The sequence below is a fragment of the Frankia sp. CgMI4 genome, assembly GCF_001756285.1.
Lineage (GTDB): Bacteria > Actinomycetota > Actinomycetes > Frankiales > Frankiaceae > Frankia > Frankia casuarinae.
In genome coordinates this window covers 229,634-287,304 of record NZ_MAQZ01000081.1, presented here as the reverse complement: position 1 = coordinate 287,304, position 57,671 = coordinate 229,634, and the positions used below count along the sequence as shown (strand labels likewise).

The following is a 57,671-nucleotide window of genomic DNA, read 5'->3' as shown; positions in this document are numbered from 1 at the left end:
ATGCTGTTGCGAAGGCTGCGTCTTGCCGCGCTCACCGATGCTCCTTCGGCGTTCTGGCAGACCCTGGCCGAGGCGAGCGCGCTGCCCGCCGAGGAGTGGGACGCCCGCGCCCGCGCCGGAGCCTACTCGTCCGCCGATCTGGTGGCCATCGTCGCCGTGGCTGGCGAGGCCGCCGGGATGGTGCAGGGCTTCACCCCGGTGGGCCGTCCCTGGTTACGGGAACTCGGCGCCATGTGGGTCGCTCCCGAGGCGCGGGGCACCGGAGCCGCCGACACCCTCCTGGCCACCGCGATCGACTGGGCCCGCCAGGCGGGCGCGGAGGCGGTGAAGCTCTGGGTGGTCCCCGGGAACCGTCCGGCGCGGCGCCTCTACGCCCGCCACGGATTCCTCGTCCTGGGCGGGCCGAAACCCGTCACCGACGATCCGACCGTCAAGGTCTTCGTTCCGATGCTGCTGCCGCTGTATCCCGCCCGGCCCCCGCCGCCCGCTGACAGTCCCCGCTTCGGGTGACGTCACCGCGACCGGTATCACGGGTGCCCCGGTGGGTTGGGGAACAGCTCCGGCGGTTATCCTTGACAAGCCCCCGAAAAATCCTCTACGGAGGACCAACACGAGGAGGTGGCCGCTGTGAGTCCTGGCGGGTGCTCCAGTAAAGGCCGCTTCCTGCTCGTGGACGTCAGCCAGCACTGAATCCCGGGCCGATGAGCGCGCACCGTCGCGCCCGGCCCGCGTCCACGGAACCCGGGTAGACGACGCCCGGGGCACTGTTCGGAAGTCCGGCCTGTTCGGACGCACGGCCCTCCTGTCCGGTGCGGCCGTGCCGTCGGCGACGTCGTCTCCGCCTCGGAGACGACGGTCACCGCTCTCCCGGCCCGACCGGTTCATGCCGGTAGCACGGAGCCATCCTGTCCCGGCCGCGCTTCCCTGATCCGTCCGGGTCGGCAGTCGCGTGGGCCGCGAGCAGTGCACAAGCAGGTGCGGTCGATCGAAGTCGTATCGACCAGAGGTCGCCGTGGYGATGCCGCCCGCGGCCTGCTCGAGGAATGCGCGCTCGCAGCTGTCCGGCAGTGGCTGGGGCGCGCGGARGGGGACCTTCCATGAGCATCTCAACATCGCGGACCGCGGGACGTCGTCGTGCCTGCACCGAGCGTCTCGACCTGCCCGCCTCCGGCCGGGTCACACTGATCCCCCGGGGYATGGACCGGGAATCGGTCAGTCGCTTCGCGGAGGCCATCGCCCGTTTCCTGGGAACCGGGCGCTACCTCGCCATTCAGACCTGTATCGTGATCGTCTGGATAGCCTTGAACATCGCGCTACCGCTGCTGCGGTGGGATCCCTACCCTTTCATCCTGCTGAACCTGGCCTTCTCGACCCAGGCCGCCTACGCGGCACCGTTGATCCTGCTCGCCCAGAACCGACAGGACGACCGTGACCGTGCCTCGCTGGCCGAGGATCGGGCGGTCGCTGTACGTATGCGGGAAGACACCGAGTTTCTCGCGCGTGAGATCGCCGCGCTCCGGCTTGCCCAGAGCGATGCGGCGACCCGGCAGTACATGCGCGGCGAGCTGGCCGGCCAACTCGAATCTCTTCGCGGCGACATCGAGAGTCTGGTGCGGGACGCGGTTCGCGTTCCGCCCCAGACGGCGTCGGATGAACGGGAGCCGACCGCCGCACGATCGCCGTCACGGCACGGCGGGSCGACGCCCACCCCCGGTGGTGCCCCCCGGGAAACGAGCGACCCCGAGACCGAGGGCCCACCCGCCACGGGCAAGCCGAACATCGGGAACCCGGAACGCCCCCGGCGGCCCAAGCACCACAAGCGCAGGAACACCACGGGTGTGAGCACGACCGGCATCCCCCCTCACTCCACGGACGCCGGGTATGCCACCCGCACCGGGAACCGCGAAAACGGCGGTCCCGACAGGAAAACGACGCCGACCATCGCCACCGGTCCCACCCCGAAGACCACGCTCGACGACCCCACCCGGGAGGCCGGCGCGACGACGCACCTCAAGAACAGAGGAGTTACAACGCACGGGCACCATAGTCTCTCTGCCCATACGGGCTCCTCCTGGCATTCATTGGGAAAGCCGCAACCAGTGGATTCCTACCCAGGAAACGTCCACTCGCGACACGGGTCGTAACCACCCTTCTGCGGAACGGGTCAACCCAGTAGCGTTCGGCAGGTGCGTGTCCCCTGTCCGCCCCGGCATGACCCGCGTCGCCTCCGCGGAAGCCTCGGGCGGGCGCTGGTGGCCGTGGCGGTCCTCGGAGCAATCCTCACCCCGTTCCTGAAGATCGTTCCAGCGACCGCGGCCGTCCCCGCACCCACTCCCGGTCCCACGAGCGGCCTGGGTACCGCCGCGTCCCCCGCGGCCGGCCTCGGGCCGCCGGCTGCGGCCAGCGCCCCACCCGCGGTCCCGCCCACCGTCCCGCTCGCCGCACCGGCACCCACCGCCGCTTCCGACTCCGCTCCCCCGGCCGGTCTCACGGCCGCCGAGTGGCTTGTCGCGGACGCGGGAAGCGGCGCCATCCTCGCCGCCTACCGCCCACACGCCCAGGATCTCCCGGCCAGCACGATGAAAATCCTGACCGCGCTGACCGTGCTGCCCGGCCTGCCGCCGGACCAGGTCGTGACGGTCGACGAGAACGCCCCTCGGGTGGACGGCACGAAGGTCGGTCTCGTGCCGGGGGTCGGATACACCGTCCGTGACCTGGCGACCGCCATGCTGATCTCCAGCGGAAACGACRCGACCATGGCCCTGGTCCAGGCGAGCGGGGGAACTCCCGCCGTGCTGCAGCGGATGAACGCTCTAGCCAGGTCACTCGGCGCAACGGACACCGTCGCCGGTGACCCGACCGGACTGGACAGTCCCGGCCAGGTCACCAGTGTGCACGACCTAGCCGTGCTCGGTCGGGCGGCGTTGGACAACCCGACGGTGCGCGGCTACCTGACGATCCCGCGCGCCTCGCTCGCCGGCCGGGGGAGCACCCGCTTCGAGATCCAGAACCACAACGCCCTGCTGCGTTCCTACGAGGGGACTATCGGGGTGAAGAACGGCTACACCATCGCGGCCGGCGCGACGTTCGTCGGCGCGGCCACCMGCGGCGGCCACACCCTCATCGTCGCCCTGCTGCGGACGGCTCCCGCCTACGGCAAGGACGCGCGCGCGCTGCTCGACTGGGGCTTCGCGCACGCCGACACGGTCACCCCGGTCGGGTATCTCGCGAACCCCGGGGCGACGGCGGCGGCGTCGAGCGGGCCCGCGGGAGACCGGCCCTCCATCAGCCCGGCGGGTCCAGGGGTCGCGCCGACCGCCGGCACGGCAACATCCTCCTCTTCCTCCTCGCGGCACGGAGTCGCCCGCGCGGGCGATCCTGGCAGCGACATCGGCCCGATAACCTGGATCGCGATCGGCTGCACCGTCGTAGCATGCCTGCTCACCGCACTCACCCATCGGGCCGCCCGGGTACGCCGACGCCAGCGCCGGCGGCGGCACGCGGCGGCGGGCCTCCGGGACGTCGAGCGCCCGTCGGGTCGGCCGCCCGCACCGCGTTACGGACACGTGTCCGTAACGCTGAGGCCGGCTGCCGGACCTGATCAGTCCGATCTGCTGGATGTCCCCGAGGGTATGCGGCGGCGCAGAAATGCCCGTACCCGGGCGGGGAGGGGCACCGTGCCACGCGGGTTGCTCTCCGACGCCACCCGCACCGGTCCGGCCGAGGATGGCTTCGCCGACGACGGGTCGGATGAAGCAGGCGCGAGCGGCGTCGAGCCGTTCTGGGAGCCGGGCACCAGGCGGCGGGAGGCCTCCGGGTTCGGCGAGCCGCTCGACCGGTAGGACTCCGGCCCCGTGGATCCCGCGCCTGCCGCGCCCGCGCTCCCCGCCGCCGCGCGGTCGGYCGCCTCGGAGACGGTATGCCGGGCTGCCGAACCGGAGGGGAAGACGTCGGAGTTGTAGGGCGCCGTCACGGTCCAGGCCGCGACGAACAGCGTCCATCGCATGACAATGTTGATCCAGATGAGCAACCCGACGATCACCGCGAACGTACCGTACACCGGATTGCTCATGGTTTGCCCGACTAGCCAGGTGCCGACGATCTTGAGGATCTCGACTCCGACGGCGCCGAGCACCGCACCCCGGACCGTCCGCACCCGGTCGGTCTGCTGCGGCAGCCGCCAGAACAGATAGAGGAAAACCGCGGTGTCGATCGCGAGGGCGACAAGCAGGGCCAGTAGGCCGGTCACCCAGGCCGCGGCGGTGCTGCCGGACAATCCGATCCAGCTCAGGAATGACCCGGTGGCCGAGGTCGAGAGGCTGGTCACGACGAGTGAGGCCAACAGAGTCAGCCCCAGTCCCGCGAGCACCGTGACATCCCGCAGCCGCCGGGTGATGATGTTGCCGACATCGATGTCCTGGTGCCATACGAGACGGATGGCGTCCCGCAGCGCGTCRATCCACGCGAGTCCGGCGAGCAGGAGGCCGGCAAGACCGATAATGCCCACACCGACCTTGGCGTTGCCAATCGAGGCGACGTCGAGCTTGTCCGCCAGGCCCGGAAGATAGTCGTTGATCTGCCGGGTCAGGCTCTCCTGCACATCGGGGTACGCGTCTACGACGAAGCCGGTGACCGCGAAGGCCAGCGCGATCAGCGGGAAGAATGACAGGAACGCGAAGTAGGTCGCCGACGCCGCGAGACGATCACCGCCATCGGCTGTGTAGCGGGAATATGCCCGGACGAGGTGATCGAGAAACGGACGTTTCCGGCGTACCGCCACAGCGGTACCGGAAACCGTCCCGACACCGGCCCGTACCGCCTGACGAGGTCCCGTCACATTCGTTACTGTCCCCCGACGACGTGCGCTCACTCCCGAGATCCGAGTGTGGCGCGTCGCCCCCCGCCGCCCACCGGTTCCGGCCCACGCTCAGGGCGACCGAACGGGAAGAAGCGTAGTTGCCGCCAGCGCAGGTCGGCGCCTCTTTCGTACAGCCCGAATCCGTTGACCTCGAACTGCGCCTGATATTCGGCGAGCGCATCAAAGGCGCGATCTAACGCGTCCTCGGCAAGATCGTGCGCGACGGTGACGTGCGGATGGTAGGCGAAGCTGAGCGGCCGGTCGAGAGGACCGGACCGTACCACCGCCGCCAGTTTCTCGCACCGGAGAATACCCATGGCGAGGGCGACGAACACGACCGGGGACAACGGCCGGAACGTGCCGGATCCCCGCAGGCGGATGGTGAACGGGGAGTTCGTCCGCGCCGTCTGCGCGAGGTGGCGCTCGATCATGGGCAGCTCCACGAACCCGACGGAGGTCGGACCCAGCAGGGTGACGTGCGGGACGATGAGGGCTGCGTTCGGGTCGCCGAGTCGCTCCCGCCAGTCCTGAAGCTCTGTGCGGTACGGCTCGGGGATGCCGATCGCCACCCCGATGTCCACCCGAGTCGCGGAACCGAGCGGATCGACCGATTCACCGGGATCAACGGCCGGGACAACCTGGACGGTATGACCGTTCACCCCCTCAGTCATGCGGGACCGGCTCCCCGACGAAAGCAGTGACGATCGCTACTCTGCGTATCCACATGCCTGCCTGCGCCGGGTGAAGAACCGGCCGTCGGGATCGGTCTCGCCGAGGAAGCATGCCGACATCATGGCCCATGAGCCACGGCCGTCCCGCGCGGACCATGGGAAGGGGATGCGGATTCCAGATCATGACCAAAAGCTGACAATACCCTCGGGAAAAACCGGCATCCGACCGGAAATGCTCACCGACGGCTGCGCCGCACCCGCCCTTTCTCGCACGTCACGCCAAGCGGTTTGCGGACCACGAGGGGGCCTGCGCCAGGATCGCGTCCGCCAGCGGTGGCCAGACTCGCTGGGCCCACTCGCCAAAATCACGATCACAAAGAGTCACACATGCGAGGCGGGCGACGGGATCCACCCACAGGAAGGTCCCGCTCTGCCCGAAGTGGCCGAAGGTCGACGGCGCGTTGGAGCTGCCCGTCCAGTGCGGGTGCTTGTCGCCGCGGATCTCGAAGCCGAGTCCCCAGTCGTTGGGGGTCTGCTGGCCGAAACCCGGCAGCACGCCGGCAAGTCCGGGAAAGGCGACCGAGATGGCCGTGGCGAACGTCGCGGAGGTGATCAGCGTCGGGGCGAGGAGCTCGGCAGCGAAGCGTCGCATGTCGGCAAGCGTCGCCGTCACGCCGGAGGCCGGGGATCCCGTCAGCCGGGCATCGTGCATCCCGAGGGGCTCGAAGACCGCCTGGGCGAGGTAGTCGGCGAAGGCGATGCTGGTCGCCTTCTCCAGCGCCTCCCCCAGTCGCTCGAACCCGGTGTTGGAGTAGATGCGACGGGTACCCGGGGGGGCCAATACGCGGGTCCCCGAGAACGCGAGCCCGGAGGTGTGGGCGAGCAGATGAGCCACGGTGGACCTGGGGGGTCCGGCGGGATCGTCGAGCCCGATCGCGCCCTCCTCCACGGCGATCAGGACCGCATAGGCGCTGAGCAGCTTCGACACCGAGGCCAGCCGGAAGAGATGATCGAGTGGTCCGGTCCGCGCCACCTCCCGGACCCGCGGGGTCACCGCTGCGCCCGGCCACCCGGACCCCGCACCCGGTCCGACCGCCTCGTCCTCMCGACCCATCACCACGACCGCGACGGTCTCGACCGGCCACGCCGCCACCTGTCCAAGAGCGTCCACGTTCCGCACTGTACGAGGTTTTCCCGCCGGTCCCGACGACCCAGGCACCCGGTTCCACCCCGCGGGCCCGGCAAGGCGGGGCATGCGTCCCCCCGGGGGGCAGCCGGCTGCGAGACTGGCGGGCGTGCAGACCCCCACATCCCCGTCCGGCCCGCCCGCCCCGCGTGACGAGCACCTCGGAGAGAACCCCCCCACGGATACCCGAGGATCCGGCGTGGCCCCGGGGGACGGCGTGGCCCCGGGAGACGGCCCAGGTCCGCGGGAACGGGCGGAGAGACGTGACAACGCGGGAACCGCGGGACCACGATACGTGACGGCAGGGCCGGTCAAGGATGCTGACACGATCACCGTCGCCACCCCGATCGTGCGCGTGGACGAGGCTGCCGACCTGCTCTCCCGTACGATTGACGTCCTTGTCGTCGGGGGCGGCCCGGCCGGCAGCGCGGCGGCTCTGGGCGCCCTGYGGGAACGCCCGGACGCACACGTCGTCATCGCCGACGCCGCCGAGTTCCCCCGGGACAAGACCTGCGGTGACGGCATCGCCCCACACGGCCTGGACGTCCTGCGTGATCTCGGCGTGACCGATGCGGTCGCCGGGTACCGGCCGGTGGACCGCATGCGCCTGCGCACCCCAGGGGGCGCCGAGGTGGCCACTCCCTCAGCCCGAGCCAACTACGTGGTACCCAGGGAGGTCTTCGACGCCCGTCTCGTGGCCGCCGCCCAGGCACGTGGAGCTCAGCTGATCCGGCGGCGCGTGCGGTCCCTGGAGTTTAYCGACCGGCCGCGCTTGGACGGTCGGGGACGGGAGCCGGTCGTCGTGGTCAACGGCTCGCTCACGGCGCGGGTCGTCATCGGCGCGGACGGCGCAAACTCCGCGGTACGCCGCGGGCTCGGGCTGCCGGGTAACCCCCCCGGGGCAATGGCGATCGCCGTGCGGGCCTATACCGAGGTCGCCTTCGGCGACGGCCCCCCCGAACAGTTCATCCACATGACCGACGAGGGTTGGCCGGCCTACGCCTGGTCGTTCCCGATCGGCGACGGCCGTGCGAACATCGGCTACGGGATGCTGCGGTCCCGGCTGGCCGGCGGGACGGACGGAACGAGTGCCAAGACCGTCCTGCGTCGCACGCTCGCCCGCATGCTGCCCGAGACACCGGCGCACCCGGCCACGCTGCGGGCCCATCATCTGCCGCTGTCGACCCATCGCCCCCGGCAGCCGAACGGTCCCGTGCTGCTCGCCGGGGATGCGGCCTCCCTGATCAACCCCCTGACCGGGGAGGGCATCTACTACGCGGTGCTGTCGGGGTCGCTGGCCGGGCATGCCGCCGTCCGCGCGGCGCACCCGGCCGCCGCGGGCCGGGTCTACCGACGCGCTCTCGACGCGGAGCTGGGACGGCATCTGCGGCACACGGCTCTGCTCGCCGGTCTCGCCGGGCGGCGCCGCACCCTGATGGACGCGGCGGTCCGGGCCGCCCGCACCCGTACCGAGCTGTACGACATGCTCGTCGAGATCGGGCTGGGCCGCGGCACCATCCCGACGAGTTCCCTGACCCGYCTGGCGATGCGGCGCACCATGACCGGCCTGCGCTAACCCGTCACGGGCCGCGCCCGACCCACCCCGGCAAGACCCGCGACGGCCACGGGCCGAGTGCGGTGGACAAGCCGTCACGGGCCGACGTAGGGAACGGCGAATGTGAGAATTATCACAGATACTCCAAACAGGAGGAGAATACTCACATCGAAGGCCCGTCCTCGCACCGCCAGCAGGCCGATCCGCCGTGCCGGCAGCACCAGACGGGCCAAAGCGGCCATCACCAGGACCACGCCGACGACCACCATTCCTCGGCGCCATCTGTCCTGGAAGACCAGCATCAGCCCGACGGTGACCCCGGCGAGCACCAACGCGAAGGTGGCCTCCTGCCGTAGCCAGCCGCCGATCCCGCCCCCGTCGCCACGCCTGCCGGGCTCGGCAGGCCCGGGCCCGGCGGGTGCGCCGGGCGTGACGAGTGGCGGCGGGGAGGCAGCTGGGACCGGTGTTCTCCGGGATCCGGAGATGGTCCCTGCCACGGGTGGCCCAGGCTCCGCACCGACCGCCGGCTTCCGGTGCTCCCCGAGGCCGACCAGCGGGGAGGACACCGAACGCCACGGGTCGTGCGATGGGATGCCGTCGCCCGCGACCCGCTCCGGTGGGGACGATCCGGGCTGACCCGGGGCGGCCGGCGGGGCCGGCGTCGGCGGAACGGGACGGTCGAACCGGCGCAACCCGCGATACTCGGCAGGAAGGCGCTCGTCACGATCCTCGCTCGGACGGAAGACGTCAACGCGGGCGGTGCCCGGCCACGACGGACGCCGCCGGTCCGCTTCCGCCCCAGCGCGGCGCGGCGGCAGCTCTGCCCGTTCCGCCCGGGGATCGGGCGCCTCATATCCGCCGGAATATCCGCCGGATCGGTGCCGCCCCCCCGGCCCGGGGCGGCCTGGATCATCCCCGGGTCGAGCCGGGCCGGAGCGGCGCACCGCGTCGGTCACCCTCGCCTCCGGCAGCGGTCGAGATCTCCTGCTGGACAGTGGTCCCGTACGGGACATGGTGGCGTCCCCGCCGTCATCGGCGACGACTTCCACCCAAGTGCAGGATGCATCGAACACCAATCCAACCAGGGCATCGGTCCTTACGGACACACGGTAGGCCGCCTGCGGCATCGGCGCCCACGGGCGCAGGGAGCACGGCGGGGCCACGCCGAGGCCACGCAGGGGTGGCCCGGGTGAACGGCCGGCCCGTCGGGCGGCGGATCCTCCACKACGGTGATCTGCCCGATGCCACGACCTGCCGAAGCGGGGATGACAGCCCTATATCACATGCCAGCGACAAAGGATACGATTACCCCATCCGAGCACATCACGCGCACAATATGCAGCACCCCCACCTATAGGCATCATGCAGGCTTAGGGCAGACYTCCGGCCGCAGTGCCCAAGTGGGATGGAGCGTGACGTGACAGACGAATCACCACACAGCAAGAAGCTGCAGGAACTGATGTTCCGGGCCTGGGAGACCTTCGGGGACGCCCGACACCTGGACAGCGACGACCGGGTGTTCGTCCAGGCGCTGGCGAGGCAGACGGCGGATCGGATCTCGGTGCTCTACGGCGCGAGCTGGCGCGACGCCCTGGACTGGGTAGCCCAGCGCTATGTGCCGAACGGCGACCAGCCCGGCGGTGTGCTCGCGGCGGCGGCCAGCCCAACGGCAACGACGTCCAACGGCAGCGCCAGCGGGCGCCGGGGCTCGGCGGCCGCGGAGGCGAACGCCGCCTCGTGAAGTGAGGGCACCGAACGGCGCACGGCGCCGTTGGGCGGCGCCACGGACGAACCACCAGAGCCACCAGAGCCGGTCGGAACATCGACCGAGGCCAGCCTGCCGGCGGGTCGGGACAGAACGTCCGGGGACAGACGACCGGGCACCGATCAGCAGTCGTCCGATCCGCCATGGCCATCCGGAGCGGACGGGTGGACGGGAGGCCGGCCCGGCGCGGCCAGATTATCGCTGTCCCAGGCCGATCATCGATCTGACAGCGATCATCTACCGGAGGTCGACCGGCATCCCGGACGCCTGCCCAGTGCCCCACCGGACACGCGCGCCGACGGGCCGGGGGCACCCGGCGTCGTGGCGAGCACCGGGACCGGGACCGGGATCATCGGCGACGCCGTGGAGCCGACTCCTTCGATCGAACTGGAGTATCGGCGTACGGACGGGCATCTGCGATGGGGCCGCCGATTCCGGTGAAGACATGCGCCGGTGAAGACATGCGTGCCGGGGCCGCCGACGASCTCCTCGACAAAGGCTTCGGCCGATGGCTGGCGGAACACACGCCGGTGCCACCGGCCTGGGTGGCCCGCTGTCAGTGCGCGAAGTGGCGGACACCGCTGAAGTAGAGCGTGACGCCGGCCTCCCGGGCAGCCGTGATGACGAGCTCGTCGCGCACCGACCCGCCCGGTTCGACCACGGCCCGCACCCCCGCCTCGGCGAGCACCTCGAAACCGTCGGGGAACGGGAAATAGGCGTCGCTCGCGGCGACAGCCCCCTTCGCCCGGTCCCCTGCCCGGGTCACCGCGAGCCGGGCAGCGTCCACCCGGTTCACCTGGCCCATCCCGACTCCGACGGTGGCACCGCCGGACGCGAGGAGGATGGCGTTCGACTTCACGGAGCGCACCGCCCGCCAGGCGAACCGCAACTCGGCCAGCAGGGCCTCGTCCGCAGGCGATCCCGCCTCCAGCGTCCATCCGGACGGCTCGTCGCCCGGCGCATCGACGGCGTCCCGCGACTGCAGGAGCAGGCCTCCGCTGATCTGGCGCAGTTCGATCCCGCGCTGGTGCGGCGGCGGTGGGCACTCCAGCAGCCGGATCGACGGCTTACGAGAGAGGATCTCCACCGCGGCGGGTTCGTAGGCCGGTGCGACGACGACCTCGGTGAAGATCTCCGCGATCTGTTCGGCGAGCTCGCCCGAGACCGGACGGTTGGTCGCGATCACCCCGCCGAAGGCGGAGACCGGGTCGCAGGCATGCGCCTTGCGGTGGGCCTCGGCGATGGTGGCGCCGATCGCGATGCCGCAGGGGTTGGCGTGCTTGATCACGGCCACGGCGGGCTCGGTGAAGTCGAACACCGCTCGGCGGGCGGCGTCGGTGTCGGTGTAGTTGTTGTAGGACATCTGCTTGCCGTGCAGCTGACGGGCCGAGGCGAGGCCGGGCCGACCCTCGGCGTCGCTCTCCACGTAGAGCGCGGCGCGCTGATGGGGGTTCTCGCCGTAACGCAGGACCTCCGTACGGTGCCACTGCGCGGACAGCACGTCGGGCCATCCGCTCTCCCGCGCCACCTCGTCCGGCGCGACGACGCCGGCGAACCACGAGGACACGGCGATGTCGTACGCCGCGGTGTGGGCGAACGCCTTCGCGGCGAGCCGGCGGCGAGCGGGAAGATCATATCCGGATCCGCGGACTGCGGCGGCCAGCTCGGCGTAGTCGCCGGGTGCGACGACAACGGCGACCGACGCATGGTTCTTCGCCGCCGCGCGGATCATGGCCGGACCGCCGATGTCGATCTGCTCGATCGCCTCGTCCTCGCTCGCACCGGCGGCGACTGTCGCGGCGAACGGGTACAGATTGACGACGACCAGGTCGAACGGAGCGATGTCGAGTTCGGCCAACACCGCGGCGTGCTCGGCGTTACGCAGATCGGCCAACAGACCGGCGTGCACGTGGGGGTGCAGCGTCTTGACGCGACCGCCCAGCACCTCCGGAAATCCGGTCACGGTGCTCACCGGTGTGACCGCCAGCCCGTGACGGGCCAGGACGTCGGCGGTCGAACCGGTCGAGACCACCTCGACGTCGGCCGCAAGGAACGCCTCCGCGAGGACGTCGAGCCCGCTCTTGTCGTAGACGCTGACAAGCGCCCGTCGCAGCGGCCGCCGCCCGGTGGGGACCACTTCGCCGGGTTCGGATCCGCGGACAGCCCCGCCCTCGCCGGCCACACCTTCGCCCGATGACGTCATGATTCCTCCTGTACCCAAACTTCTGCCGATGCGGGAGACCCATGCTCGCCCCGCCGATGTCCGGCCGGGGTCGAGTCGCCGCTCCCGGCCCRCACGATCCCGCCGATCGTCGCGACGAACAGTCCTCGCTCGACGCTCTGGATCCGTGCATGAAGTGTCTGCTCGGTATCGCCTGGCTCAACCGGCACCGCCCGCTGAGCGATGATCGGACCGGTATCGACGCCTTCGTCGACCCAGTGCACCGTCACCCCGCTGACCTTCACCCCGGCGRCCAACGCGTCACGCACCGCGGTGGCTCCCGGAAAGGCAGGCAGCAGCGACGGGTGGGTGTTGATCGTCCGGAACCGGCCGATCACCCGGGCACTGAGAATCTTCATGTAACCCGCCAGGACCAACAGATCGGGCGCGAATTCGGCGATCCGCCCGGCCGTCGCGGCGTTGAAGGCATCCCGGTCCGGGTGGTCCTCGAGACGAACGGTGAACACCGGGACCCCCGAGGCCCGGGCCCGCCGTTCCGCTCCGGTGCCGTAGCGGTCGGTGCCGACCGCCACGACCGCCGCGCCGAACCCGGGGTCCGCGGTTGCGTCGAGGATCGCCTGCAGGGTGGTTCCCGCTCCCGAGGCGAGTACGACGAGACGAGCAGACACAAACACACTCCGTAAGCAGAATCAGGCGACGCGACGAGCCGCCCGCTGCGCAACCGCCACCTGCGGACGACGGCGGAACAATGGCCGGTCCGACTGTACTGACTCGACCAGCTCCGCCGCTTCCCACCGGAAACGCGCGCACCGGCGCCCGCCGGGCGCGGCCCGCCAGGCGGCCACCCGAGCCCGGGACTGCCGATCATGCCGCCGGAACCCATCCGGCGAGGAGATTTGCCAGCCACGCGTCGAGGGCCTGGGCGGACGGGACCTCGCAGGCCGCCGGAGACGACAGCCCGTCAGCCAACGAGCGCAGCCCCGCACACCCGTCCTCCTCCGTGCCGCCTGCTGCGCAGGTGCACCCGACGGAGGCCVCGGGGCCCGCCCCTCCCTCGAAGCCCTCGTCGAGTTCGCCGTAGTCCCGCCCGTCCAGCAGATCACCCGGCCGGCACAGGTAGAGCTCAGCCAGCCGTGACAGGACCTGCGTGGAAGGCGCCCGGCTGCCCTTGGCCGGCCAGCTCTCCCAGTACGAGAAGGTCTTACCGGTCTTGGCCGGCCCAGAACCGGGCCACCGCTCGTTCCAGCGGCGTGCGGCCTCCTCCTGCGTCCAGCCGTGCGCGAGGCGGAACRCGACGAGCGCGCTCAGGTGATGGCGGGCCTGCAGTCTTCGGGCGATGCGGCGATAGGACCAGCCCAGCTCCCGCAGGCGGAGTGCTTCAGCCCGGATACGGGCGACCGTGACCGCCACGACGACCTCCGTGAAGATGATCCAGTGCGGTCACGGTAACCGACTGCGCGGACAGTTTTCGGATGCCGACGGGGTGCCGGGCGGGCGGGGAGGGAGCGGGCGGGGAAAGATCCACGCCGGGCGGGAAGCTGCGGACCCACAGACCTCGACGAGGCCGCGACAGCGGGGCCGCGAGGCCAGTCAGGGGTGTCGTCGTGACAGCCGGGCTGACGACCATGAGCCGGATGGCTGCAGCCGGCGCCACCAGGAGGACGCCGCCGCGTCGTCGGCGACGAACGGCCGCTCGGCCCGACGGGCCGCCAGGTCGATGCCGCCGATCAACAGGAGTCCGACAAGCGCGGTCTCCCCCCCGGCAATCAGGCCGCACAGCCATCCGGACGAGGGACCATAGTGGTTGCCCTGACCCGTCACGGTCCCGACCTGTCCCATCGACACCTGGACCGCCAGACCCACGAGGGCACCGCAGACCACCGCCCCGAGCAGGACGGTCAGGAGGCGAGCCCGGGAGCGGCGTCCCAGGCTCGCCCGATGGACCATGACAGCAAGCACGACTCCGGCCACGACGGGCACCAGCGCCAGCACGAGCCACCCGGGCCTGGGCAACGCGCTCGGCGGAAGGGCCGCCAGCACCGGGAGGTCCGGTAGATCGGCCGGGCGGACGACATCCGCCCGGACCAGACCCGAACCCGTTCGAAATCCTGGTCCAAGGGCGTAGGACAGACCCCAGAGGACCAGGTTGGGCAGCAGCGCAAGCTGGGTCGCCGTGAGCCCGAGACCCCCGAGCGCGCCCACGTCGAGCGAGCGCTCGGCGGCGGCGACCTCGGGCTCGGTCGCCGCGAGCACCAGCGCGACCCCGAACGCGGCGGCCGCCAGCAACGCCATGAACGCCGCCGCGCCGGACAGCAGGGGGACGCGCAGCATCACGGGCAGCATCCGCCATGCCGTGCGCAGCCGATGGCGACCGGCCAGCGCGCCGAGCAGGGCGGCCGGTATCCCGAACGCGACCGTCCCCAGCGCCGCGGAACCGGGGGTCGGCCGTACCGAATGCGTGCGCACGATGACCGCGACGACCACGACGAAGAGAGTCTGGGCGCCCACGACGCCGATGACGTCGCCCGCCACGGCCCGCCAGGGGACCCCGGGGGCGCCATCCGACCGGCATCGGCCCCCGCGGGAGTCCCCGGGGTTCGCCCCCGAAGCGGCGGGGCGCCCTCCGCCGAACCGTGCGGGCCGCAACCGCGACACCCGGCCCAGCGGCATCCGACCGAGCGAGACCCGGTTCAGCGACACCCGGCCCAGGGGCGTCCGGCCCAGGGGCATCCGGTTGAGCACGGCATGCGACTGCAGTGGTGCCGCGCTCGCCCGCCGATGCGCCGCGCTCAGCGCCGCGGCCAGCGGAAAGAGGGCGAGGCCCAACGGCCGGAACGCGATGATCCCGTCAGGGAGCCRCAGCGTCGTTCCGTGAGCGGCAAGCCACAGATCGGCTCCGACGCGCAGAGCCGCGGCGGGTCCGGTGGAGGAGCCGGTGTCGGCTCCCCACACAACCAGAACGACGAATTCGATGAAGATCAGGCCCGCGGCCGACGCGGCGACCGCCTCCGCCAGAGGCCGTCCGCCCCGCTGCCAGATCCGATCGGTGAGGCGTCGCGGCAGTCGGGGCGGCTGCATGGAGGCGGGCACGTTAGGACGCTCGCACGCAGATGCGCGGCTCAGCGGACAACACGCCGTCGTCGGCGCGGGAAATGCCCGAAGTAGGACGAATAGTTATGGTTGGCCGGAGAGGTCGACCCACCGCATCCCCCACGCCACATCCCCCGAGCGACCGTCATGAACCACTCGCCGGGGCATCGGATCAACGACCGGGAGGAGACTCCTGCTGGCCGTAACCACCCGGCCCCGGCGGAGGCGGCTGCTGGCCATAACCCGTGGGCGACTGACCATGACCCTGCGACGGCTGGCCGTATCCGCCCGGCTGGGCCGGCTGCCCATACCCGCCAGCAGGCGGCGCGCCGTATCCGCCCGGCTGGGCCGGCTGCCCATACCCCGTGGGCGACTGACCATGACCCTGCGACGGCTGGCCGTAACCACCCGGCTGGGCCGGCTGCCCATACCCGCCAGCGGGCGGCGCGCCGTATCCGCCCGGCTGGGCCGGCTGCCCATACCCGCCAGCGGGCGGCCCATAGCCCGGCGGCGGCCCGTACCCCGTGGGCGGCTGACCGTAACCGGGCGTGGGCTGCTGGCCGTAGGGCTGGCCGTAAGGCGGCTGACCACCATACGGAGGCCAGGCGCCCGGCTGACCGGGCCCGGTGGGACGGGCACCTGGCCGGCCGGGAATGGGCGCTCCGCTCGCCAGCGCCGTGAGCACCCCGAAGACGGTCTGCACGATCGTCAGCAGCAAGGCGAGGTAGAACCCGAAACTCGGCCCGGCATCCACTCCGCTCGGCACGTCGGGGAACCGAATCCATCTGATCAACAGCAGGAGGACGGCGAACGCCGAGACGGCCGGCAGTATCCACAGGATCGAGACCGGACCAACGTCCGGGATGCGGACGTTGGCGGCGACGCGCGCCGTCACCAGACCGGCGACCACGACCACCAGGAATACCGGGAACCAGGAGTTGAACCCGAGCCCCCAGGCGTTCTTGTGAGCCTCCGCCGAGCGGCCGAAAAATCCCAGGCTCACCGAATACCACGGCAGGAAGCTCACGATGAACGTGACCGCCCCGGAGGCGATCACCCCGATGTCGTTGGTGGCGACGCTACGACCGCCGATTTGTGCCACGACGGCAACCCCACTTCGTCTGGTCGGTCGGTGCGGGGACGAGAGTCGTCGATGCACCGATGCAGGAGTCTTGCAGCCGTCGGAAGCGAAGGGAAGACGTCCGTCCCGAAGCCCCGCGGCCGAGACCCCTACCTGTCCCGGTGCCGAGCCCCCGCGTCCCGCGGGGGCTCGGCATCAGGATAGGCCTACAACGACCGCATGATGTCAGCCATCAGCCGGGCGGTCTCCGACGGGGTCTTGCCAACCCGGACGCCGGCCTTCTCCAAGGCTTCCTTCTTGGCCTGCGCGGTACCGGACGAACCGGACACGATGGCGCCCGCGTGGCCCATCGTCTTGMCCTCCGGCGCGGTGAAGCCGGCCACGTAGCCGACGACCGGCTTGGTCACGTTCTCCTCGATGTGCGCCGCGGCCCGCTCCTCGGCGTCACCGCCGATCTCACCGATCATCACGATCGCGTCGGTGTTCGGATCGGCCTGGAAGGCGTCGAGCGCATCGATGTGCGTGGTGCCGATGACCGGGTCGCCACCGATGCCGACACAGGTGGAGAAGCCGAACTCCCGCAGCTCGTACATCATCTGGTAGGTCAGCGTGCCGCTCTTGCTGACCAGGCCGATGCGCCCGCCGGGGGTGATGTCGGCCGGGATGATGCCGGCATTGGACAGRCCGGGGCTCGCGATACCCGGGCAGTTCGGCCCGATGATCCGCGTCGTCGCCTTGGACCGGGAGTAGGCGAAGAACTCGGTCGTGTCGTGGATCGGCACGCCCTCGGTGATGACCACCGCGAGTGGGATCGCCGCGTCGATCGCCTCGATCGCCGCGTCCTTGGTGAACGCAGGCGGAACGAAGATCACCGAGACGTTGGCGCCGGTCTGCGCCATCGCGTCGGCGACGGAGCCGAACACCGGCACGCCCTCGACCTGCTGGCCCACCTTGCGCGCGTTCACGCCGGCGACGACGTTCGTGCCCGCGGCGAGCATGCGGCGGGTGTGCTTGCTGCCCTCCGAGCCGGTGATGCCCTGCACCACCACCCGGCTGTTCTCGTCAAGCCAGATAGCCATCGGTTCGCAATCCCCTTCGCCCAGGTCAGGCCGCGGCCGCGGCGAGCTCGGCGGCGAGCTTCGCCGCGCCGTCCATCGTGTCGACCGGCTTGACCACCGGCAGGTTCGCCTCGGCCAGGATGCGGCGGCCCTCCTCGGCGTTGTTGCCGTCGAGGCGCACCACCAGCGGGGTGCTGACGTCGCCGACGATCTTCAGGGCCTGCACGATGCCGTTGGCCACCGCGTCGCAGGAGGTGATGCCACCGAAGATGTTGACGAAGACGCTCTTGACCGCCGGGTCACCAAGGATGATCGACAGACCGTTCGCCATGACCTCGGCGGACGCACCGCCGCCGATGTCGAGGAAGTTCGCCGGGCGCTTGCCGCCGAATTCCTCCCCGGCGTAGGTCACCACGTCGAGGGTGGACATGACCAGGCCGGCACCGTTTCCGATGATCCCGACCTCGCCCTCGAGCTTGACGTAGTTGAGGCCCTTCTCCTTGGCCTTCTGCTCCAGCGGGTCCACCGCGGCCACGTCGACGAACGCCTCGTGCTCCGGGTGGCGGAAGTCGGCGTTGTCGTCCAGGCTGACCTTGCCGTCGAGGGCGACGACCCGGCCGTCACCGGTGAGGATCAGCGGGTTGACCTCGACGAGGGTGGCGTCCGACTTGACGAACACGGTCCAGAGCTTGGCCAGCAGCTCGCTCGCGCCGTCCAGAGCCGCCTCGGGCAGCTTCGCCGCGACCGCGATCTCGCGAGCCTTGGCCGCGTCGACTCCCTTGAGCGGGTCGATCGCAATCCGGGCCAGCGCCTCCGGCTTGGTCGCCGCCACCTCCTCGATCTCCATGCCGCCCTCTCGGGAGGCCATGGCGAGGAAGGTGCGGTTCGCCCGGTCCAGCAGGAAGGATGCGTAGTACTCCTCGGCGATGTTGCTGGCTTCCTCGACGAGCACCGAGTGGACCGTGTGGCCCTTGATGTCCATGCCGAGGATCGCTGTCGCCTTCGCGAAGGCGTCATCCGGCCCGTCGGCTACCTTGACGCCACCGGCCTTGCCCCGGCCTCCGGTCTTGACCTGCGCCTTGACGACGACCCTGCCACCGAGCTCGGTGGCGATCRCGCGGGCCTCCTCGGGGGTGGTCGCGGTCTTCCCGGTGGGCACCGGTACGCCATGTTCGGCGAACAGCTTCTTCGCCTGGTATTCGAAAAGATCCACGGTCCGTCCAGTCGGATGCGGTCGTTACGGGTTGGGATACGTAGAGCTGCACAGAACGCCTGCGAGCCTACTGACGAGGGCGTTACGGCGCGCGCCACGCGCCGTGCACCACCGCCGTCGCTGGCGGCCCGCGGGTGGGATCGAACGGGCCGGTCCGGCGCATCCTTCGACCCGCTCCGGGGACCCGGCAGGGTCGTCGATACAGGACAGATACAGGACAAATGAGGTGGACACCTGTCGCACCGAGGGTGGCTTCCGCCTCGCCGCTCTCAGAGCGCGGGTCCGCCGGGAGCCGCTGAGCGTGACCGCCGGGATCTGCCCTAGGCCGTCCCGTGTCTGACGTCACGAAAGTTGAGACCCTCATTATGCCGGAAATCACATGGAAGAAACACCGATCGTGGCCGGCCCCTCCGGACCAGTTAGACGAATTTCAGGATAACGACGATCAAGATCATCGTTAGTCCGATCCCGAGCCAACCCAGGCCGATGCCGAAGGCCGCCACTGTGGCGCCACGCTCATCCCTGTGGCGGATCCGAACCCGCGCGACCAGGCCGACCACGACAGCCGCGGCACTCCCAATCCCGAAGATCCAGAGTACCGCCAGGAGAACCGACAGCATCGCGGCGCTGTTCCAGTGCCGGCGCCGCGACGCCTCGGCCCGCCTGGCGTCGGTCCACCGCCCGACCCGCGGCGCAGCCGGTCGACCCGCTGGCGGGAAGGCCGATGGATCCGGAGGACGCGCCGGCGGAGTCGGGTCGCTGGAGCGATAGGTCACCTCCGACCGTCCCGGATCGGACGCCACGTCCGCGGCGGTCGTGCCCCGACGCCCCGCGGGCGCCTGATCCGCCCACCCCCCCGGGGAAACCGCTCCCGACGATGGTGGCGGGGCGACCGCTGGCGGGGCGACCGCTGGCGGGGCGACCGGTCGCAGCGGAGCCGCGGGGGGTAATGGCACGGCGGGCCGAAAGGCCGATGCGGGTGGCGGCGGTCCGACCGGCCACAGGCCGGGTGCCGGGCCTGGTCCCTGCACATCCGGCGCCCAGCCGCCGGCCGAGCCGGCCGCCCCCGGCGCGGGCCGGGCCGGAACTCGCCCCGCGCCGGGGACACGCGGACCGGAACGATTCGGCGACGGGGAGGAGACCGGCGCGGGGAACGGGGCGGGCACGCCGAACGCCGGAGACGATCCGGTCCAGGTCCGCTCCAGGACGTCACCGGCGGCGGCATCGGCCTCGGTGACCCCACGCACCTCCCGGCCTACCAGCGCGGCCAGCAGCGAGGCGGCGTCCGGCCGCTCCCGCGGGGCCTTGGACAGCGCCCTCGCGACCTGGTTGAGCAGGTACCCGGGGAGCGCGTAGAGATCGGGAGAGTCCCGCTGCACCCGGACGGCAAGCAGGTCCGGCGTCTCGRCATGGAAGGGATGTCGCCCCGTCGCCGCGTACGTCACGCAGCTCGCCCAGGCAAAGACGTCCGCTGAGGCGTCCGACGGCTCGCCGCGCATCTGTTCCGGTGACATCCAGGCCAACGTGCCGATCACATGACCGGTGCGGGTCAGCGTGGCGCTGTCGGTCAGGTGCGCGATCCCAAAGTCGATCACCTTGGGTCCGTCCCAGGCCAGCAGGATGTTGGACGGTTTGAGATCACGATGGACGACGCCGGCGGCGTGGATGGCGACCAGCGCGTCGGCGAGGCCGACGGCAAGACCCCGGACGAGGTGGTCCTCCAGCCGACCGCGGGCCCGGACGGCCTCGGCCAGGCTGGTCCCCTCGACGTACTCGGTGACCATCCACGGCGCCGCGGCCTCGGTGTCGGCGTCGAGCACGGCGGCCACCGCCGTGCCTCGCACGCGCAGCGCCGCCCGCACCTCACGTTCGAAGCGGCTGCGGAACTCCTCGTCCTCGGCGAGATCCTCGGCTGCGACCTTCACGGCGACGGGACGCCGATCCGGGGCGAAACCGAGATACACGGTCCCCATCCCGCCGGCACCGATCCGGTTCTGCAGGCGGTACGGGCCGATCTGGCGAGGATCCTCCTCCATCAGCGGTGTGAGCATCGCTTCCCTCGCTGCTCCCCTCGCCGCACCGGTGTAGCGGGTTCGATCCGGGTTGCCACCCGCCGGGGGGCTGTGGATGAAAGACTATGTCCCGGCCGCCATCGGGCCGAGGGCACGAAGCGTCCCAGGCGTGCGGGCCTGCGAGCACCCGCTGGCGGGGAGCGCCCGTCCGTGTTCCACGACACCGCGGCCGCGACGACGGACATCCGGTCGGCCCCGGGCGCGAAGATGCGGACGTGGACAACGACACCCGGCCGGGCCAGAAGACGACCGCCGACTGGCGTGCCGCCCTGCTCGCAGGCATCACCCTGCGGCCCGCCACTGCCGCGGCCGTCAACCGACTGGGCTGGCCCGACTACGACGCTCGACCGGCCCTGCGCTGGGGCGAAGGCGCGGTGGCCGGCATCCCTGCCGTGGTCGCGGTCTGGGATTTCACGGTTTACGGGGGAAGCTTTGGCGAGCGGGACGCACGTGGGTTCGCCGAAGCCGCCACCGCGGCCGCGGCCAGCCGCCGTCCCCTGGTGTCGTTCCTGCGCAGCGGCGGCACCCGCCTGCAGGAAGGGGTCGCCGGACTCGTCGGGCTGCCCCGGGCCGCACTGGCGCTCGCCGCACTGGACGCGGCGGGGGTCGGTCACATCGCCGTCGCGGACCAGCCCACCACCGGTGGTGTCTGGGTGACGATCGGCTCCCGCGCGGACCTTCGGTGCGCGGTGCGCGGGGCGACGGTTGGCTTCGCCGGGCCTCGGGTGGTCGCGGCGGCCACCGGTGCCGCCCCGCCCCCGGGCAGCTACACCGCGGACTCGGCGTACGCCGCAGGGCTGGTTGACGCGGCGCCGGCGCCCGGTGCCATCCAGGTGTGGCTGCGGCGGGCCCTGACCGGCCTGGCGGATCCACCCGATCGGGAGAGCCGGGCCGGTCCAGGTACCCGGACCGGCCCGGGTGGCCAAACCACTCCGGGCAGATCGGGCGACCAGGCAGACAGAGGCGACCAGGCAGACGGATCGGACGGCGGCCCGTCACGAGCCGGCGACGGGACCACCCTCCCCGTCCCGCCCGACGATCCGGACACCCGAACCGGGTCCGACGGACCTGCGCCGGGAGCTGAACATGCCGCCGCGCGCTCCGGGTGGGCGCAGGTGCGGGCGGCCAGGGATGGCATCCGCCCGGACGGCATCGAGGTGCTGCGGACGCTGCTTCCCGACGGCGTCGACCTGGTCGGGCCGGATCCCCGGGTCGTGGCCGGTGTGGGGGTGCTCCTGGGCGACATCGCAGGGCCTGCGGGGGCTACGGGGCCTGCGGGGGCTACGGGGCCTGCGGGGCGGGGAGGGCCGATGCGTGCGGTGGTCGTGGCTGTCGGGGCCCGTCGCGGCGACGCCCCGGGGCCGGCCGKGTACCGGTTGTTGGTCCGCGCCGCCCGGCTCGCGGGGAAGCTGGGGATCGGTCTCGTGACCCTGGTCGACACGCCCGGCGCGGCGAACGACGCGGACGCCGAGGCCGCGGGCATCGCGGCGGCGATCGGGGATGCGATGGCCGCGGTATTGGCCTGCCCCTCGCCGACGCTGTCGATCGTGTTGGGTGAGGGCGGCTCTGGCGGGGCTCTCGCCGCGGCGGTCACCGACGTCGTCGCCATGACCCCGGACAGTTACTTCACCGCGCTCTCCCCGGAGGGCACCGCCGTCACGCTTCGGATACCGGTCGAGCGGGCCGCAAACGTCTGCGGGCTACGGCCGACCGACCTGAACGCGCTGGGATTCGCCGATCGGCTCCTGTCCGCCACCACCGCAGCCGAGACGGCGCGCGACGCCGCATCGCTGCTCGCATCCCTGAGCCGGGGGGACCAGGACGATCGGCTGCGCCGACGGCAGGCTCGATGGTCGACAGGGCTACCTAACAGTCTGTAGCATCTTTCTCCGGTCTTTACTTGGCCACCGGGATATCTGCCGACCTGGGGGGCGAGCACCACGGCTGGCGGCACGGATGGTACGGCGAGGGAAGGCGAGCGGGCCATCGGCGAGTGGATACTGCCATCGTTGTCCGCGGCCACGGCCCGCCTGAGGCGGGCCGTGGCCGCGGACAACATCGCCGCTCCAGGGCGGTCGGTCCTCACCGGCCTGCGCACGACCCCGGTGAACGCCCGCGGGCTCGCCGTGGAAGCGGCCTGGATCGCCACCCACCTCGCCCTCTACCCGGCGAGTGCGCTGCGCCGGCAGCGCCCGCGCGAGCACGAGCCCTACTCGCTGAGCGCGCTCTCCCCGCTGCACCGCAGCCTGCTGGTCAACGCTCCCGACGCGGCAGGCACCCCGATCCTGCTGATCCACGGCCTGATCGACAACCGGTCCGTGTTCACCCGGTTGGGCCGGTCGCTACGCCGCCGCGGTTTCCGCCGGGTGCGCACGGTGGAGCTGCCGCTGCTCGTGCCGACGGTGCAGGAAGCGGCGCTCCGACTCGCCGCGTCCGTGCACGCCGCGATGACGGACAGCGGCAGGCAGCGCGTGCACATCGTCGCCCATTCACTCGGCGGGCTGGTGGCCCGCTACTACGTGCAGCAACTCGGGGGCGATCAGTACGTGGACACGCTGATCACTCTCGCGACGCCTCATTCCGGCACCCGTCTCGCCGGGCTCGTCCCCCGGTCGGTGCCGTACCGGCTCGTCACCCAGCTACGGCCGGGATCGGCGCTCCTACTCGAGCTCGCCGCACCCGCCCCCGGCTGCCGGACCCGGTTCGTCGCGATCGGCGCCGGGCTGGACAGCGTGGTGCGGCCCGCCGAGGCGGCGCTCGACCATCCCGATCTCGACATCGAAAATTACACCGTGCCGGGCCTCGGGCATCATTCCCTGGCGTTCAGCGGCAAGGTTGCCCACCTGGTCGCGAGCTGCCTCGCCGGGGCGGCGGACCGGCCGGGACTCTCGGGACYGTCAGAGCTTCTCGACGGGGGCGTACCGCAGGAGCAGGCGCTTCGTGCCGGTGTTCTCGCCGAAATCGATGGTCGCCTCCGCGGAGTCACCGACCCCGCCGGTGGCGACGACAACTCCGAGACCGAAACTGTCATGCGTCACCCGGTCGCCCTGACGCAACTCCAGGACGGCCCGAGCGGCCGGCCGCGCGCGACCCGAGAACGGCGAGTTCGGTAGCGGTTTACGCGCCGCCGGGGCGCCGGCGGCGCCCCGGCCGGTCGCGCCCGACCCAAACCCGCCAGACGAGCCCCAGGACGTCCCCGCGGGCGCTGGCGGGGGATCGGCCAGCCGGCGCCAGTCAACCAGCGTGTCCGGCACCTCGCCGAGGAAGCGCGACGGCGGGTTGTAGGCCGGTTGGCCCCAGGCGCTGCGCATCACCGCGCGGGTCAGGTAGAGCCGGATCCGGGCCCGGGTGACACCCACATAGGCGAGCCGACGCTCCTCCTCGAGCTGGGTGGGATCTCCMAGGGTCCGCAGGTGCGGGAAGACGCCGTCCTCGAGACCGGTAAGGAARACGACGGGGAACTCGAGGCCCTTGGCGCTGTGCAGCGTCATGAGAGTGACCACACCATCGGAACCGTCGTCGGTCGGAACCTGGTCCGCGTCGGCGACGAGCGAGACCTGCTCGAGGAACTCCGCAAGCGTACCCTCGGGCAGCCGCCGGGCGAACTCCTGGACCACTCCGACCAGTTCCTGCAGGTTCTCCACCCGGCCCTGGGACTCGACGGTGTCCTCGGCGAGGAGTTCCGACAGGTAGCCGGTGCGTTCAAGCACCCCCTCGACCACGGCCACCGGGTTGTCGGCCGCTACGGCGCGTAGCTCGGCGAGCAGCGCGGTGAACTCGCGCACCGCCTTCGCCGAGCGCGCGGCGATCCCCGGCACCTCGTCGACACGCTCCAGTGCCTGCGCGAACCCGATCCGCTCGACATCAGCGAAGCCCGCCAGGGCCGCCTCGGCCCGCTCGCCGATCCCGCGCCGGGGCACGTTCAGGATGCGACGCAGGTTCACCGTGTCGCTAGGATTGGCGAGGACCCGCAGGTAGGCAAGGAGATCACGGATCTCCTTGCGCTCGTAGAACCGCACCCCGCCGACCACCCGGTAGGGCAGCCCGACCCGGACGAAGATCTCCTCGAACACCCGGCTCTGGGCGTTGGTCCGGTAGAACACCGCGACGTCGGCGGGCCGCGCGAGCTTCGCGTCCGAGAGCCGGTCGACCTCCTCGGCGACAAAGGCCGCCTCGTCGTGCTCGTTGTCGGCGGCGAATCCGACGATCTTCTCACCGTCACCGGCGTCCGACCACAGTCGCTTGGCCTTGCGCTGGTTGTTACGCGCGATCATCGCGTTCGCGGCGGAGAGGATGGTCTGGGTGGAGCGGTAGTTCTGTTCCAGCAGGATCACTGCGGCGTTCGGGAAATCCTCCTCGAACTCCACGATGTTGCGGATGTTCGCCCCACGGAAGGCGTAGATCGACTGGTCCGCGTCGCCAACCACGCACAGCTCCGCCGGTGGGACGGCGCCCGAGGCCCAGGTACCCGGCCCGGCTGCCGGCTCGGCCGGCTCCACCGGCGCGGACCCGCCACCGAAGTACGCCGGTTGRCCGACGAGTTCACGCACCAGGACGTACTGCGCGTGGTTCGTGTCCTGGTACTCGTCCACGAGCACATGTCGGAATCGGCGCCGGTAGTGCTCGGCGACGTCGGGGAACGACTGGAGGAGGTTCACCGTCATCATGATCAGATCGTCGAAATCAAGGGCGTTGGCCTGAGCCAGCCGCTGCTGATAAGCGGCGTAGACCTCGGCGACGGTCCGCTCGAGGTGGTTCGTGGCCCGGTCCCGTGCGGCCTCCCAGTCGATCAGTTCGTTCTTCAGGTTGCTGATCTGCGCCGCCAGACCTCGGGCGGGATGCCGTTTGGGATCAAGATCAAGGTCACGGGTGACCAGAGTGATCAAACGCTGCGCGTCGGCGGCGTCGTAGATGGAGAAGGTCGAGCCGAACCCGAGACGCTTCGCCTCGGACCTCAGGATGCGCACGCAGGCCGAGWGGAAGGTGCTCACCCACATCGCCCGCGCCCGGGGACCGACCAGCGCCGAGACCCGTTCGCGCATCTCGTTGGCAGCCTTGTTGGTGAACGTGATCGCCAGCATCTCCCCCGGCCGGACCCCCCGGGCCGCCAGCAGGTACGCGATACGGTGGGTCAGCACCCGCGTCTTGCCGGACCCCGCGCCCGCGACGACGAGCAGGGGTGCCCCGATGTGCACCACCGCCGCCCGCTGCTGCAGGTTGAGCCCGTCGAGCAGGCCCTCGGCATCCAGGCGTGGCGAGGAGAAGCCACCGGGCTCGTCCCCGCCCACCGGCGGCGCCAGCACCGCCGGGCCGAACAGGTCGTAGGGCACGTGCGCACCGCCGTGGACATCCGTCCCGACCGACCCGGCGATGCCGGATCCGCCGCCGTGGGAATCGCCGAAAAAGCCGCTCATGGGACTCCGATCGTACGTTCGACGTCGGGCAGGTCGGACCGCGGCATGCCCGGATCGCACCCAACGGCCCGGTCCGCGGTGTGGTCCGCGAGATGCACCGACGGCCCCACCCGGCCGCGGTCCTCGCGCGTCCATGCCACCGCATGACCATCACACGTCCACGCCCAGTGGTCGTCGACCCGCGTGCTGACCAGCCTATTGTCCGTCGTTCCCGCCCCGCCCCGCGCGCGAGGGCGGGTCGTCGATGGCCGTGGTCCGCGTCAACGCCCGGCCCACCGGCGGTCAGGCGGCCCCGCGGCCAAGCGGCCACGCCACGTGGCCACGCGGCCACGTAGTCGCGTAGTCGCGTAGTCACGCGGTACTCGACGCGCTCGGCGGGATGGCCGCGAGCGCCTTCACCCTGCTGGCCACCCCCGGGTCGATGTTGCCACCCGACAGGATTGCCACCGTCGGGCCCTGCGCGAGATCACTTCGACGCAACAAGGCCGCGACCCCCGCGGCGCCGGCCGGTTCCACCTGGTGGCCGGCCCGGTGCAGCAACACCATCGCCTCCCAGAACGCCGCCTCATCGACCGTGACGATCTCGTCCACCAGGCGTGCGGCAAGGGCGAAGGTCAGGACCCCCGGAGCGTTCACCGCCATACCGTCGGCGATCGTGGTCGACGCCGGGACCACCCGTGACGAACGTGGCGCCGTCGGCTGTTCGGACGTCCGGCTGCCCGGAATCGTCCCGACTCCYCGCAGTGTTCCGGCACCGGGCGTCGTTCCGGCACCGGGCGTCGCAGCCCCACCGGGGGGCACCGTGAGCCGCCGGCCAGCCCGCAGCGACGCGGCAAACGCCGACGACAGCACGGACTGCACTCCGACCACTCGCGCATCGGGGCGCCGGGACCGCACCGCCGCGGCCAGCCCGCCGATCAGCCCTCCGCCGCCCACCCCGACCAGAACGGTGCCGAGATCGGGCACCTGATCGAGCAACTCCAAGCCGATCGTGCCCTGCCCGGCCACTACCGTCGGGTCATCGAACGGGTGGACCAGCAGCCGGTCTCCCCGGGCGGCGAAGGTGGCGGCCGCAGCGAGCGCCGCTTCCACCCCCCCGGGTATCTTCTCGACCCGGGCGCCCCACCGGCGCGTCCGCGCCACTTTGACCGGATTGGCCCCTACCGGCACGAAGATGGTCGCCTCGACGCCGAAGGCCGCGGCCGCGAAGGCCACTCCCTGGGCGTGGTTACCGGCACTGGCCGCCACCACCCCCCGGGCCCGCGTCGCCGGATCCGCGGTGGCCACCCGGTGGTAGGCGCCCCGAAGCTTGAACGAACCGGTGTGCTGCTCGTGCTCACACTTGAGCCAGACGGGCGCACCGACCGCCGCCGACAGGCCGAGATCCCGCACGACCCTGGTCCGTCGTGCCACCCCGGCAAGGACGCGGGCCGCGGCGCGGATGTCCGACGCCCAGAGTTCGGCGTCCGGGGCTACCGATCGGTCGTCTGCGGCTGCTGCGGTCATGGAGCATCTCCCGGCGGCTGAGCGGCCACCTCACCATGACCGCGGCAATAAAAAAGCCCCCCGCCAGGACAAGGCGGAAGGGCGAGGCGCGGACCCGATGATCGGTCGCGCGCCTAGGTAATGGCCATCTCGTGCGGGGTCACATCATCCAGGGTGCTCCGGTCCCGCCCAGACGTCAAACGTGCCCGTCGGCGGGGGTCGTCCGACGGGCACGCGCTCCGATCCGGGATCGTCACTCCCACTCGATCGTGCCGGGAGGCTTGGAGGTGATGTCGTACACCACCCGGTTAACCTGCGGCACCTCGTTGACCACCCGGTTCGAGATGCGTTCCAGCAGGCCGTAGGGCAGCCGGGCCCAGTCGGCGGTCATCGCGTCCTCGCTGGTGACCGCGCGCAGGACGATCGGGAAGCCGTACGTACGCTCGTCACCCTGGACGCCCACCGACCGCACGTCGGCGAGCAGCACCGCGAAGACCTGCCAGATCTCGCGGTCCAGGCCGGCCTTGCGAATCTCCTCCCGGATCACCGCGTCGGCCGCCCGCACCACGTCGAGCCGCTCGGGCGTGACCTCGCCGATGATGCGGACGGCGAGGCCCGGGCCCGGGAACGGCTGGCGCCAGACGATCTCCTCGGGCAGCCCCAGCTCCTCGCCGAGCCGACGGACCTCGTCCTTGAACAGGGTCCGAAGCGGCTCGACCAGATCGAACCGCAGGTCCTCGGGCAGTCCACCGACGTTGTGATGCGACTTGATCTTCGCGGCCGTCGGCGAGCCGGATTCGATCACGTCGGGATACAATGTCCCCTGCACGAGAAAGTCGATCGTCGCGCCCTCCGCCTCCGCCCGGACCTCCAGTTCGCGGGCGGACTCCTCGAAAACCCGGATGAACTCACGACCGATGATCTTCCTCTTCCGCTCCGGGTCGGTCACTCCGGACAGCGCGGCGGAGAACCGGTCGGCCGCCTTGACATGGACCAGATCCACGCCGGTAGTCGCGACGAAATCKCGTTCGACCTGTTCCGCCTCGCCGGCCCGCAGCAAACCATGATCGACGAAGACGCAGGTGAGCGCGTCTCCCACCGCCCGGTGCACGAGCGCGGCAGCGACCGCGGAGTCCACCCCGCCGGACAGACCGCAGATCAACCGTCCGGTCCCGACCTGGGCCCGGACGGCCGCGACAGCCTCGTCGACAATGTTGATCATCGTCYAGGTGGGCCGGCAGCCCGCACCCACGAGCAGGAAGTGCCGCAGCACGTCCATGCCTCGCTCGCTGTGGACCACCTCCGGGTGGAACTGCACGCCATAGAGACGACGCGCGGGGTCCTCGAAGGCGGCGACCGGGGCCGACGGCGTGGAAGCCGTTACCCGGAAGCCGGGCGGCGCGGCGGTCACCGAGTCGCCGTGCGACATCCAGACCTGCTGGACAACGGGCAGACCGTCGAAGAGAACCCCGGGATCCGACACCGACAGACGAGTTGCTCCGTACTCGGCGGTTCCCGTGCGCGCGACGGCGCCGTCAAGCGCCTGAGCCATGACCTGATGGCCATAGCAGATACCGAGAATAGGCACTCCGGTAGCGAACAACGCAGGATCGACCCGGGGCGCGCCAGGCGAGTAGACGGACTTCGGGCCGCCAGAAAGGATCAGTGCGGACGGACGCCGGGCGAGGATCTCGTCCACCGACATATCCCACGGGACGATCTCCGAATACACATGACATTCGCGTATGCGCCGGGCGATCAGTTGGGCATACTGAGCACCGAAATCGATCACCAGCACGGTGTCATAGCCCGCAGGCCCCACCGCGGACGGGCCGCTGGGGCCGTCCGCCGGGGACCGCGGAACATCCCGAACCGCGCCGGTATCCGTCGGCTCCGCACCACGGCCAGCACTGCTACGCTGCAACTCGCTCACCCCGCAAGCCTACGGACACGGCGACCCCACCGGTCCGTCCAGGCGCCCAACCATCTCCCACGGCCTTCACCGGAACAGACGAAGCGCACCGGGCACCGCCGCGAAGGCGGTAAGGGCTCATGTAGGAGATGTCTAGGATGCCGAGTTTGCGCCTTCAGCCCGGTTCACTCACCCCGACAAGCGCTTCGATCATCAGTGACGCCCGATGTCGGGCTTCCCCGGCGGTTACGGTAGTGGTGACTCCGCGCGCAGTAGCGACAACTGACGTGCGGCCACCAAGGCGCTTACGGTAGGCGCCTTTCGGATGCCGACTTCGTACCGCTATGGTGCCTGACAAGGGACATCCGGGCCCGATACCGAGCCATCCTGGTACGACCTGTTCCGGGAGGCTGGCGGAGAGGTTGCGAAGGTACGTGCGCAGACAACCGATGGCCAGCAGCACGGGCATCGCCGCAGACTCGGAGCCGACAGTGGCGCCGGGTTCGCCCGTGGACGCCGAAGACGGCGGGCAGCGCGATGGTCGATCCGCCGCGCCACCGAACCCAGCCGGGTCGGGACTGGCGCRCCTTCGTCGCGCCGCCGCCAACCCCACCAACTGGCGGGTACGCACCAAGCTGATCGCGATTCTGGCCGTGCCTGTCATCGCGATCCTCGCCTACTCGTCCATCGAGGCGGGTACGGTGCTGACGAGCACGCGGGACGTCAACCGGGTGTCCGATCTGACCGAGATCAGCCGCTCCGCGGCCGGGCTGGTCCACGCCCTGCAGGCCGAGCGCACCTACAGCACCGGATTCGTCGCCAGCGGTCCCGTCGGCGCCCGGGACGGGAGCACGATTCCAACCCGCCGGGCGGCGGTCGATGAAGCCTACAGGGCGTACAAGTCAGCTGCGAACGAGCGGCGAGGGTCCTTCGGCAGCGAGGTACGCCGCGCTCTCGACGACGTCAGCAGCCGGATGGACACGCTGCCCGCCAAGCGGCAGACGATCGAAAGGCTGATCGACAGGAAGGCGGTCGAGACCGCCTTTCAGCCGATCATTGACTCACTGGTCAACCTGATCCGGCTGATCCCACAGGGAAATGACGACCAGGAGCTCAACGCCGGGGTCAACACGGCCTACTTCCTGATGTCCGGGACGGAACTTCTCGCCGAGGAGCAGACACTCATCCACGGCCTGTTTACCCGCAACGGGAACCAGGTCTTCACGGCAGACGACTATCGCGAGTTCCTGTCGGCCGAGACCCAGCGGGGCCGCCAGCGCAACGATCTCGAGAACGCCGCTCTACCGAACCAGCTCGCGGTCTACGAACCGACGATCGACACCGAGACCAACGGGGACATCCGCAACACCCAGAATTACGTCGAAGAAATTCTGAACGCGCCCATCGGTCAGCCGCTGACCGCGCTGGAAGCCGAGAAATGGGACCAGGCGACCCAGCGAACCATCGACACCGGCACGGAAGCCGTTGACAAGCTCCTGGGCCTCGTCGACGCCCGCGCGGGCACCCTGCGGGGCAACATCCAGCGCCACGCGCTGCTGTCCGGTCTGCTGATCCTGCTCATCCTGGCCCTCGCCCTGCTCGCCGCACTGATCGTCGCGCGATCGCTGGTCCGCCCCCTGCTGGCGCTGCGGACTGCCGCGCTGGACGTCGCCGACCATCGGCTTCCYGAGGCCGTCCGTCGGTTGCGCGATTCCACCGAGCTGGACATCGACGACTCGATCGAACCGGTCGGTATCGACACCGACGAGGAGGTCGGCGAAGTCGCGCGGGCTTTCGACGAGGTTCACCGGGAGGCGATCCGGCTGGCCTCCGAACAGGCGTCGCTGCGGAACAACGTCAACGCGATGTTCGTGAACCTCTCCCGGCGCAGTCAGGGACTGGTCGAACGGCAGCTGCGTCTCATCGACGAGCTGGAGAACCGCGAGCWGGATCCGGACCAGTTGTCCAACCTGTTCAAGCTGGATCACCTCGCCACTCGTATGCGGCGGAACAACGAAAGCCTGCTCGTCCTCGCCGGCACGGACACCGCTCGGCGCTGGACACACCCCGTCCCACTGAACGAGGTCGTACTGGCGGCCATCTCCGAGGTGGAGCAGTACACCCGCGTCAAGCAGACCTCGGCCGCCGCGGTGTCCATCGCCGGCAACGGTGTCAGCGACGTCGTCCATCTGGTCGCCGAGCTCCTCGAGAACGCCACCTCGTACTCGCCGCCGGCCACCAGCGTCCTCGTCACCAGCCGCTCGCTCGGTCCGGGGGCCGGGGCGATGATCGAGATCGAGGACCAGGGCATCGGCATGCCGGCCAAGGAACTCGAACGGGTCAACGACCGACTGRCGAACCCGCCGGTGGTCGACGTGTCGGTGTCACGGACCATGGGCCTGTTCGCGGTCGGTCGGCTGGCCAGCCGCCACGGCATTCACGTCCAGCTGCGTGAGTCCGCCTCCGGAGGTATCACCGCTGTCGTCCGGCTGCCTGCCAAGCTGGTGACCGGAGACGGCGGGGCCGGCACGGGACCGGCCCGGCCCGCCGCGCCGGCGTTGGGAACCCGCGTCGGCGACTCGCCGGCCATCCCCGGTTCCCCGACYGGACCGCGTGCCCCGCAGCGGCCGGAACGCACCGGCTCGGGAACTCCCGAACCGGTGGACGGCAGGGTCGCGTCGACGAACGGCACCGGGGCCAACGGGCACCGGACCGCGAGTGAATCCGACGGACCAGAAAGCCTCTTCGACGACTCCAGCGGGCCCCGGCGGTTCCCCAGCACCGGGCCGTTCCCTCTCACCGGGCCGCTGGCCGCCGCTCAGCTCGGATCCGACCGGACGGGTTCGCCGCCCACCGCGGATGATCGCGACTTCGGGCCGGACGACTTCGCTCCCGGCCTCGACGGCGGCACCGAGCGCGACAGCGAGACGGATGGCATCAGCGCCGCTCCGCCGACCCTGCCGCACGATCTACTCGGGCGGGGAGGAAACGACGAGGACCACCCGGTCCCGGGAGCCCGGGAGCGGCCCGGCTCCAGTGGGCAGGACGATCCCCGTGACCCACGGCAGCTCGACGACCGGGGGCTCGACCTCGATGCCCTTCGCGGCCGCGGCCGCACCGCTCCCGGTGGCCGGCTCGAACCGCCCCCCGACGTCGTACCGGACACCCAGACCATCGACCGGCGCGGATTCGGACGACGGGACGATCCGGTCACGGACGAGACGAGACCGGTGTCGTTCGGGGACAACCGCTGGGGGACCAAACCACGTTCCGGCGGCGCCACCGGGCCCGGTCGGACCGGGCAGCCCGACACCACCCCGACACCGCCCGGCCCGACACCGCCCGGCCCGACACCGCCCGGCCCGACACCGCCCGGCCCGACACCGCCCGGCCCGACACCGCCCGGCCAGAGCCGGCCCGATGCCGGTGAGCGGCCCCGGTCGGCCGAGGAGCCGCCCCCCGGGGCCGGCAGCGTGTTCGCCCGCTCCGAGAACCGGCCCGTTCCGCAGGAACGATCGGAGTCCACGGAGTCCACGGAGTCCACCGGTCCCCGCGACCGGCTGGCGTCGGCGCTCGCGTCCCGGCGGTTGCGCGACACCGGGACGACAGAGGCGGTCTCCGGCGAGGACACCGGCGAACAGACCACGGCAGACCGGGACACCGACGACATCGAGACGTCGCCGATCTTCGACTCCGTGTCGGCGTGGTTCCAGCGACGTTCTCCGTCCGATCGGGCGCCCGCCCAGCATTCGACGGCGGCCGCGGCGGCCCGCCCCACCGGGCCGGGTGCCGGTGGGGCGGCGCCACCGCCCCGTTCCCCGGTCCGTCCGGGGCTCGGTGGGGCCTTCGGGCAACGCGGCCCCGCCCGCTCCGGAGTCGATCCGCTCACGGCTACCCGGACACCGGCACGGGAGGAGCCCGCGACGGACGCGCCGTCAGCGGCTCCGCCCGTCCCGGCCTTCGCGGCCCAGCATCAGACGGCCCCACACCATCAACCAGCAGGGCAATACCAGCCAGCACAGCACCAGGCAACGCCCCAGYAGCCCCCGTCCCGGGAGAACTGGACATCTCCCGGGGACGCCGGCTGGCAGGCGGCCGAGTTGTTGCGTCAGYCGAGCACAGGCGGCGTGACGCGGTCGGGCCTACCGGTGCGAGTTCCCATGACCCATCTCGTGCCCGGCAGCGCCGAACCCGCGCCCCGCCGGCGTCCCACCGACACCTCGGCCAGATCTCCTGAGGCTGTAGGAGGCCGGCTTGCCAGCTTCTACCAGGGCGTACGGCAGGGACGTGATGTCGGAGTCGACACCGCGAGGAATCCTCGAYGTGACGCGCAGGAGGAACGGTGACACCCGTGAGTTCTGAAGCCCAGAACCTCAATTGGTTGATCAACAATTTTGTCGATCGCGTCCCGGGTGTCGCCCACACCGTTGTGGTGTCCGCAGACGGCCTGCTACTCGCCGTCTCCGACGGTTTCCCCCGGGATCGCGCCGACCAGCTCGCCGCGGTGGCCTCGGGACTGGTGAGCCTGACCCAGGGCGCCGCCCGCGTCTTCGAGGCGGGCGGCGTCACCCAGACGGTCGTGGAGATGGAGCACGGCTTTCTCTTCATCATGGCAATCAGTGACGGCGCGAGCATGGCAGTGCTCGCGGCACCGTCCTGCGACATCGGTCTGGTCGGCTATGAGATGGCACTGCTGGTCAGCCGGGCGAAGGACGTCCTGACCCCGGCGTTGCGCGCCGAACTGCAGGGAACCCTTCCGCGGTGACCGGACGGCAACACAGGGAGTCAGGGTGAGTATCGATCCCGAGGGCACGCCCGGGCCGGTCGTCCGTCCGTATGCGATGACCGGTGGGCGCACTCGGTCGCGCTATGAACTCGCCATCGAGGCACTCGTCTTCACGACGCCTCTCGGCGAGGAACGAGCGATCGGCCTCAACCTGGAGCAACAGACCATCGCCGCCATGTGCCGGCAGGTGCGATCCATCGCGGAGATCGCAGCCGGCCTCCGGGTGCCCCTCGGGGTGGCCCGCGTGCTGGTAGGCGATATGGCGGACGAAGGCTTCGTCCGCGTCCACCAGCAGCCTGACCGCGACGAGGCACCGGATCTCGCGTTGCTCGAAAGGGTTCTCAGTGGCCTTCGAAAGCTCTGACAACAGGCGGGTCAACTCCGCCGTCGCCACGACCTCGGTGAAGATCGTGGTAGCGGGCGGATTCGGCGCCGGGAAAACCACATTCGTGGGTTCGGTGTCCGAGATCGTCCCGCTGCGCACCGAGGCCGTCATGACCGAGGCGGGAGCCCACATCGACGACCTCACCCACCTGATGGACAAGACCACCACCACGGTCGCCATGGACTTCGGCCGAGTCTCGCTGGACGAAGATCTGATCCTGTATCTGTTCGGCACCCCCGGGCAGTACCGCTTCTGGTTCATGTGGGACGATATCGTGCGGGGAGCCATCGGTGCGATCGTGCTCGCCGACACCCGCCGACTGGCCGATTGCTTCGCCGCGGTCGACTACTTCGAGCAGCGGCAGTTGCCCTTCGTGATTGGCGTCAACTGCTTCGACGGGATCCTGCGGCACTCGATCGAGGACGTCCGGGAAGCACTGCAGGTCAGCCCGGCCGTTCCCGTCATCACCTGCGACGCCCGCAACCGCGACTCCACCAAGAGCGCGCTGATCGCGGTGGTCGAGCACACGATGTCGCGGGCGACCGCAGGGACCTGAGGTGATCCGCCCCGGGGCGGCCGGTGCCAGTCGCCCCGGGCAAGCGAGCCGACCCGAGCTCAGACGGGCGGGGGAAGCTTGCGGAGTTCGGCATCCAGCGGGACCTTGGTATTACCCGTATTGTTGACAATCTTGAGGTCGAAATCGTTCGCCTGCTGGTTCTGGTTCCACTGACCACCGACGAGGGCGATACGAGCCACGTTCTTCGGGACGTTGGGCTGAGCTCCGAACGCCACGGGTCCGACGATGGTCTGGGCGTCGACGTCGCGGATGGCCGTGGCGACGGCTTCTCGGTTGTCGAGGGAGTCGACGTTGCTCAGCGCCTTGACGGCGACCTCGAACAGGGCGTACGAGAATCCAAGGATCTGGGTCCACCCTTGGCCGCGGGCGCTGGTGAAGTCGTTGGCCAGCTCCAGGGACGTCTTGTTCGTCAGCGAGCTGCGGAAGGGATGCGCCGGTGACCACGCCACCTCGGTGGTAAGACCGTCACCACCGGTACCGAGGCCACGCACATCCTCCTGGAAGTAGATCGCCTTGGAGATCGTCAGGGCGTTCGGCGAGTAACCGAAGGTCCTGGTCTCCTTCCGGAAGGTGGCGAAGTCCGCGGCCCGGGACACGCCGACGACGGCCTGCACCCCGTTCTTCTCGAATTCATCGATATAGGTCTTGAATGAGGGCGCCCCGCTTGCGTAGCCGGCTGACATCGGCGACGTCAGCCGGAGATTGTTGTAATTGCGGATGGTGGGAATTCCGAAGTCCGGGTTGGCGAACGCKCGGCCGTCGTCGTCGTCCGGATACATGAGCCCCAYCTTGGTGATCCCGAGCTGGCTCCACATCGCGACGTAGGTCGCCACCAGGTCCTCCATGCCCCAGAAAAAGTGGTAGGTCCAGCGGAAGGGCATGTCGACGTTGCCGCCCCGGCCATTCCACCAGGCCTGCCACGGGGCGATTGTGGAGATACAGGGAACCTGGTTGATCTCGCACTGGTCCGCGACGGGAACGGCAGTGTCGGAGGTGCCACCGACCAGCACGATGTCGACCTTGTCCTTGAAGATCAGGTCGGTTGTCGCAATCCCGGCGCCATGGCGGTCCGACTCGGAGTCCCGGACGAAGATCTCGACGGGATAGGWGCGGTTCCCCACCTTCACGCCATCGGCCAAGATCGTGCGCATCGTCTRCACCACATACGAGTCGACCACGCTGTGGCTGCGGAACGCCCCCGTCCGGGACGTCACATAGCCGAGACGTACCTTGCGCGCCGCGCTGGCCGAGGAGGATGAGCCCCCACACGCGGCCAACAGCCCGGCGGCCGGTGYCGCGACCGCCGCGGTCCCGGCCCAGCGAAGCAGACCACGCCGGTTAACGGTCCGTCGGCCGCTCTCCCGGGGAACGGGGACGCCCCCGTCCRCACCGCCAGCCACATCCGTCCTGCCAGCGGCGGCACACCGTCCGCCACCCTCACCACGGTCAGACCTGAGCATGGCACCTGATCCTGCCCCATGCCATCCTGAATCCGACAACGGGGGTCGGAACTCGGCAGATCCCGGGCTACCAGAGGCGCCTTAGATCCGACATATCGGTGTTTCACTTACCGTCAGCGTGGGGATGGATCTCCTCAGTTCACCCCGCAGTATCGGTGCGGTGCGCTGYCACTCGCGGTGAGTTCCAGCGTGCCCTGCGCCTTGTCGCGGATTCCGGCCCCGGGCTTGGCGATGTGCACCCCCGAAAGATCCTTCAGTGGCCCGCTGGTGAACTTCACGYTGCCGATCACATTCCCGCCGTCGTTACCGRCCACCGGCGTGATCGTGTACTGACCGGCGGTGCCGTCCCAGCTGTAGGCACCGGCGGTCCGTTCGACCACGAGCACACCGACGACATTGTCGGACAGCTTCAGGGGATTCGTCCCGGTAACCAGCCGGCATTCCCAACTGCCATCAATCATCGCCTTGCCATTGATCGCGTCCGGGCTGGTCGTGGTGGGCGTCGGCGAGCCACTGGGGGGAGCCGGCGAAACCGACGGCGCGCTCTTGCCGCCGCCATCGCCGCGCAGGAGTGCATAGCCGCCGACCGCGAGCAACGCGAGGACCAACGCAACGGCCAAAGGACCGATCCAATCCTGACGAAGCCAGGCGAGGCGATCCTCGCCGGAGAAGTCCTCGCCCTCCGGCTCATCCCGGGCATCCCCCTGTTCCCGCAGCCCCACCGCGCGGGCATCACGTCCGTAGGCCCGCCGCCCGGGCCCGGAATGGCCGCCGACCCCGGCGCCCTCCTCATGCCGGCCAGCATGTCCACGGCTCCTGGCGCCGGTTCCGCCCGCGCGACCGGCCCGGTCCGCGGTGCCACGCCGGCGCTCGCCGGCGCTCGCCGCACCCCCCTCACCCGATCGCGTCGATCCTGATGACCGGATGGGCTGGGGAGCCGAGACCGGTTGGAGACTGTTGGTGTCGGTCACCGGATTCGGGGTGCGGCGGCGGTCGGCAGGCACACTGCGACCACTCGGTTTGCGCACCGACCGGGAGGGCTGCCAGCCGCTGTCGTCATCCGGCGCGGCGCCGGCACCTCTGGCCTTTCCCGATCCCCGCCGGGGCACCAGGGACGTCCTCTCCGAGGGAGACTCGGGTCGGCGCCCCACCGGCGACAACGGAGTTCCGACCAGRCCACGCGCACCGGTCCCGGCCGGCAACGCGGAGGCGTCTGGCCGGTACAGCGGACGAGCGGTCGTCATCGTCTCCTCGACCCGAGGTACAGCCAGGTCGCCGGGCCTGCCGCTGGCCCGCGACGCATCGGCGTCGACCTCGGCAGCCGCCCGCCGCTCCGGGGCCGCGAGCGCCCGGCCGCGGGCCGGAGCGGACGGCCCGTTCTGGCCGGACAGCCGGTCGGTCGGACCGGCCAACGAGTCCCTCGGTCCAGACACCCGATTCGCCGGCACCCGCCAGTCGCTCCCCGTCGCAGCCTCCACCGGCGATCGTCGCCGGGCCACCGGGAGCGGTCCGGAGAGCGGGTCCTGGCGGCCGGGGACCAGTCCGGCGATCCCGTTGGGCCCGTTGGGCGGGAGAGAACGGACGGCATCTCCGGTGCCGGGCAGGGGAGTCCGCCAGCCTGCAAGATCCGCTCCGCCGTCGCGGGGGTCCCGCGGACGATCCTGGCGGGAGCGCAGACGGTCCTGGCGGAAGTGTGGGGGCAGGCCCCCGGTGGCCGGGCCCTGCCGGCCGACGGTGAGGTCGGCGGAGGCGGGGAACGCGCCGTTCCCGCCGGCGGCCTTACCCACGGGAAGGCCGTTGAGGCCCCCGGCGCCGTTGACCCCGGAACCGCCATTGACCCCGGAACCGCCATTGACCCCGGAACCGCCATTGACCCCGGAACCGCCATTGACCCCGGAACCGCCATTGACCCCGGAACCGCCGTTCGGGCCCCTTTTTCCCGGACCCGGGTCCCTGCCGGGACGACTCGACGCCGATCCCGGCAGATAGGCTTCCGCGCCCCCGAATCCGCGGGGCGGAGTTGATGAGGTCGCGCCCGGACCAGCGGATCCGCCGCCACCGGGACGGACCTCGCCGGCCTCCCGGTTCGGGGCGCCCGGGCCCACTGCGGGCGTGCCCACACCGGGCAGTTGAACACGGGGCAGTTGAACACGGGGCGAGCTGTGCCCGTTCCAGGGATCCGTCGAGGAGTATGCGGTTTGGGGCCCGGCATCAGACGGCGGCGCGGCGGCGGTCACGCCAAAGCTCTCGGGCACCACCGGGAAGGCCGGGCCGGTGACCCGGCTCGGGGTGCCCGACTGGCCCGGAACTCCCCTGAGGTCCGCCGGCGACGTGGGAACGGCCCGGGACGGCAGCGCGGGAACCGGTCGGGCGGAGATCGGAAACCCACCGGTGAACGGGTCCGCGGAAGCCCCACCCCCCGGTCTCGCCCCGGAGGTGGTTCCCGCCGCCCCGCCGGCCCGTGGGGAACGGCCCATGTGCACCGGTCCCGACGGCGGACCGGTTGGGACCGGGTAGGTCTCCTGACCGGGTCCGCCCACCTGCGGGTCGGACGGCGTCGTAGCCGTCCTGGACGCCGCGGACGGTGGCGGGGAGGCCGAGGGGAGGTAGGACGTCGGCCGGGACGCAGCCGGCGGCGGACCGGCGGAAACCCGAGGACCCCTGGGAACAGGAGGAGCAGGAGAAGCCACCGGAGCGGCGGATGACACCGCCGGGGTGGACGGGCCCGCGGGAGCGGGGGGGGTCACCGAGATGCCCGGCGGGCGTCCACCGGCGGGTCCCGGCGCCGGACCGTCCCAGGTGGTGGTCACGTCGAAGGGATCGGCGGGACGCGCACCGCCGCCTGCCGGCGGCATGGCTGGTCGCGGTCCCGGCGCCGGCTCACGCCGGGACCGGGGGTTCGGATCCCAGGATGTGGGCGCGGGCTCACGGGAGACAGGACGGGCTGCCTGCTCGCCCACCCGCTCCACCGCGAAGAAATCGTCGTCACGACGGGGGGCAGCCGGGCGCCCCGTGGCACCGTTGCGGTCGGTGTCATAGGTCGTCACAGAACTATCACCCGCCTCCGGGTGCGGGCGCCGGGCGTCGGCGACGTTATCCCAGCTTCAGGCATCATGGCCGCTGAACCGCTGTATTTGATCATAGGGCGGCATCTCCTGCCCCCCCTGGTCAGCACGATGCGGGCAGTCATCGTGTGGACGTGCGTCGGGTAAATGTGTGATCTGGTCACGCCGCCGGGTCCCCCGCCCAGCCGGACGAATGCACGTGGAGYAGCCTCGCTCCGGCAGGGGCGGTCTCGGGATGTGTCCCGGAGAATCGCWCCGCCATGACCGCCCACCGATGCGCGAAGGACGTCCTATCACATCACCGACGAAAAAGCAATAGCACTCTCGTCCGTCGTCCCGTAGCTCATCCAGGCATCTGACAATAGTTCTATCAGCCCACTGTACACTGGTAATCGTCATCGCTTGTCACGGCAGGCGGCATAGATCTCCCGCACGATGCGCTGCGACGACTCGGACTGGACGTTGTCACTGAACCGCTGGTACTCCTCCTGGGTGTAGCCGGCTTCCAACTTCTCCAGCGTGCAGGTGCAATAGCCTTCGTTACCGTTGCTGACGTCGAGGCACGAGCTGAGATATGCCTGACGGACCTCCGGGGAGTAACGGCCCTTCTCCGCCGCGGCCGGGCCGGCCGCGGTCCCGGAGTCCGATCCACCGCCGCCGAGGGCGAGGAATCCGATGACGCCGAGCCCGAGGCAGACGAGAACGACGGCGGCGCCGATCAGCAACGGCGGACGGTCGCGCACGTGCTGGACGAACGCGGTGACCCGTGCCGGCAGCCCGCCGGCCTCGTCGCGCCGGGCCGTCGCCCCGCGCCGGGCCGTCGCCCCGCGCCGAGCCGTCGATTCACGCCGGGAGATGGGCCCGGACGGTGCCCATCCACTGTCGTGCTCGTCGAACGACCCGGCGTACGGCCCCGGCTCGTCGTCCGGATCGTCGTCCCACCGCGATGTGCCGTCCGCCGCACCGCCGGCGGACGGGGCGTACGTCGCCGCCAAGCCCCCGACACGCCGGATCTCGCCGGTCGAGTCGCCGTCGCCCCAGGTCGTCTGCGCCGCGGCCGGCCCGGCGGACGCAGCCACCGGATCGACGGGATCCGCCGCACCCGCGCGGCGGGCCGGACCGGTCAGATCGCCCCGCTCCGACGGCCCGTGCGGTGCAATGACGTCCGCGGCCGGTTCCCCCCACCGGCCGCGCTGGCCGGTGGGGCCGTAGGGTGCCAGCCCCCGCGCGTCCGGCTCTGACGGCGTGGCCACCACCCCGCCCATGGTGCGGGGTGGATCGGTGAGCGCCCCGCCCCAACTCGGCGGTGCCGGAGCCGCTTCCACGGCACCGGGTCCGGCACCGGGTCCGGCACCGGGCGACGAGCCGGCAGCACCGGGCCGCCCACCAAACGAACCGCCCTGCGCTCCTACCTCGGACCCGACCCGACCGGACCCGGGCTCCCCGGCCGGACCGGCACCGAAGGCGGGCCCACCGGGATGGTTGYCGAATCGCGCCGAGGCCGACGAACCAGCCGGCGGCGCTGCCGATGRCGGCTGCCAGGTCTGGGCAGCCTCGTCCCAGACGTAGGCACCGTCGTCGCTGACCCAACGGCCGTGCTCGTCGAGGCGCATCTGTCGTCCTTCATGCCGGAGACGGACCGCTTCCAGGGTGCCATGTCGGGTAAGAGGCCGGATCGACCGGGTACCGCCGGTGGTGACACACCATGGGCACATCCGTCGAGCTCGCGCATCAGCGAGCGACACCTCACGCGACGGCTACCGCCTCGCGGGACGCCCGACGACCACGCATGACGTGCGTCGTCGGTCACGGACCGGCGGTCACCATGATCTCCGCCTTCTGGAACTCCTTCAAAGTTGCGTATCCCGTCGTCGCCATTGCCGTGCGCAGACCGCCGGCCAGGTTGAGGACACCGGTTCTGGTCGCCGTGCCCGGACCGGTCACGATCTGCGCGAGCGTCCCGGTCGGGGTCACCGGCGACCAGCGTCCCCGCGGCAGGTCGGAGTGCAGCACGTCCATCGGCCAGGCCCCGCCCTGGCCCGGGGCCTCCCGTGCGGCCGCGAGCGCCGCGTCCACCATGACCGCGTCCGCGCCGCAGGCCACCGCCTTCGCGACGTCGCCGCCAGTCCGAAGATCACCATGCACGACGACGTGGACGTAGCGGCCGCCCGACTCGTCGAGATAACGCATGCGCGCACCGGCCGCATCCGCGATCGCGGTGGCAAGCGGCACGCCKACCCCGAGCTCGTCCCGGGTGCGGTCACCGAAGCCGGACCCGACGCCCACGATGACACCGGCCGCCCCGGTGCGCATGAGGTGCAGTGCGGTGGAGAACGACGCGCACCCGCCAACCAGCACCGGGATGTCCAGCTGGCCGATGAACCGTTTGAGGTTGAGCGGCTCGCTGCGGCGGGACTGATGCTCCGCCGAGACCRCCGTACCGTGGATGACGAGCAGATCGATCCCGGCGGCCAGYACGTGCGGGCACAGGGCCTTGACCTTCTGCGGACGCAGCGCCGCGGCCACGACCACCCCCGCGTCCCGAAGCTCGGTGAGACGCTGCGCGATCAGCCCCGGCTGGACCGGCGCGGAGTACAACGCGCGCAGCCGCTCGGTCGCCGCGTCCGGGCCCTGGGCGGCCCCGATCTTGCTGAGCTCGGCGATGTGGTTCTCCGGCTCCTCGTACCGGGTCCACAGCCCCTCGATGTGCAGAACACCGAGACCACCGAGCCGGCCGAGCGCGATCACCGACGCGGGTGAGGTCACCGCGTCGGCCGGAGCGGCCACGAGCGGCAGGTCGAACCGGTAGGCGTCGATCTCCCAGGCGAGCGAGACGTCCGCCGGGTCACGGGTCCGACGGGACGGAATGATGCCGACGGCGTCGAGACCATACGCGATCCGCGCGCTCTTGCCGATGCCGATCTCGACCTCTGCCACTGCTGGCGCCTCCTGATTGGGCCGGCGGGCTCGTGCCGACCGGAAAACTGACGTATCTGCTCCACGACTGACCGAACATCCCGGTGACCATCCGATCGGGTGGCCACCGGCTCGTCCCACCCTGCCGAGGTGACCGCGCCCGAGACACGACGGCCGTCACCGGCCTGGGGACGGCCCGGCGACGGCCTGGTCGGTCGCGCGACGCGATGGCGTCAGCGCGCGGAGTTGTAGTTTGGCGCCTCGACGGTCATCTGGATGTCATGGGGGTGGCTCTCGATCAGCCCCGCCGAGGTAATACGGATCAGCTGCGCCTCGTCCTGCATCCGCCGGATGGTGGGCGAGCCGGTGTAGCCCATCGCCGCCCGCAGACCGCCGACCAGCTGATGGGCCACGGCCGCCAGCGGACCCCGGTAGGGCACCTGGCCCTCGACGCCCTCGGGAACCAGCTTGTCATCGGAGAGCACATCGTCCTGGAAGTACCGATCCTTCGAGTACGACCGCGCGCCGCCGCGGCTACGCATGGCGCCGAGTGAGCCCATACCCCGGTAAGCCTTGTACTGCTTGCCGTTGATGAAGATCAACTCTCCCGGRCTCTCGTCGACACCGGCCAGCAGGCTGCCCAGCATGACCGTGTCGGCGCCGACGGCGATGGCCTTCGCGATGTCACCCGAGTACTGCAGGCCGCCGTCGCCGATCACCGGCACACCGTGCTCCCGGGCGATGCGCGATGCCTCGTAGATGGCCGTGACCTGGGGGACGCCGACKCCGCTCACCACCCGGGTGGTACAGATCGAGCCGGGCCCGACCCCGACCTTGATGGCGTCCGCCCCGGCCGCGATCAGCGCCGCCGCGCCGGCTCCGGTCGCCACGTTGCCACCGATCACGTCGAGCGGCCGACCGTCCACCCCGGTCGGCATGTCGGTCTTGATCCGGCGCACCACGTCGGGCACGGCTCGATGATGCCCGTGCGCGGTGTCCACGACGAGGAAGTCGACCCCGGCGGCGACGAGGACCTGGGCGCGCTTGTAGGCATCCTCCCCCACGCCRACGGCGGCGCCGACCATCAGCCGGCCGTCGGTGTCCTTGGTGGCATGCGGGTACTGCTCCCGCTTGGTGAAGTCCTTGACGGTGATCAGACCGCGCAACCGGTCACGCTCGTCCACGATCGGCAGCTTCTCGACCTTGTGGCGGCGGAGCAGGGCGAGCGCGTCCTCCGGCGAGACGCCCACCGGTGCGGTGATCAGCGGCATCGGAGTCATGACGTCCTGCACTCGACGCGAGTAGTCCCGCTCGAAGCGGATGTCCCGGTTCGTCACGATGCCGACCAGCCTGCCGTCGGATTCCGTCACCGGGACACCCGAGATCCGGTACCGCGCCATGAGGACGTTCGCGTCCTCCAGGGTGGCGCCGGGTCCGCAGGTCACCGGCGCGGTGATCATCCCGGACTCGGAACGCTTCACCATGTCGACCTGCTGCGCCTGTTCGTCGATCGAGAGGTTGCGGTGCAGCACCCCGACCCCGCCCTGGCGCGCCATCGCGATGGCCATGCGGGCCTCGGTCACCGTGTCCATGGCCGACGACACCAACGGCACGGCGAGATCGATGCTCCGCGACAGGCGGGTCGTCGTGTCCGCCTCCGCCGGTACCAGATCGGAGGCGGCCGGAAGCAGCAGCACGTCGTCGAAGGTCAGCCCGAGCATCGCCAGCTTCGGCGGTACCGCGGCGGCCTCGGCCCCCAGCAGGTCGGGACGCGCGCCGACGTGGGTGCCCACCCCGGCCGGCAACGTGAAATCGGTGGCGAGGGGACCGTTCATGGCACCTTCCATTCCGCGTTGACCGAGGCCGCGGACCCAGACCGACGCCGCGGCACGAGCCCGCCCGCCGTCCTGGAGTGACGGGYCGCGCGCAACGGCGAAAAAGTCTACCTACTACCAGAACCGGGTTACCAGAACTGGGCTACCAGAATCGGGCACCGAGCGGCGGCACGGACTCCATCGTAGAGGTCACCGGCACCTATCGGCGGTTCCAGCGTGACCGACATCGCCATGGATGACATCTTCCTATACCACAGCGCCGTCCAACGTGCCTGATCCGGACCCACGCGCCCGGCAGAACAGCGGACCGACCACGACGGACCATGTCCGGAGGGMCGCACATCGGTGCCGAGACTCCGGATCGGGACCACTAAGCAGTCCGGGCAAGCGTAGCGTGGTCGTCGTGAGCGACGAGCCTGTCGACCCCTTCGCGGGCGACCCCGAGGATCCGGCTGCCGAGCTCGCGCGCCTCGACTCCGTTGACGACCTCGACCTGCTCGAACCGCTGTCCTTGCACGAGCGGGAGGAAGTCCTCGCCGAGCTGGGGGACCTCGACGTCTTCCGCACGCTGCTCGAGCCGCGCGGCTACCGCGGCCTTGTCGTCGACTGCGAGGGCTGCGCCGAGCCCCACTTCTTCGACTGGGACCTGCTGGTCGGCAACCTGCGCAACCTTCTCAACGAGGGGCGGACGAGAGTCCACGAGCCGGCGTTCGCGCCGAACCCGTCGTGCTACGTCAGCTGGGAGTACGCTCGCGGCTTCGCCGACGGGATCTACGAGGCGTCCGCCGCCTCGGAGGCGGACTCGCGCTGAGGCGGCCCCGCGTCGCCGCCTGGCCGGACACCCGGCCGGGTAGATCCCGCGTGCCGGGGATGACCCCGGCCGGGGTGGATGCCGCGCGCCGGCAGAGCGCGGCCGGCGGTGGCCACGCTAATTCCCGCTCAGGCCGTGTGACCGGCCGACCACCGGGGTAGGCGTTCGACCGTCAACAGAAGTTCCGCCGGACCTGCGGATCCGGCGCGGTCGGTCGGCCATGACGGAACACGGCGCCGGCCGGGAGTCCCGCGGCCGACTCGGACCCTGATCCGCCTGAGATCCCTGGACATCCAGGGACTTCCCGACCGTGTAACGGCCGGGCGGAACGACCCGTGACGCAGGCTCACCCGGGTGAAATTTCAAGATCATCCAAAGGGTGGCCCAGTACTACGGTGAAGCGGCGGCGCTTGCCGCTCAGGTCGAAAGGGGGCTCAGACCGATGACCGACGTCCGACGACTTCCAGGCCCCGGCGCGGAAAAGTGGGAATGGCAGCTGCACGGGGCGTGCCGTGGTGAGAGCACGGAGCTCTTCTTCCACCCGGAGGGCGAACGGGGGCCGGCCAGAGCCGCCCGTGAGGCCGCGGCCAAGGCGGTCTGCGCCCGCTGCCCGGTCATCCGCGACTGCGGTGAGTACGCGCTGACCGCCCGGGAGCCCTATGGCGTATGGGGCGGGCTGAGCGAGTCCGAACGGGATGCGATCCTCACCGGCCGCTCCCGGCGGGGGGCCGCGAGACGCACCCCGGCCCGCCCCGGACTCGCACCGGCCTGCTGAAGGAGGGCCGCCGGGTGCCGATAGGCGGACGGGTCGGGATATCCGGTCCTGGTCTCCTGGATCACCCACGACGGGTGAGTGACCCGGCAGCGACCCAACGCGCCGACGGCCCAACGCGCCGGAGCCCGGTCGATCCTCTGGGACCGACCGGGCTCCGGACGTACCGGGGCCCGGGGGCCGGGCCGCACCCGGCGGGGCCCCACGACGCCAATCCGGTCAGAAACCCGGGCCCTGCGGGTGGCTGTGCCCGTGGCCGTGGCCGTGGCCGTCCTGGGGAGCGGGCTCCGCCGGCTTCTCGACGACCAGGCCCTCGGTGGTGATGAGCAGAGCCGCGATCGAGGCGGCGTTCGCCACCGCCGACCGGGTGACCTTGACCGGGTCGATGACGCCGGCCGCGATCAGATCGGTGTACTCGCCGGTGGCCGCGTTGTACCCACGACCCGGCTCGAGCTCCTTGACCTTGGAGACGATGACCGCGCCCTCCAGACCAGCGTTGCGCGCGATCCACGACAGCGGGGCGTCGAGCGCGCGGCGCACGATCCGCACCCCGGCGAGCTCGTCCCCRGTGCGACCGAGCCCGTCATCGAGCACGGACGCCACGTGGGTGAGCGCGGAACCGCCGCCGGCGATGATGCCCTCCTCGATGGCCGCGCGGGTAGCCGACACGGCGTCCTCGAGGCGGTGCTTCCTCTCCTTGAGCTCCACCTCGGTGGCGGYGCCGACGCGGATGACCGCGACCCCACCGGCGAGCTTGGCCAACCGCTCCTGCAGCTTCTCGCGGTCCCAGTCGGAGTCGCTGACCTCGATCTCCTGCTTGAGCTGACGCACCCGATCGGCGATCGAGGAGGCCTCGCCAACCCCGTCAACGATGGTGGTGTTGTCCTTGTCCACCACGACCCGCCGGGCCCGGCCCAGGTCGGCCAACGTCACCGCGTCGAGGGAAAGACCGACCTCCGAGGCCACCACCTGGCCGCCGGTGAGCACGGCGATATCCTGCAGCAGTGCCTTGCGGCGGTCCCCAAACCCGGGAGCCTTGACCGCGACGACCTGGAAGGTCTTGCGGATCGAGTTCACCACCAGGGTGGACAGGGCCTCGCCCTCGACCTCCTCGGCGATGATCAGTAGCGGCTTGCGCTCCTGGACGACCTGCTCCAGCACGGGCAGGATCTCGTTCAGCGCCGAGATCTTGCCCGGGTAGAGCAGGACGTAGGCGTCCTCGAGCACGGCCTCCTGGGCCTCGGCGTCCGTGACGAAGTACGGCGAGATGTAGCCCTTGTCGAACTRCATGCCCTCGGTCAGTTCAAGGTCCAGCCCGAGGGTCTGGCTCTCCTCGACCGTGATGACGCCGTCCTTGCCGATCTTGTCGATCGCCTCGGCGATCAGTTCCCCGACCTGCGGGTCCTGAGCGGAGATGGCGGCGACCTGGGCGATGGTCTCCTTCGAGTTGACCTCGATGGCCTGCTTCAGCAGTGCCGCGGAGACGGCCTCGACGGCGGCCTCGATGCCCAGCTTCAGCGTCAGTGGGGCGGCCCCCGCGGTCACCTGCTTGAGACCGAAGCGCACCATCTCCTGGGCTAGCACGGTCGCCGTCGTGGTGCCGTCGCCAGCCACGTCGTTGGTCTTGGTGGCGACTTCCTTCGCGAGCTGGGCGCCCAGGTTCTCGTAGGGGTCCTCCAGCTCGATCTCGCGCGCGATCGTCACCCCGTCATTGGTGATCGTCGCGGCGCCGTAGTGCTTGTCGATGACGACATTGCGACCACGCGGGCCGATCGTCACCTTGACCGCGTTGGCCAGGGCGTTCACCCCGTGCTCGAGCGCGCGGCGGGCGTCCTCGTTGAACGTCAGAATCTTCGGCATACCTGGTTGTCCTCCCGACACCGAATACCGGTGAAAAACAGCAGGAGCGCGCCCCGCCGGCGAGCCCGGCGGAAACCGGGCGGCCGCCAGCGGGACGCGCCCCTTGGTGCTACCGGCGAGCGACCTACTTCTCGATGATCGCGAGGACGTCGCGAGCGGAGAGCACGAGGTACTCCTCGCCCGAGTACTTGACCTCGGTGCCGCCGTACTTGCTGTAAAGCACCACGTCGCCGACCTTGACGTCGAGCGGGACGCGCTTGCCGTCCTCGAACCGACCCGGGCCGACCGCGAGAACGATGCCCTCCTGGGGCTTCTCCTTCGCCGTGTCCGGAATCACGATCCCGGACGCGGTGGTCTGCTCCGCGTCGGAGGGCTGCACGACGATGCGGTCCTCGAGCGGCTTGATAGCAACCTTGGTGGCGGTCGTCACGATCGACCTCCCCCTTCCTGCGCTGGATGAGAGAGCGACCCTGGCGGCCTGCCGTCGCGGGTGAACAGGCGCCTGTTGTCGCTGGCACTCTCACGTGCCGAGTGCCAACTTAGCACCCGCGCCGCAGACGTCAACCAAGACGGTCGGATCTGTCAAGACGGCGGGAATTCGGGTCGTCCCGAGCCGGCCTGGCCAAGGCCCGGCTCTCCTTCGCGACGGCCCGTTCCCGCCGGTCGGCGCCCGGCGCCACGAGGCCCCATGAGCACATGAGCACATGAGCACCCGGGGACATGGGGGGCACCATGAGGACATGATCTGGATGTGGGAGGCCAAGGCGGCGCCMGGCCGGGCGAGCGGCCTGCGGGACTGGGCGATCGATGCGCTCGCGGGGCGGGACGGCGAGGTCTACGTCAGCAGCCAACGGGGCGAGGATCTCGTCGTCATCATGCTACGGACGCCGCCCGATGCGGGCATGTCCGTACAGACCACCGGGGACACCCGCTGTCCGCTGCCGAAGCCACCGGCCGAGCTGGCGAACGGCGATCCGCATACCTGGCAGTTCGAGCAGGTACACCCGCCGCACTGATCGGCCGCGTCCGGCACTGCCGCGTCCGGGCCGTGTCCGGCACCCGGCCAGGGCCGGATCACCCGGAGGCCGAACCACCCATCGGAAAGGGACCGCCAAGYGGAACAGGACTACCCGTCGGACGGGGCCGACTGACCGGGGCACGTCCCGTCCGGTGCGCACGCCATCCCAATGTCCCGCGCGTCGATCTCCCGCCTGGCGGCGTCGCAGGCGGCCGCTCCGTGCGTGGGGTCCACGGCAAGCATGTGGGCAGCGACACGCCGCAACAGATCGATGAAGGTCGCCCGTTCCGCCGCAGTCAGCGGGGAGAGCACGTGCTGATCGACGAGAAGCCGATCCTCCTGGCTGGCCCGGTACAACTGGACCCCGTGCTCCGTCGCGGTGATGATCCGGGCCCGCCGGTCCGCGGGATCGGGGTGCCGCTCAACCAGGCCGGCCCGCTCCAGATCATCGACCAGGCGGACCATCACCGTCCGGTCGATGCCGAACCGACGGGCCACCTCGATCTGGTTGCGCGCCTCACCCTCGACCGCGGCACCGAGAACGTGCAGCCCACGCAGCCCGCCGGGCACCCGGCCGACGGCGGCGGCCGAAGCGGCCGCATAGCCGTACCGCACCTGCCCCAATAGCCAGCCGAGGTCCTTCCCCGGGCCGTCGGGGAGGCTCTCCAGCCCCGGGGGAAGCCCGGCGGCCACCGCCGCGTCGCTCACCCTCACAAGGTACAGGCCCACAGAGGAATAATCTACCGCGATATAAGTGCTTAAGTAGACAATCTACTGTTAAGATGTTMCATGAATCCGATCTTCCCGTCAAAGAAGATCGATYATATTGATGATCGAATAATGATGGAGGGTTCCCCCGATGCCGCACCTGCTGCACGTCGACTCGAGYCTCGCCACCGAGAGCTCGACGTCCCGATCGATCGCCACCATCTTCGCCGAGGCCTGGCGCGAGGCGCACCCAGACGGGATCATCACCTATCGTGATCTGTCTGTCACCCCTCCTCCGCACCTGGACTGGGCGACCGTGTCGGCGAGGTTCACCCCGCCCGAGCAGCTCTCGGCGGAGCAAGCCGAGGCGGTCAAGAAAGGAGAGGAGCTGATCGCCGAGGTGGAGGCGGCAGACGAGTACCTGCTGTCGGTACCGATGTACAACTACGCGGTGCCGTCGACGTTCAAGGCGTGGATCGACCAGATCATCGTCATGGGACGCACGGTGCGGCAGGCTCCGGACGACAGCGCCCTCACCGGCAAGAAGGTGACGGTGGTCACCGCCCAGGGCGGGTCCTACGGGCCAGGCACACCCAAGGAGGGCTGGGATCACCAGCAGCCCTACGTGGYACACATCCTGGCGGCACTCGGCGCCACGGACATCGAGTTCATCCGCGTCGAGATGACGCTCGCCCCGGTGAATCCGGCGCTGGCCGAGTTCATCGACCTGTTCCAGCGCTCCAAGGCGGAGGCGGCGGCCGCGGCTCGGCTACGCGCCTCCGTCTGAGCCGTCCGCCCCACCCGTCGCGCGCCCGGCCGTAGACAGGCCGGGACGCCGGCGGGATACGAGGAGAGGACGGCTGGCCGGGCTGTACCGCCTGGTGACGGTGGGGTCAGGCGGGTGTCAGGGCTCGACCCGAGAGGTGATGAGCAACGTCGCCTCGACGCGGTCGAGCAGCTCCGCGTAACCAACGGTGTCGATCTTCCGGACCCGCATCACGTAGGCATCTCCACCGGAAGGCTGGTAGTAACCGCGGCGCAGCCCAATGTCGACAAAGCCAAGCCGGCTGTAGAGAGCACGGGCCGCCTGGTTGTCGGTGCGGACCTCCAGCCCACAGTTGCGGGCACCGGCCCGCCGGGCGTCGCGCAGCAAGGCGATCATCAGACGGGCGCCCACCCCCCGCCCGCGCATCCGGGGCACGACGCCGATCGTCTGGATGTAGGCGCCGTCCTCGGCGAGCGCCAGCCCCGCATAACCGACGATCGCGGACGTGTCGTGCGTCGGGACGCCCTGTGGACGCCACAGCGCCGTCAGGTACCGCCGCTGCTCGCCCTGCGCGAGTTCGGACCAGAACAGCTCGGCCGTCCACGGATCGATGTCGAATACCGTCTGCTCCAGCTCGGCGACCATCGCCACGTGCCACCAGCGCATCGGAGCCAGGAGCAGATCCGGCCCATCCGGACCGGCGGGGTGTGGTCGCGGCTGCGTCAAACCGTGACCGGCTTCGGTGTGTGCGGTTCGGCCGCGTCCGGCCGCCGCAGGTAGAGCGGGACGAGGGGCTGGGGAGCACGCCCGGCCAGCACGTCGGCCCCGGCGAGACCGACGAGCAGCTCTGGCCGGGGATAGCCGTCGTCCGGCTGACCTGCGCCGGGCGCGGGCACCTCCCCGGCGGTGGCACCGGCCGTGGTACCGGCGAGTTCGGCGAAGATCTCCGGGTAGAGCACCGTTCCCGGGCCGACGACGCGGTCGACACCGAGGCCGCGCAGGAACCGGACGACGTCGGCCGGACGGCCAACGGCCGGATCGCCGACCCGCACCCCGTCGCGGTAACAGGCCCAGAAGACCTCGCGCCGACGGGCATCCGTCACGACGGCGACGGAGCCGCCGGTGGCGGCACCGATGGCATCCAGCGAGCACACCCCGTGCACCGGCACGCCTAGTGCGTCGGCGAAGGCGGCGGCGGTCACCATCCCGACCCGCAAACTGGTGAACGGCCCGGGACCGGCGCCCACGACCACGGCGTCGAGATCRGTAGGGCGGGCACCCCCCTCGGCGAGCACCGCGCGCATCGACGGCGCCAGCAGCTCCCCGTGGCGGCGGGCGTCGACGGTGACCATGACCGCTCGCGGCCACACGTGCACCCCGGGCGCGGCGCGCTCACCACCCGTCCCACTCACCGGCCGCGCGGGGTCGGACGACGTCAGCTCGGCGAGCGCAACCGAGCACGCTGCCGTGGATGTGTCAAGAGCCATCACCAGCACTCGTCCAGACTACGGATCGCCTCGCCGACCACGGCGGGCACCCACCCCACCACCACGATGCCACCGATGTCACGCCGCGCGCGGCGGGTCGATGCGGGGAGTCTCAACTCACCGGCGCACGTGCGCGCAGCCGTTCGATCCAGCTGGCCCCGGACGGGACGAGGCGGACTATCCGAGTCTCCCCGACCTCGTCGGCACGTGGCCGGGAGATCACGATCTCCAGATGATCCTGCGTGAGACGTTCCGCGAGACCGGCACCCCACTCGACCACGGTGACCGAGGTGTCGACGTCGGCGTCGAGGTCGAGATCGTCGACCTCGACGACYCCACCGAGCCGGTAGGCGTCCACGTGCACGAGGGGAATCCGCCCGTCCGGGTAGATCCGGGCAAGCACGAACGTCGGCGAGGTGACCGTTTCCCGCACGCCCAGCCCGGCCGCGATCCCCTGGGCCAGAACCGTCTTGCCCGCGCCGAGCGGGCCGGAGAGCACGAGCAGGTCCCCGGGCCGCAGCAGGGTAGCCAACCAGGCCCCGAACTCCCGCATGCGCTCCGCCGTGGACACCTCGACCGTGTTCATGCGCCTTCCGTCGTCGCCTCGCTCCGGGGCCCGCGTGGGGAGACGGAGAATGTCTCGGACCGCGCCGACCGACCGGTCCGTCCCGACCCCGACCGACCGGTCCGTCCCGACCGACCTGTCTGTGCCGGCGCCGACCGACCTGTCTGTGCCGGCGCCGACCGGCCTGTCTGTGCCGACCCCGACCGCGGGCGCGGCATGGCGCGTGGCGCCGTCGCCTGCCGCGCAATCTCCCGGATTGCGGCGTTCACCACGTCCGGGCGTTCCAGCATGATGGCGTGCCCGGCGCCCTCCTCGACGATGAGCTCCGCCCGGGGCAACGCCTCCGCCAGGGTACGGCTGTGGGCGAGCGGGGTCATCAGGTCAACGTCCCCGACGATGAGCACGGTCGGGATCTCCGCCAGTCGCTCGGCCGCCGCGAGCCGATCGTGGTCGAGCAGGGTGGGCAGGAACGCCGCGATGACCGGGATCGGGGTGTCCGCGACCATGGTCTCCAGGAAGGAGACCACCGACGGCGGCAGTTCGGTCGATCCGAACCCGATGCGCCGCGTCAGCTCCCACGACAGGTCGCTGCCCCGCCGCCGGGCACGTTCGAGCAGGCTCGGCGCGTGCCGCATACCAACCGCGAAACCCGGCAGAACGCGGCGGACCACCCCGGTCACCGACGCCGGCAGCCCGAAGGTCAGCCGGGCCAGCTCACCGGCGCTGGTGGCGAGCAGGGCCACCCCGACGATGCGGTCATCGAACAGTTCCGGGTGGGTGTCGGCCAGGCCCAGCACCGTCATGCCGCCCATCGAATGGCCCACCAGGATAATCGGCCCCCGGGGGACCCGCTCGGTGATCACCCGGAAGAGGTCGTCGGCGAGTGCGTCGATAGTGCAGTTCTTGACCTCGGACGGCCCGGAACGCCCATGCGCCCGCTGATCGTAGAAGACCATCCGGCCGAGGTCTGTCAGCGCCCGCTGCTGCAGGATCCAGGAATCGGCCGTGACGCAGAACCCGTGGACGAACACCAGCGTCACCGGGGCGTCCGACGGGCCGGTCTCCTCGATATACAGCGGAACACCGTCCCCCGCGATCACGGTGGTGACCCAGCCCCCGATCGGCCCCATCCGCGCGTCGGACGCGAGATCGGCCGTCTCACGCCGACGGCGGATCATCCGCCGCTCGGCGACCAGGCCCGCCGCGACGGCGGCGGCACCAACCACCCCGAGCGATCCCGTGGCCCGAGCCGTGCGGGAACCCGCGATCGCACCCACGGTCTTCGCCATCGGCGCCACCTCTCCTCGGTGCCTCTTCTGCACCGATGATGCACCCGGCCACGCCGGCCGACGGGCCCCCCGGCCGGGACGTGGGGGGCGTCGGCCGGGACCTGGGGACGTCGGATGCGCGGCCGGGGAAGATCACCGGTCCTGTGCGCGGATCCCGTGCTCAGGMGAAGCCCGGCATCGGGAAGGCTGCGGTCAGCTCGGTGACCTGCTCCCGGACCCGGGTGATGGTCGCGGTGTCGCCGACCACGGCGGCCTTGACGACATCGTCGATCCAGCCGGCGAGCACCGGCATGTGACCGACCCCCAGACCGCGGGTGGTGATGGCGGCGGTTCCCAGCCGGATACCGGACGGGTCGAAGGGCCTGCGCTGGTCGAAGGGCACCGCGTTGTAGTTCAGCTCGATCCCGGCCTGGTCGAGCGCCCGGGCCGCGGGCTTGCCACCGATGTCCCTGCTGGTCAGGTCGATCAGGATCAGATGGTTGTCGGTACCGCCGGTGACCAGGTCGAAGCCCCGCTCCACCAGGGCCTCGGCCAGCGCGCGGGCGTTCGCCACGACCGCGTGCGCGTAGTCGCGGAACGCGGGTGCCGCCGCCTCGCGCAGTGCGACGGCGATCGCCGCGGTGGTGTGGTTGTGCGGCCCRCCCTGCAGGCCCGGGAACACCGCCTTGTCGATCGCGGTGGCGTGCTCGGCGTCGGAGAGGAGCATCGCCCCACGCGGGCCGCGCAACGTCTTGTGCGTGGTGGTGGAGATCACCGGGGCGTGCCCCACCGGCGAGGGGTGTGCCCCACCCGCGATCAGCCCGGCAATGTGCGCGATGTCCGCGACGAGCACCGCCCCGACCTCCCGCGCGATCGCGGCGAACCCCGGGAAGTCGATCGTCCGAGGGATCGCCGTACCGCCGCAGAAAATAATCCTGGGACGCTCGGCCAGAGCGAGGTCGCGCACCTCGTCCAGGTCGATGCGGCCGGTGTCGGCGCGCACGCCGTACCGGACACTGCGGAACCACGTGCCGGTCGCGGAGACGCTCCAGCCGTGGGTCAGATGGCCGCCCATCGGCAGCGACAGGCCCATCACGGTGTCCCCCGGCTCGGCGAAGGCCAGATAGACGGCGAGGTTCGCCGGGGAACCCGAGTACGGCTGGACGTTGGCGTGCTCGACCCCGAACAGCGCCTTGGCACGGTCGACCRCAAGCGTCTCGATCGGATCGATGACCTGCTGGCCCTCGTAGTAACGCCGACCGACGTAGCCCTCGGAGTACTTGTTGGTCAGCACGGAGCCGGACGCCTCCAGCACCGCGGTAGAGACGTAGTTCTCCGACGCGATCAGCCTGATCGACGAGAACTGGCGCGTGGCTTCGGCCTCGACGAGACCGGCGAGTTCGGGATCGGCGACGGCGAGGTGGGGAATCGGTGGTTGATGCACCTTGACCTCCGGCAGGTCTGATCCGGCCGGGGGTGCCCAGGCGCGCGGCACCGTTCCGCTCGATCGCTCCCCGGTGGTCAGTTCCACCTCGATGCGCCAGTCACGACTCCGGGCCGAGTCTAGGGGATGAGCCCCGCCCCACAGCACCGGATCCACGCCGGTGCGACGCGTCGCGACGGCACCGGGCGTCGCGAAGACGACAAATGTCGTGAAGACGACAAGCCGGGCGCAGGCCACAGCACCGACGTCCACCGGACCGGGTGGGAGCGGGCCGACTACCGTGGAAGTGCCGCCCCGGCTGGATCGGCTGGATCGGCTGGATCGAGAAGCCGGGAGCGGACGGATCCAGTGGGATCAGATCGATCAGCGAGTGTGGACCGGAGGCGGAGATCGTGCGGCTGAGGTGGCACAGGAGCAAGGACATCCCGGCGAGCGCAGGCCGTCGTCTGACGGGCCCGGAGCGCGCCGCCGCACTAGGGGTGCCGGACGACACCGAGCCGGCCGAGGGCCCCGGCGCCGCGGCTCCGGCTCCGGTGCCGGCCGGGCCGGTGATGCTGACACTGACCACCCGCTCCCGCCTCGAGGAGGCCGAGCGCGAGGCCGCCGTCTCCCGTCCCGTGCGTCGGCGGATGGAGCGCGGCTCGCTCGGCGGCCACGTGTCGCCCACCGGCGGTCACGGTTCCGGCGGTGCCTGCGGCCCCGGCGGCTGCGGCTGAGCCCGCATCCCGCATCCCGCATCTTCGACTCGTCCGGCGCCGCCCGGCGGGCCGTCAGACGTAGCGGCGGGGGACCCGAGCCCCGACCCGGCTGACGATCTCATAGTTGATGGTGCCCAGCGCCGCGGCCCAGTCGTCCGCGGTCGGTTCGCCGCGGTCGCCGGGGCCGAAGAGCAGCACCTCGTCGCCGGCCGCCACCTGGTCGTCACCCACGTCGAGGACGAACTGATCCATGCAGACCGTGCCGGCGATGCGTCGGCGCCGCCCGCCGAACAGCACCTCCGCGGTGTTCGTCGCGGACCTGGGGATGCCGTCGGCGTAGCCCAGCGGCACCACGGCGAGCGTCGTCTCGCGTGTTGTCGTGTACCGGTGCGCGTAGGAGACGCCGGTTCCCGCCGGTACCCGCTTGGTCAACGCGGCGTGCGTCGTCAGCGTCATCGCGGGGCGCAGGCCAAAGGCCGCCGGCGGCCCGATCTCCGGACCCGGGGACAGTCCGTAAACGGACACTCCCGGTCGAACCAGGTCGAAATGCGCCTCCGGGCTGACCAGGGTAGCCGCCGAGTTCGCCAGATGCCGCACGGACGGGTGTAGCCCCGCCTTCGTGGCGATGTCGATCGCATCCCGGAAACGCCCGATCTGACCCTGCACCGTGGGATGCCCGGGGGCGTCGGCGAACGCGAAGTGGCTCCACACACCGATCACCTCGATCACGCCCTCGGCCTCGAGTGCCGCCCCGGCGTCGCACAGCGCCGGCCAGTCGGCCTCCGTGGCTCCCGCCCGGCCGAGGCCCGTGTCCGCCTTGAGGTGCACCCGGGCGGTACGGCCGGTCCGCCGGGCCGCGGCGGCGGCCTCCTCGAGCGCCCAGCCCGCGGACGCGGACAGGTCGACATCCGCGGCGATGGCGGCGGCGAACGATTCACCGGGCGCCGCGAGCCAGGACAGCACCGGGACGGTGAACCCGGCCGCGCGCAGGGCGAGCGCCTCCTCAAGGAACGCCGTGCCGAGCCAGGTGGCCCCGCCCTCCAGGGCCGCCCGTGCGCACGGGATCATGCCGTGGCCGTAGCCGTCAGCCTTGACGACCGCCATGGTGGCGGCGTCGCCTGCCCGGGCGACGAGGGCGGTCACCGACGTGCGGACCGCGTCGAGATCGATGACGGCACAGGAACGAAGATCATTCCCGGCCGGAGAACCGGCTCGCTGTTCGGTCACGCCGTCACGCTACTCCGCGTGGCATCCGTCGCCGGTCAAGCAGGTCRCCGATGACCTGGGGCAGGAGGGCGGGCAGATCATTCGCTGCCAGCGGCGCCGGGGCCCGCTCGGCGGCCCGGCCGTGCAGATAGGCGCCGACCGCCCCGGCCGTCGCGGGGGCGAGCCCGGCGGCGAGCAGCGAGCCGATCAGGCCGGTCAGCACGTCACCGGTCCCGGCGGTCCCCAGCCATGCCGATCCGGTCGTGTTGACCAGCGCCGATCCATCCGGCCGCACGACGAGTGTGCGGGCGCCCTTGAGCAGGATCACCGCTCCCGTCGCCGCCGCGGCCCGCCGGAGAACAGCGAGCCGATCGTCGGCGAGTTCGGCGACGGTGGCCTGCGCGTCCCGGCCAAGGGCGACCGAGACGAACCGCTGGAACTCGCCCTCATGCGGTGTGATCAGCACCGGCGCCGCCCGCTCGGCGACGGCGGGCCGCGCCGC

44 protein-coding genes, 2 pseudogenes and 1 riboswitch (2 of these 47 running past the window's edge) are annotated in these 57,671 nt (G+C 71.0%); of the genes and pseudogenes, 16 read left to right on the top strand and 30 right to left on the bottom strand.

Annotated elements, in window-relative coordinates; all coding sequences use genetic code 11:
* The 3 genes and pseudogenes from Manayef4_RS15325 to Manayef4_RS26715 form a co-directional block, all read left to right on the top strand.
* Nucleotides 1-510, top strand: the 3' portion of a protein-coding gene (locus Manayef4_RS15325) for a GNAT family N-acetyltransferase (RefSeq protein ID WP_235462778.1). 48 nt of this gene lie to the left of the window's left edge; only the last 510 of its 558 coding nucleotides appear in the window; its start codon lies beyond the left edge, outside the window; the stop codon is at nt 508-510.
* A 587-nt stretch (nt 511-1,097) separates the two neighbouring features.
* Nucleotides 1,098-2,144: a DUF1003 domain-containing protein gene (locus Manayef4_RS23140; RefSeq protein ID WP_083282475.1), complete on the top strand. Its 1,047-nt coding sequence runs from the start codon at nt 1,098-1,100 to the stop codon at nt 2,142-2,144.
* A gap of 42 nt (nt 2,145-2,186) precedes the next feature.
* Nucleotides 2,187-3,125: pseudogene (locus tag Manayef4_RS26715) on the top strand (serine hydrolase); the annotation flags it as partial.
* 476 nt (nt 3,126-3,601) lie between these two features.
* Here the strand turns inward: Manayef4_RS26715 and Manayef4_RS15305 are convergent.
* From Manayef4_RS15305 to Manayef4_RS15295, 3 genes are all read right to left on the bottom strand, one after another.
* Nucleotides 3,602-4,837, bottom strand: coding sequence for a YihY/virulence factor BrkB family protein (locus Manayef4_RS15305; RefSeq protein WP_070132008.1), 1,236 nt, complete (start codon nt 4,835-4,837; stop codon nt 3,602-3,604).
* Nucleotides 4,838-4,866: 29 nt separating this feature from the next.
* Nucleotides 4,867-5,529 carry a 2'-5' RNA ligase family protein gene (locus tag Manayef4_RS15300; protein WP_023839762.1) on the bottom strand — a complete coding sequence of 221 codons (663 nt, stop codon included), beginning with the start codon at nt 5,527-5,529 and terminating at the stop codon, nt 4,867-4,869.
* Between the two features lie 274 nt (nt 5,530-5,803).
* On the bottom strand, nt 5,804-6,700 hold the full coding sequence (locus tag Manayef4_RS15295; protein ID WP_035729730.1) for a serine hydrolase domain-containing protein: 897 nt from the start codon (nt 6,698-6,700) through the stop codon (nt 5,804-5,806).
* Between the two features lie 310 nt (nt 6,701-7,010).
* Between Manayef4_RS15295 and Manayef4_RS15290 the strand changes: the two genes are divergently transcribed.
* Nucleotides 7,011-8,291: a geranylgeranyl reductase family protein gene (locus tag Manayef4_RS15290; RefSeq protein WP_254665669.1), complete on the top strand. Its 1,281-nt coding sequence runs from the start codon at nt 7,011-7,013 to the stop codon at nt 8,289-8,291.
* A gap of 74 nt (nt 8,292-8,365) precedes the next feature.
* Here Manayef4_RS15290 and Manayef4_RS26060 read toward each other — a convergent pair whose 3' ends face one another.
* Complete coding sequence (locus tag Manayef4_RS26060; protein WP_235609118.1) at nt 8,366-8,767, bottom strand: DUF3017 domain-containing protein; 402 nt, start codon at nt 8,765-8,767, stop codon at nt 8,366-8,368.
* A gap of 920 nt (nt 8,768-9,687) precedes the next feature.
* Here Manayef4_RS26060 and Manayef4_RS15280 point away from each other — a divergent pair.
* Nucleotides 9,688-10,011 carry a hypothetical protein gene (locus Manayef4_RS15280; RefSeq protein ID WP_011435111.1) on the top strand — a complete coding sequence of 108 codons (324 nt, stop codon included), beginning with the start codon at nt 9,688-9,690 and terminating at the stop codon, nt 10,009-10,011.
* Nucleotides 10,012-10,591: 580 nt separating this feature from the next.
* Here the strand turns inward: Manayef4_RS15280 and purH are convergent.
* The 8 genes from purH to Manayef4_RS15240 all read right to left on the bottom strand — a co-directional run bounded on the left by purH (nt 10,592) and on the right by Manayef4_RS15240 (nt 20,710).
* A complete protein-coding gene (gene purH / locus Manayef4_RS15275) occupies nt 10,592-12,238 on the bottom strand; it encodes a bifunctional phosphoribosylaminoimidazolecarboxamide formyltransferase/IMP cyclohydrolase (RefSeq protein ID WP_011435110.1) in 1,647 nt (548 codons plus the stop codon).
* Nucleotides 12,235-12,885 carry a phosphoribosylglycinamide formyltransferase gene (gene purN, locus Manayef4_RS15270; protein ID WP_070132007.1) on the bottom strand — a complete coding sequence of 217 codons (651 nt, stop codon included), beginning with the start codon at nt 12,883-12,885 and terminating at the stop codon, nt 12,235-12,237. Before purN ends, purH begins: the two co-directional genes overlap by 4 nt.
* 196 nt (nt 12,886-13,081) lie before the next feature.
* Nucleotides 13,082-13,627 carry a helix-turn-helix transcriptional regulator gene (locus tag Manayef4_RS15265; protein ID WP_070132006.1) on the bottom strand — a complete coding sequence of 182 codons (546 nt, stop codon included), beginning with the start codon at nt 13,625-13,627 and terminating at the stop codon, nt 13,082-13,084.
* A 180-nt stretch (nt 13,628-13,807) separates the two neighbouring features.
* Entirely contained in the window at nt 13,808-15,307 is a 1,500-nt protein-coding gene (locus tag Manayef4_RS15260; RefSeq protein WP_254665668.1) for a DUF6350 family protein, read from the bottom strand.
* A 172-nt stretch (nt 15,308-15,479) separates the two neighbouring features.
* Nucleotides 15,480-16,409 (bottom strand): hypothetical protein, encoded by a 930-nt coding sequence (locus Manayef4_RS15255; RefSeq protein ID WP_011435106.1) that lies wholly within the window; start codon nt 16,407-16,409, stop codon nt 15,480-15,482.
* A 185-nt stretch (nt 16,410-16,594) separates the two neighbouring features.
* Nucleotides 16,595-17,467, bottom strand: a complete 873-nt coding sequence (gene sucD / locus Manayef4_RS15250) for a succinate--CoA ligase subunit alpha (RefSeq protein WP_070132004.1) — start codon at nt 17,465-17,467, stop codon at nt 16,595-16,597.
* A gap of 25 nt (nt 17,468-17,492) precedes the next feature.
* Nucleotides 17,493-18,659 carry an ADP-forming succinate--CoA ligase subunit beta gene (sucC, locus tag Manayef4_RS15245; RefSeq protein ID WP_070132003.1) on the bottom strand — a complete coding sequence of 389 codons (1,167 nt, stop codon included), beginning with the start codon at nt 18,657-18,659 and terminating at the stop codon, nt 17,493-17,495.
* A 419-nt stretch (nt 18,660-19,078) separates the two neighbouring features.
* Entirely contained in the window at nt 19,079-20,710 is a 1,632-nt protein-coding gene (locus Manayef4_RS15240; RefSeq protein ID WP_070132002.1) for a serine/threonine-protein kinase, read from the bottom strand.
* Nucleotides 20,711-20,946: 236 nt separating this feature from the next.
* Between Manayef4_RS15240 and Manayef4_RS15235 the strand changes: the two genes are divergently transcribed.
* Together Manayef4_RS15235 and Manayef4_RS26380 are read left to right on the top strand one after the other, a co-directional pair.
* On the top strand, nt 20,947-22,611 hold the full coding sequence (locus tag Manayef4_RS15235; protein WP_070132001.1) for a carboxyl transferase domain-containing protein: 1,665 nt from the start codon (nt 20,947-20,949) through the stop codon (nt 22,609-22,611).
* Nucleotides 22,612-22,773: 162 nt separating this feature from the next.
* A pseudogene (locus Manayef4_RS26380) lies at nt 22,774-23,340 on the top strand (alpha/beta fold hydrolase); the annotation flags it as partial.
* A 288-nt stretch (nt 23,341-23,628) separates the two neighbouring features.
* On the opposite strand, the gene pcrA reads toward Manayef4_RS26380, so the two are convergent.
* The 3 genes from pcrA to guaA form a co-directional block, all read right to left on the bottom strand.
* Complete coding sequence (pcrA, locus tag Manayef4_RS15225) at nt 23,629-26,145, bottom strand: DNA helicase PcrA (RefSeq protein WP_070132000.1); 2,517 nt, start codon at nt 26,143-26,145, stop codon at nt 23,629-23,631.
* Nucleotides 26,146-26,496: 351 nt separating this feature from the next.
* A complete protein-coding gene (locus Manayef4_RS15220) occupies nt 26,497-27,651 on the bottom strand; it encodes a pyridoxal-phosphate dependent enzyme (protein ID WP_023839772.1) in 1,155 nt (384 codons plus the stop codon).
* Between the two features lie 232 nt (nt 27,652-27,883).
* Complete coding sequence (guaA, locus tag Manayef4_RS15215) at nt 27,884-29,452, bottom strand: glutamine-hydrolyzing GMP synthase (RefSeq protein ID WP_175443399.1); 1,569 nt, start codon at nt 29,450-29,452, stop codon at nt 27,884-27,886.
* A gap of 539 nt (nt 29,453-29,991) precedes the next feature.
* Between guaA and Manayef4_RS15210 the strand changes: the two genes are divergently transcribed.
* From Manayef4_RS15210 to Manayef4_RS15195, 4 genes are read left to right on the top strand one after another with little or no spacing between them, the layout of a single operon-like run.
* Nucleotides 29,992-33,888 carry a sensor histidine kinase gene (locus Manayef4_RS15210; RefSeq protein ID WP_070131998.1) on the top strand — a complete coding sequence of 1,299 codons (3,897 nt, stop codon included), beginning with the start codon at nt 29,992-29,994 and terminating at the stop codon, nt 33,886-33,888.
* Complete coding sequence (locus Manayef4_RS15205) at nt 33,885-34,307, top strand: roadblock/LC7 domain-containing protein (RefSeq protein ID WP_011435096.1); 423 nt, start codon at nt 33,885-33,887, stop codon at nt 34,305-34,307. The genes Manayef4_RS15210 and Manayef4_RS15205 overlap by 4 nt, the downstream gene beginning before the upstream one ends.
* A 25-nt stretch (nt 34,308-34,332) precedes the next feature.
* A complete protein-coding gene (locus Manayef4_RS15200) occupies nt 34,333-34,692 on the top strand; it encodes a DUF742 domain-containing protein (protein ID WP_011435095.1) in 360 nt (119 codons plus the stop codon).
* Nucleotides 34,673-35,269, top strand: a complete 597-nt coding sequence (locus Manayef4_RS15195) for an ATP/GTP-binding protein (protein WP_011435094.1) — start codon at nt 34,673-34,675, stop codon at nt 35,267-35,269. Before Manayef4_RS15200 ends, Manayef4_RS15195 begins: the two co-directional genes overlap by 20 nt.
* Before the next feature lie 59 nt (nt 35,270-35,328).
* Here the strand turns inward: Manayef4_RS15195 and Manayef4_RS15190 are convergent, their stop codons facing one another.
* From Manayef4_RS15190 to guaB, 5 genes are all read right to left on the bottom strand, one after another.
* Nucleotides 35,329-36,690, bottom strand: a complete 1,362-nt coding sequence (locus Manayef4_RS15190; RefSeq protein WP_254665672.1) for an ABC transporter substrate-binding protein — start codon at nt 36,688-36,690, stop codon at nt 35,329-35,331.
* Between the two features lie 194 nt (nt 36,691-36,884).
* Nucleotides 36,885-38,537, bottom strand: a complete 1,653-nt coding sequence (locus Manayef4_RS25040) for a hypothetical protein (RefSeq protein WP_175443394.1) — start codon at nt 38,535-38,537, stop codon at nt 36,885-36,887.
* Between the two features lie 1,673 nt (nt 38,538-40,210).
* A complete protein-coding gene (locus tag Manayef4_RS15175) occupies nt 40,211-41,428 on the bottom strand; it encodes a hypothetical protein (RefSeq protein ID WP_070131995.1) in 1,218 nt (405 codons plus the stop codon).
* Between the two features lie 193 nt (nt 41,429-41,621).
* Complete coding sequence (locus tag Manayef4_RS15170) at nt 41,622-42,752, bottom strand: GuaB3 family IMP dehydrogenase-related protein (protein WP_070131994.1); 1,131 nt, start codon at nt 42,750-42,752, stop codon at nt 41,622-41,624.
* A 212-nt stretch (nt 42,753-42,964) separates the two neighbouring features.
* Nucleotides 42,965-44,452 carry an IMP dehydrogenase gene (guaB, locus tag Manayef4_RS15165; protein WP_200875358.1) on the bottom strand — a complete coding sequence of 496 codons (1,488 nt, stop codon included), beginning with the start codon at nt 44,450-44,452 and terminating at the stop codon, nt 42,965-42,967.
* Nucleotides 44,453-44,960: 508 nt separating this feature from the next.
* Here guaB and Manayef4_RS15160 point away from each other — a divergent pair.
* The gene (locus Manayef4_RS15160; RefSeq protein ID WP_023839779.1) at nt 44,961-45,377 is read left to right on the top strand and encodes a DUF5319 domain-containing protein; all 417 of its coding nucleotides are present in this window, start codon (nt 44,961-44,963) and stop codon (nt 45,375-45,377) included.
* Between the two features lie 442 nt (nt 45,378-45,819).
* On the top strand, nt 45,820-46,152 hold the full coding sequence (locus Manayef4_RS15155) for a WhiB family transcriptional regulator (RefSeq protein ID WP_011435087.1): 333 nt from the start codon (nt 45,820-45,822) through the stop codon (nt 46,150-46,152).
* A gap of 216 nt (nt 46,153-46,368) precedes the next feature.
* Here the strand turns inward: Manayef4_RS15155 and groL are convergent, their stop codons facing one another.
* On the bottom strand, nt 46,369-48,009 hold the full coding sequence (gene groL / locus Manayef4_RS15150; protein ID WP_070131993.1) for a chaperonin GroEL: 1,641 nt from the start codon (nt 48,007-48,009) through the stop codon (nt 46,369-46,371).
* Between the two features lie 124 nt (nt 48,010-48,133).
* Nucleotides 48,134-48,442 (bottom strand): co-chaperone GroES, encoded by a 309-nt coding sequence (gene groES / locus Manayef4_RS15145; RefSeq protein ID WP_035729604.1) that lies wholly within the window; start codon nt 48,440-48,442, stop codon nt 48,134-48,136.
* Nucleotides 48,443-48,749: 307 nt separating this feature from the next.
* Between groES and Manayef4_RS15140 the strand changes: the two genes are divergently transcribed.
* Nucleotides 48,750-49,025: a hypothetical protein gene (locus Manayef4_RS15140; protein ID WP_011435084.1), complete on the top strand. Its 276-nt coding sequence runs from the start codon at nt 48,750-48,752 to the stop codon at nt 49,023-49,025.
* A gap of 110 nt (nt 49,026-49,135) precedes the next feature.
* Here Manayef4_RS15140 and Manayef4_RS15135 read toward each other — a convergent pair whose 3' ends face one another.
* A complete protein-coding gene (locus tag Manayef4_RS15135) occupies nt 49,136-49,735 on the bottom strand; it encodes a MarR family winged helix-turn-helix transcriptional regulator (protein WP_035940864.1) in 600 nt (199 codons plus the stop codon).
* 151 nt (nt 49,736-49,886) lie between these two features.
* On the opposite strand from Manayef4_RS15135, the gene Manayef4_RS15130 reads away from it, so the two are divergent.
* Entirely contained in the window at nt 49,887-50,522 is a 636-nt protein-coding gene (locus tag Manayef4_RS15130; RefSeq protein WP_070131992.1) for an NAD(P)H-dependent oxidoreductase, read from the top strand.
* 117 nt (nt 50,523-50,639) lie between these two features.
* Here the strand turns inward: Manayef4_RS15130 and rimI are convergent, their stop codons facing one another.
* From rimI to glyA, 5 genes are all read right to left on the bottom strand, one after another.
* Complete coding sequence (gene rimI / locus Manayef4_RS15125) at nt 50,640-51,167, bottom strand: ribosomal protein S18-alanine N-acetyltransferase (RefSeq protein WP_023839783.1); 528 nt, start codon at nt 51,165-51,167, stop codon at nt 50,640-50,642.
* 56 nt (nt 51,168-51,223) lie between these two features.
* The gene (gene tsaB / locus Manayef4_RS15120; protein WP_035729597.1) at nt 51,224-51,997 is read right to left on the bottom strand and encodes a tRNA (adenosine(37)-N6)-threonylcarbamoyltransferase complex dimerization subunit type 1 TsaB; all 774 of its coding nucleotides are present in this window, start codon (nt 51,995-51,997) and stop codon (nt 51,224-51,226) included.
* 103 nt (nt 51,998-52,100) lie between these two features.
* The gene (tsaE, locus tag Manayef4_RS15115; protein WP_011435079.1) at nt 52,101-52,574 is read right to left on the bottom strand and encodes a tRNA (adenosine(37)-N6)-threonylcarbamoyltransferase complex ATPase subunit type 1 TsaE; all 474 of its coding nucleotides are present in this window, start codon (nt 52,572-52,574) and stop codon (nt 52,101-52,103) included.
* Nucleotides 52,571-53,842 (bottom strand): alpha/beta hydrolase, encoded by a 1,272-nt coding sequence (locus Manayef4_RS15110; RefSeq protein ID WP_011435078.1) that lies wholly within the window; start codon nt 53,840-53,842, stop codon nt 52,571-52,573. Before Manayef4_RS15110 ends, tsaE begins: the two co-directional genes overlap by 4 nt.
* A gap of 160 nt (nt 53,843-54,002) precedes the next feature.
* Nucleotides 54,003-55,265 (bottom strand): serine hydroxymethyltransferase, encoded by a 1,263-nt coding sequence (gene glyA / locus Manayef4_RS15105; RefSeq protein WP_070132035.1) that lies wholly within the window; start codon nt 55,263-55,265, stop codon nt 54,003-54,005.
* A gap of 27 nt (nt 55,266-55,292) precedes the next feature.
* Nucleotides 55,293-55,379: riboswitch (ZMP/ZTP riboswitch) on the bottom strand.
* A 278-nt stretch (nt 55,380-55,657) separates the two neighbouring features.
* Between glyA and Manayef4_RS15100 the strand changes: the two genes are divergently transcribed.
* The gene (locus Manayef4_RS15100) at nt 55,658-55,981 is read left to right on the top strand and encodes a hypothetical protein (protein ID WP_011435076.1); all 324 of its coding nucleotides are present in this window, start codon (nt 55,658-55,660) and stop codon (nt 55,979-55,981) included.
* Nucleotides 55,982-56,035: 54 nt separating this feature from the next.
* Here the strand turns inward: Manayef4_RS15100 and alr are convergent, their stop codons facing one another.
* Together alr and Manayef4_RS15090 are read right to left on the bottom strand one after the other, a co-directional pair.
* Nucleotides 56,036-57,190, bottom strand: a complete 1,155-nt coding sequence (alr, locus tag Manayef4_RS15095; RefSeq protein WP_011435075.1) for an alanine racemase — start codon at nt 57,188-57,190, stop codon at nt 56,036-56,038.
* Nucleotides 57,191-57,194: 4 nt separating this feature from the next.
* On the bottom strand, nt 57,195-57,671 hold the 3' end of the coding sequence (locus Manayef4_RS15090) for an NAD(P)H-hydrate dehydratase (RefSeq protein WP_011435074.1). Its footprint extends 1,128 nt past the window's final position; 477 of the gene's 1,605 nt are visible here — the last part of the coding sequence; the start codon falls outside the window, past its right edge; its stop codon occupies nt 57,195-57,197.

Excerpts from the sequence above, each read along its gene's own strand:
- Manayef4_RS15110 (WP_011435078.1), bottom strand. The coding sequence starts at position 53,842 with ATGGCGAAGACCGTGGGTGCGATCGCGGGTTCCCGCACGGCTCGGGCC.
- rimI (WP_023839783.1), bottom strand. The coding sequence starts at position 51,167 with ATGCGCTGGTGGCACGTGGCGATGGTCGCCGAGCTGGAGCAGACGGTA.
- purH (WP_011435110.1), bottom strand. The coding sequence starts at position 12,238 with ATGACGTCATCGGGCGAAGGTGTGGCCGGCGAGGGCGGGGCTGTCCGC.
- Manayef4_RS15155 (WP_011435087.1), top strand. The coding sequence starts at position 45,820 with ATGACCGACGTCCGACGACTTCCAGGCCCCGGCGCGGAAAAGTGGGAA.
- Manayef4_RS15300 (WP_023839762.1), bottom strand. The coding sequence starts at position 5,529 with ATGACTGAGGGGGTGAACGGTCATACCGTCCAGGTTGTCCCGGCCGTT.